Source organism: Pseudomonas sp. GW822-FHT03F08, assembly GCF_058801265.1.
On the sequence record NZ_JBXANC010000004.1, the window covers coordinates 631892 to 675772 of the forward strand.

The 43881-nt window shown below is 61.6% G+C and carries 21 protein-coding genes and 1 rRNA gene; 11 read left to right on the forward strand and 11 right to left on the reverse strand.

Going from position 1 to position 43881, the window contains the following annotated elements; genetic code table 11:
• Positions 1–33: 33 nt before the first annotated feature.
• The 7 genes from AC1RME_RS13325 to AC1RME_RS13355 form a co-directional block, all read right to left on the reverse strand.
• Positions 34–900: an ABC transporter permease gene (locus AC1RME_RS13325; protein ID WP_096823033.1), complete on the reverse strand. Its 867-nt coding sequence runs from the start codon at positions 898–900 to the stop codon at positions 34–36.
• Positions 901–920: 20 nt separating this feature from the next.
• Positions 921–1781, reverse strand: coding sequence for an ABC transporter ATP-binding protein (locus AC1RME_RS13330; RefSeq protein WP_085712610.1), 861 nt, complete (start codon positions 1779–1781; stop codon positions 921–923).
• 5 nt (positions 1782–1786) lie between these two features.
• The gene (locus AC1RME_RS13335; RefSeq protein WP_096823034.1) at positions 1787–2812 is read right to left on the reverse strand and encodes an ABC transporter substrate-binding protein; all 1026 of its coding nucleotides are present in this window, start codon (positions 2810–2812) and stop codon (positions 1787–1789) included.
• An 18-nt stretch (positions 2813–2830) separates the two neighbouring features.
• On the reverse strand, positions 2831–3727 hold the full coding sequence (locus AC1RME_RS13340) for a TauD/TfdA dioxygenase family protein (RefSeq protein WP_096823035.1): 897 nt from the start codon (positions 3725–3727) through the stop codon (positions 2831–2833).
• Between the two features lie 287 nt (positions 3728–4014).
• Positions 4015–5382 carry an HlyD family type I secretion periplasmic adaptor subunit gene (locus AC1RME_RS13345; protein ID WP_096823036.1) on the reverse strand — a complete coding sequence of 456 codons (1368 nt, stop codon included), beginning with the start codon at positions 5380–5382 and terminating at the stop codon, positions 4015–4017.
• A complete protein-coding gene (locus AC1RME_RS13350) occupies positions 5372–7528 on the reverse strand; it encodes a type I secretion system permease/ATPase (protein WP_096823037.1) in 2157 nt (718 codons plus the stop codon). Before AC1RME_RS13350 ends, AC1RME_RS13345 begins: the two co-directional genes overlap by 11 nt.
• 34 nt (positions 7529–7562) lie before the next feature.
• Positions 7563–8915 carry a TolC family outer membrane protein gene (locus tag AC1RME_RS13355; RefSeq protein ID WP_096823038.1) on the reverse strand — a complete coding sequence of 451 codons (1353 nt, stop codon included), beginning with the start codon at positions 8913–8915 and terminating at the stop codon, positions 7563–7565.
• Between the two features lie 358 nt (positions 8916–9273).
• Between AC1RME_RS13355 and AC1RME_RS13360 the strand changes: the two genes are divergently transcribed.
• Both AC1RME_RS13360 and AC1RME_RS13365 read left to right on the forward strand, forming a co-directional pair.
• Positions 9274–25506 (forward strand): LapA family giant adhesin, encoded by a 16233-nt coding sequence (locus AC1RME_RS13360; protein WP_493091379.1) that lies wholly within the window; start codon positions 9274–9276, stop codon positions 25504–25506.
• Positions 25507–25654: 148 nt separating this feature from the next.
• Positions 25655–25993 carry a tryptophan synthase subunit beta gene (locus AC1RME_RS13365; RefSeq protein ID WP_096823040.1) on the forward strand — a complete coding sequence of 113 codons (339 nt, stop codon included), beginning with the start codon at positions 25655–25657 and terminating at the stop codon, positions 25991–25993.
• Positions 25994–26042: 49 nt separating this feature from the next.
• Here the strand turns inward: AC1RME_RS13365 and lapD are convergent, their stop codons facing one another.
• Both lapD and lapG read right to left on the reverse strand, forming a co-directional pair.
• Complete coding sequence (lapD, locus tag AC1RME_RS13370; RefSeq protein WP_096823041.1) at positions 26043–27986, reverse strand: cyclic di-GMP receptor LapD; 1944 nt, start codon at positions 27984–27986, stop codon at positions 26043–26045.
• A gap of 14 nt (positions 27987–28000) precedes the next feature.
• On the reverse strand, positions 28001–28693 hold the full coding sequence (gene lapG / locus AC1RME_RS13375) for a cysteine protease LapG (protein ID WP_096823042.1): 693 nt from the start codon (positions 28691–28693) through the stop codon (positions 28001–28003).
• 196 nt (positions 28694–28889) lie between these two features.
• Between lapG and AC1RME_RS13380 the strand changes: the two genes are divergently transcribed.
• The 5 genes from AC1RME_RS13380 (at position 28890) to AC1RME_RS13400 (ending at position 35948) form a co-directional block, all read left to right on the forward strand.
• Positions 28890–29600, forward strand: coding sequence for a GntR family transcriptional regulator (locus AC1RME_RS13380; RefSeq protein WP_096823043.1), 711 nt, complete (start codon positions 28890–28892; stop codon positions 29598–29600).
• A 754-nt stretch (positions 29601–30354) separates the two neighbouring features.
• Positions 30355–31128: a DUF3050 domain-containing protein gene (locus AC1RME_RS13385; protein WP_493091381.1), complete on the forward strand. Its 774-nt coding sequence runs from the start codon at positions 30355–30357 to the stop codon at positions 31126–31128.
• The gene (locus AC1RME_RS13390) at positions 31125–32054 is read left to right on the forward strand and encodes a diiron oxygenase (RefSeq protein ID WP_096823045.1); all 930 of its coding nucleotides are present in this window, start codon (positions 31125–31127) and stop codon (positions 32052–32054) included. The genes AC1RME_RS13385 and AC1RME_RS13390 overlap by 4 nt, the downstream gene beginning before the upstream one ends.
• Before the next feature lie 13 nt (positions 32055–32067).
• A complete protein-coding gene (locus tag AC1RME_RS13395) occupies positions 32068–35457 on the forward strand; it encodes an amino acid adenylation domain-containing protein (RefSeq protein WP_096823046.1) in 3390 nt (1129 codons plus the stop codon).
• A 23-nt stretch (positions 35458–35480) separates the two neighbouring features.
• Positions 35481–35948: an SRPBCC family protein gene (locus AC1RME_RS13400; RefSeq protein WP_096823047.1), complete on the forward strand. Its 468-nt coding sequence runs from the start codon at positions 35481–35483 to the stop codon at positions 35946–35948.
• 59 nt (positions 35949–36007) lie between these two features.
• On the opposite strand, the gene AC1RME_RS13405 is transcribed toward AC1RME_RS13400, so the two are convergent.
• On the reverse strand, positions 36008–37888 hold the full coding sequence (locus AC1RME_RS13405) for a methyl-accepting chemotaxis protein (protein ID WP_085712595.1): 1881 nt from the start codon (positions 37886–37888) through the stop codon (positions 36008–36010).
• A 311-nt stretch (positions 37889–38199) separates the two neighbouring features.
• Between AC1RME_RS13405 and AC1RME_RS13410 the strand changes: the two genes are divergently transcribed.
• The 4 genes from AC1RME_RS13410 to AC1RME_RS13425 all read left to right on the forward strand — a co-directional run bounded on the left by AC1RME_RS13410 (position 38200) and on the right by AC1RME_RS13425 (position 43556).
• Positions 38200–38700 (forward strand): sigma-70 family RNA polymerase sigma factor, encoded by a 501-nt coding sequence (locus tag AC1RME_RS13410; protein ID WP_096823048.1) that lies wholly within the window; start codon positions 38200–38202, stop codon positions 38698–38700.
• On the forward strand, positions 38700–39713 hold the full coding sequence (locus AC1RME_RS13415; protein ID WP_096823049.1) for a FecR domain-containing protein: 1014 nt from the start codon (positions 38700–38702) through the stop codon (positions 39711–39713). The genes AC1RME_RS13410 and AC1RME_RS13415 overlap by 1 nt, the downstream gene beginning before the upstream one ends.
• Before the next feature lie 86 nt (positions 39714–39799).
• Positions 39800–42301, forward strand: coding sequence for a TonB-dependent siderophore receptor (locus AC1RME_RS13420; RefSeq protein ID WP_096823050.1), 2502 nt, complete (start codon positions 39800–39802; stop codon positions 42299–42301).
• Positions 42302–42377: 76 nt separating this feature from the next.
• Entirely contained in the window at positions 42378–43556 is a 1179-nt protein-coding gene (locus AC1RME_RS13425; protein ID WP_096823051.1) for a PepSY-associated TM helix domain-containing protein, read from the forward strand.
• Positions 43557–43629: 73 nt separating this feature from the next.
• On the opposite strand, the gene rrf is transcribed toward AC1RME_RS13425, so the two are convergent.
• Positions 43630–43745: ribosomal RNA gene (rrf, locus tag AC1RME_RS13430) — 5S ribosomal RNA — on the reverse strand.
• Between the last annotated feature and the right edge of the window lie 136 nt (positions 43746–43881).

Sequence of the window (43881 nt, forward strand, 5' to 3'; positions counted from 1 at the left end):
TTGATTCGGACGCAATGCTAGCAGATCAAACAATCAGCGCTGCATTCCCCAGCGTTTCACCGTCACCCGCTCCAGCGTGTCGAACACCAGGTTCTCCACCAGCAGACCGATGAGGATCACCACGGCCAGACCGGCAAACACCTTGTCGGTATACAGCTCGTTGCGGTTCTGGAAGATGTACCAGCCCAGACCACCCTTGCCGCTGGTGGCGCCGAACACCAGTTCGGCGGCGATCAGGGTACGCCAGGCGAAAGCCCAGCCGATTTTCAGCCCGGCGAGGATCGACGGCAGCGCCGCCGGAATCAGGATGAACAGCACGAAGCGCATGCCCTTCAAACCGTAGTTGCGCCCAGCCATGCGCAGGGTTTCCGAGACGCCGAGAAACCCGGCGTAAGTGTTCAGCGCCAGCGCCCACAACACCGAATGCACCAGCACGAAAATCAGGCTGTTCTGGCCCAGGCCGAACCACAGCAACGCCAGCGGCAACAGCGCAATCGCCGGCAACGGGTTGAACATCGAGGTCAGGGTACTCAGCAGGTCCCGGCCGAATTGGGTCGAAACCGCCAGCGTGGTCAAAGCGAATGCCAGAACGATACCGATCAAGTAACCCTTGAGCAGCACCACCAGCGAGATCCACACCTTGCCCAGCAGCTCGCCGCTGAGCAGGCCGTCGTACAGCGCATGACTGGTCTGCAAAAAGCTTGGCAGCAGCAGATCATTGTTCTGCACCCGGGCCACCACTTCCCAGAGCACCGCGAGCAGAATCAGGATCACGCTTTTGCGCAGCCAGCCCTGCTGCCACAGGCGCTGGCCCAGCGGTAGTTCGCGCTCCACCGGGACGCTGGTCAGCGGCTGCAAATCAATTTCGAATTCTTGACGTACGGATGATGAATGGCTCATCGGGCGATCCTCCGGGTGGCTCAATAAGCGATGCGAATGTCGTTGAAATCGTGCTCGCGCTCGGTTTCCGGCGACTGCCCTTCATCGAACAGCAGCCGATGAATGCGCCGCGCCGATTCCTGGAACGCCACACCGCCGAGGCTTTGCAGATCGTATTGATGACTGTGCACTTCCGCCCTCACCCGCCCCGGATGCGGCGACAGCAGCAGGATGCGATTGCCGACCACCAGCGCTTCTTCAATCGAGTGAGTGACGAACAACAGGGTGAAACGCACCTCCTCCCAGAGCAGCAGCAACTCCTCCTGCATCTTGCGGCGGGTCAGGGCATCCAGCGCGGCGAATGGCTCGTCCATCAGCAGGATTTTCGGCTGCATCGCCAGCGCCCGGGCAATCGCCACCCGCGCCTTCATGCCGCCGGACAAGGTGTGCGGATAGGCATCGGCGAACGCGGCCAGGCCGACCTTTTCCAGGTAATGCAGCGCACGCTCTTCGGCTTCCTTTTTCTTCAGCGTGCGCGAAGCCAGCAGCGGAAACATCACGTTCTGTTTGACGGTTTTCCACGGTGGCAGTTGATCGAACTCCTGGAACACCACGATCCGGTCCGGCCCCGGCGCGTCGACGCGCTGGCCTTGCAGACGGATCTCGCCCTCGCACGGCGCAATAAACCCGGCGACGGCTTTGAGCAACGTCGATTTACCGCAACCGGACGGGCCGAGCAGCACGAAGCGATCCTGCTGGTCGACTTCGAAACTGACCTGGTGTGTGGCGCGCACGACGCGTTGCGGCGTGCGGTATTCGAGGCTGACCTGGTCGACCGCCAACAGCGCCTGCGCTGTGGCGATCGGGTTGCTGGCCGCGTGGCCTTGCAAGGGGGCGTTCATGTCGATCAGCTCCCTTGCAGCGGTTTGGCGTCCTGGAAGAAGTAGTCCTTCCACGATTCTGGTTTGTTCTTGATCGCGCCAACGCGGTAGAGGAATTCGGCCAACGGATAGGTGTTTTTCGGCGTGACGCTGAACTCGAACTGCGGGTTGTCGATGATTTTCAGCAGTTCGGCGCGGTCGATCTTGGCCTTGGTCACGCGGATGTAAGTGTCCGCCGCCGCACCTTTATCGTTCTGCGCAAACTGCGCGGCTTCGGTCAGGGCTTCAACGAACGCCTTGTAGGTCTTCGGGTTGTCGTTGCGGAATTTCTCGGTGGCGAACAGCACGGTCGGCGAGTTCGGCCCAAGCACGTCATAGGAGTTGAGCACCACGTGCACGTTCGGGTTCTGCAGCGCCTGATCCTGGAATGGCGGATTAGAGAAATGCCCGGTCAGCTCGGTGCCGCCGGCGATCAACGCAGCGGTGGCGTCCGGGTGCGGGACGGCGATGGTGTACTTGTCGAGGCGATTGAATTCCTTGTCGCCCCACTGCTTGGCGGCCGCGTATTGCAGGAAACGCGACTGCACCGACACCCCGACCGCCGGCACCGCGATGCGATCCTTCTCGGTGAAGTCGGCGATGGTCTTGACCTTGGGATTGTTGCTGACGAGGTAGTACGGGAAGTTGCCCAGCGAGGCCACGGCCTTGACGTTCTGCTTGCCATGGGTGCGATCCCAGATGGTCAGCAACGGCCCGACGCCAGCGCCGGCAATGTCGATGGAGCCGGAAAGCAGCGCATCATTGACCGCCGCGCCACCCGACAACTGAGTCCAGTCGACCTTGATGTCGAGCCCTTCCTGCTTGCCGTACTTCTCGATCAGTCCCTGATCGCGCACCACGTTGAGCAATAAATAGACAATGCCGAACTGCTCGGCGATGCGGATTTCACCTTCGGCGTGGGCCACGGTCGGCGCCACCAGACTGCCGGCGATCAGGCTGAAACCGAGGCCGATGGCCGCCGCCAGCGGCGCAAATGGAAGACGTTTGGACATGATCGGATCTCCGGCAAATCAGAAAGGCGCGTCGCCCTGGATGGTGGTGCGATACAACTTGCGGCGCAGGTGCGCAGGGCAACCGGCGGCAAGGTGGATCAGCGAACGGTTGTCCCAAAACACCAGGTCGTGGGGCTGCCATTGATGGCGATAGATGTTCTGCGGCAGCACGCTGTGGGCGTAGAGCTCATCGAGCAGTTGTTTGCTCTCGTCCTCCGGCAGGCCGACGATGCGGGTGGTGAAGCCTTCGCTGACGAACAACGCCTTGCGGCCGTTTTCCGGGTGGGTGCGGACCACCGGGTGCACGACCTCGGCGACCTGAGCCAATTGCTCCGGGGTCAGGGTCGGGCGCCAGTTGCCTTCGAATTTGGTTTCGCTGTAACGCGCGGTGTAGGAATGCGCAGCCGAACGGCCTTCGACGGCTTTGCGCAGCGCGTCGGGCAGGCTGTCCCAGGCTTTGTGCATGTCGGCGAACAGGGTGTCGCCGCCTTCGGACGGCAGCTCCTGGGCATGCAGCATCGAGCCGAGGCTCGGCAGCTCTTTATAGGAAAGGTCCGAGTGCCAGAATTTGCCGGCATCACCGAGGCCGATGTTCTGGCCGTTCTCGACGATGTTGGAAACTATGAGGATTTCCGGGTGATTGGCCAGCAGGAACTGCTTGAGCACGTGGATCTGCAACACGCCGAAGCGGCGGCTGAAATCGATCTGCTGTTGCGGGGTGATGCGCTGGTCGCGGAACACCACGACGTGGTGATCGAGGTGCGCGCGGTGGATGCGGGCGAAGTCTTCATCGTTGACCGAACGGGTCAGGTCGAGGCCGATGATTTCGGCGCCGACGGCACCGCTGAACGGGCGGATCTCGAAGGTTTGCGGCGCGACAGTCGCGGCGCTTGGGGTAGCAGTAGCTGCGGACATCAATCAATCTCCCACGCACGGCACGCTCAAGGGCGCGCGCGTCGATCAGAAACTCACGCTGGATTGCGTGTTGGTTCGTGTCGTGCGGCGCGCCGATTGGTCGGCAGGTACGCAGGAGGTCGACTTTATAGCTATAAGAAGAGGAATTTAAATACCGTTAGCGAATAACGATATGGCGATTGCTTAGGAATGGACTGGATGGTGAGTGACCATTTGTGTCACTTCTGGACGGGATGTGTTGTTGCGACGGACGCCTTCGCGAGTCCCGCAAAGGCGTCCGTGAAGATTTACCGTTCGTGCAACGCCTCGGCCCGCGCCCGGATGATCGGTTTGAGCAGGTAGCTCAGCACGGTCTTCTTGCCGGTGATGATATCCACCGACGCCACCATCCCCGGGATGATCAGCAACGGCTTCTCGTCAGTGCCGAGATGGCTGCGATCGGTGCGCAGCTTGATGATGTAGTAGGTGGTTTTCTTGTCTTCGTCGGTGATGGTGTCGGCACCGATTTGCTCGAGCTTGGCCTTCAGACCACCGTAGATGGTGTAGTCATACGCGGTGAATTTCACCGTGGCTTCCTGGCCCGGGTGCAGGAACGCGATGTCCTGCGGACGGATCTTCGCTTCGACCAGCAAGGTGTCATCCAGCGGCACGATTTCCAGCAAATCGCTGCCCGGCTGGATCACGCCGCCGATGGTGTTGACCAGCATCTTGTTGACGATGCCGCGCACCGGCGAGGTGACGAGCGTCCGGCTGACCCGGTCTTCCAGCGCCTTGCCGGTGGCCTGGGCCTTGTTCAGGTCGGTGCGGGCCTCGTTGAGCTGAGTCAGGGCTTCGCTGCGGAATTTGCCGCGAGTTTCGTCGATCTTGCGCTGCACTTCCTTGATCGCCGATTCGGCACGCGGGATCGCCAGTGTGGTGGCGTCGAGCTGACCACGGGTTTCCACTTCGGCACGCTTGAGTCGCAGCACTTCCACCGGCGACACCGCGCCCTGGGCCACGAGCGGCTCGGACATGTTGATTTCCTGGCGTTGCAGGCCGAGTTGCTGGCGGTACTGCGCCTGCTTCGAGGTGAACTCGCGCAGTTCTTGCTGACGCTGGATCAACTGCTCCTGCAAGCCGCCGACTTCATCGTGCAATTGCTGACGACGGCTGACGTACAGCGATTCTTCGCTCTTGGCCTGACCCGGCACGGCTTTGAGCACGTCCTCCGGGAAATTCAGCGGACGGTCATCGACTTCGGCGCTCAGGCGCTCGACCCGCAGCAGCATCGACAAGCGATCAGCTTCGGTTTCGCCGACGTTGGAAGCGAATCGCGTGTCGTCCAGGCGAACCAGCGGTGCGCCGGCTTCGACAATCTGGCCTTCCTTGACGAACAGCTCGGAGACGATACCGCCCTCAAGGTTCTGGATTTTCTGGATCTTCGACGAGGGAATCGCCTTGCCGTCGCCCTTGGTCACTTCGTCGATGACGGCGAAATTAGCCCACAGCATCAGGAACACGAAGAAACCGATGATCGCCCAGATCGTCAGCCGCACCACACGCGGTGCGTCCTCGATCAAGGCCTTGTTGACCTCCGGCAGCGGCTGGCCCTGCAGCGAGGCAGAGCCTTTGAAGTAGCGACGGATCGAATCCTTGAAACCCGACTTAAGCAACACTGATCTGCCCCTTCTTCAACGCTTCCATCACGGCGGCTTTCGGGCCATCGGCGAGAATCTGCCCGCGGTCGATCACCAGCAGACGATCCACCAGCGACAGCAGCGACGCACGGTGCGTCACCAGCACCACGGTCTTGTTTTCAACGACTGCAGCCAGGCGTTGCTTGAGGCGCTCTTCGCCGGTGTTGTCCATGGCGCTGGTCGGTTCGTCGAGCAGCAGGATCGGCGGATTGAGCAACAGAGCGCGGGCCAGGGCAACGTTCTGCCGCTGGCCGCCGGACAGGTTCTGCCCGCGCTCGCCGACTTGCAGTTCATAACCCTGCGGGTGCAGGCGGGCGAATTCATGCACGCCGGCCAGTTCGGCGGCTTGCAGCACCAGCTCGTCCTCGACGTAACGGGCGCCGGAAATCAGGTTGTCACGCAGGGTGCCGGCCAGCAGCTGGATGTCCTGCGGCACGTAGCCGATGTTGTAGCGCAACTCGCTGACGTCGATCTGGCGGATATCGACGCCGTCCACCAGCAACGCGCCGTCGTCCGGCTGATACAGGCCGACCAGCAGTTTGGCCAGCGAGCTCTTGCCCGAGCCGCTGCGGCCGATGATGCCGATCTTCTCGCCGGGACGAATCACCAGGTTGATGTTTTTCAGCGCCGGGTTCTGTTGATCCGGGTAGGTGAAGTTGAGCTGACGGCATTCGATCGCACCTTGCAGCACCTTGCGGCTCAGCGGGCGCTCTTCGAAATTGCGCTCCTGCGGCAGCTCCATCATCTGGTCGACCGAGGTCATCGTCACCCGCGCCTGCTGGTAACGAGTCAGCAGACCGGACAGCGACGCCAGCGGGCTCAGTGCGCGGCCACTGAGCATGTAGCAGGCGATCAGGCCGCCCATGCTCAGGTTGCCGGCGATGATCTGGTACACGCCGAAAACGATCATGATCACCCCGGCCAGTTGCTGGATCAGCAGGGTTATGTTCATCGCCAGGCCGGAGAGCATTTTCACCCGCAGCTCGAGACGGCTGAGGGTGCCGATGGTTTGTTCCCACTGATACTGGCGTTCGCTTTCGGCGTTGTTGACCTTCACCGCGTCGAGGCCGGCGAGGGTTTCGATCAGGCTCGACTGACGCTCGGCCCCCAGCGCCATGGTGCGCTCCATGGTTGCCACCAGCGGCTTCTGCAGTGCGTAGCCGATCAGCAGCGCAATCGGGAAGGCCAGCACCGGAATCCACACCAGATGCCCGCCGAGAATGGCGATGACGATGAAGATCAGGAGGGTGAACGGCAGGTCGATCAGGCTGGTCAGGGTCAGCGAGGCGAGGAAGTCGCGCAGGCTCTGGAACTCATGGATGTTCTGGGCAAAGCTGCCGACCCGCGCCGGCCGGTACTTCATGGCCATGCCGACGATGCGTTCGAACAGCGTGGCGGAGATGATCAGGTCGGTTTTCTTGCCGGCCAGATCCAGGCACAGGCTGCGCAGGCTTTTGAGGATCAGGTCGAAAATGTAGGCACCAGTGATGCCCAGCGCGAGGACCCACAGGGTCGCTTCGGCCTGGTTCGGCACCACGCGGTCGTAGACGTTCATCACGAACAGCGGCGCGGCCATGGCGATGATGTTGATCAGGAAACTGGCGGCGATGGCGTCGACGTACAGCCAGCGCGAGCGCTTGAGGGTGTCGCGGAACCACGAGCGTGCACGCGGGATCAGCGTGCCATGGTTGACGTCGAATTTGTGCTGGGGTTGGGCGAAGAACACTTTGCCGAGGTAGTCGTCGGCCAGCAGCTCACGGTTGACGAGGGACTCGCCGCCGTCGGTTTCGCTGAGCAACACCCGGGCTTCGTTCTCACCCTGCCAGCCGAGCAGGACAGCGCTGCGACCATCCTTGAGCAGCAACAGCGCCGGCATGGCGATGGCCGGAATCTCTTCCAGCTTGCGTTGCAGCACCCGCCCCTGCAGCCCGGCGCGCGCCGCCGCACGGGGCAGCAGCTCGACACTCAGGCGTTGCTTGGGCAGCGGCAGACCGGTGGTCAGCATCGCCGCGCTGGCGGGTTTCTGGTGCAGCATGCAAAGGGCAAGCAGACCATCCAGTAACGGATCGTCGTGCAACGCGCGTGGATCATGACTGAGATGAACTCGACTGACTTCTGATTCCACGCTCGACACTCTTTAACAGTTGAAAAGGGACAACTCAATTCATCCCGGGCAGTTGGACCTTGGGCTTCACGTCGTTCTGCACAACGGATGCCATCGGTGCGACCACTCCCTGGCTCTTGAGCAACTCGCCCATGGTCGCCTTGATTCGGTACTGAGTAAATAACTGAATGTTTTTGATCTCGGCCAGACGGCGCGAAGCGGTGAACAGTTCGTTTTCACTGTCGAGCAAATCCAGCAGGGTTCGTTCGCCGAGGCTGAACTGACGCTGGTAAGCGGTGCGTACCGAGGTGCTGTGATCAACGTACTGCTGAGCGATCGGCACCTGGGCATTGGCGTTGTTCAAGGCGTTCCAGGCCAGGCCCAGTTCTTCGTTCAACTGACGCAGGGCGTTGTTGCGGATGTCCAGCGCCTGGTTCGACAGGTAGGACTTGGATTCCAGATCCGCCTTGTTGCTGCCACCGGAGTACAGGTTGAAGCGCATGCGCAGCATCGCCTGCCATTCATTGTTGTGACCGTTCTGGCCGTCGAGGTCGTTGTCGGCGGTGCGGCCCAGTTCGGCGTCGAAGCGTGGGTAGAAGGTCGACTTGGCGGTTTCGTACTGCTTCTCGGCAGCAGCGATGTCGGATTCGGCCGAGCGCAGGATCGGGCTGTTTTCCAGCATCTGCTGGCGCGCTTCATTGAGGTTGGCCGGCATCATCGCCATGAACGGCGCCGGACGCTCCAGTTGATCGGGCATCTGGCCGACAGCGCTGAGGAAGTTGGTTTCCGAGTCGGCGAGGTTGGTCTGCTCGGTCAGCAGATTGTTGCGGGCCTGGGCCATCCGCGCTTCGGCCTGGTCGAGGTCGGCACCGCTGCCGACGCCGCGCTGGGTGCGCAACTGGATCTGGTCGTAGATACGCTGGTGGCTCTTGAGGTTTTCCTCGGCCAGACGCACGAATTCGCGACGGGTCAACACGTCCAGGTAAACCTGGGCCACGGTCAGCGCGGTGCGTTCGGAGGTGCCCAGCAAGGAGTAGGCGCGGGAGTTGACGGTGGCTTGTTGACGCCCGACTTCGCTGGACGTCGCAAAACCGTCAAAAACCATTTGCGACAGGCGCACACTCGACTCGCCGCGGTTCAGGGTTTCCCAGTGATTGCCGCCGCCGTTGGCACGGGTGGTGACGCTGTCGGTGCCTTCACGGCCATAACCGCCGAGCAGATCGACCTTGGGCAGGTATCCACCTTTGGCAGCCTTTAACTGATAATCCGCAGCCAATCGACTGTTGACCCCTGCCTGGATTTCCGGATGGACATCCAGTGCCTGTTGCATGGCTTCCGGTAAGGATTGTGCTTGTGCAAAAGAGGCGGCGAGAGCGAAGGGTAGAGCCTTGAGCAGGTGCGAACGCATGGTAAAGATTTCCCAGAACTTCTTGTCTTGAATCACAGCAAAATGGCGAGCTGCGTCGGAAGATGGCAACCGGAATGACCGTATGTCGGAAAGTTTAAAACCGGAACTGGATCACACGCTGAAGGCAGGTCGCCGCATAAATATCAATGTGACATTACTGGGGCGATTGTTTAGGATGGCTCCCAGAAGGTCAATAGTTTGGCATAAACTTAATAGCGAAAGAATCTAGCCAAAATATTGACGAAGATCAGCGTCAAACTTGATTCACATTTTTTTAAAAGTACGTCCAGACTGAATCGGCGCAGAAAGCCATCAGGTCTATGGAAGTCAACTGAACGTGACACCCGGAGAGTCTTCAATGAGCAGTGTTGTTGCCATCGTCAAAAGCATTGTCGGTCAGGTTTTCGTGGTGTCCCCAGAGGGCGTCCGTCGCGTACTCGTTGAAGGCGACCGCTTGTTCGTCGGTGATCAGGTCGATACCGGCGTTTCCGGCGCGGTGTCCCTGGAACTGGCCGATGGCCGCACCCTGGACCTGGGCCGCGACACGCAGTGGAGCGCCAGCACTCCGGACTCCAGCACCGATCTGGCCGAGGCCACTGCGCAAGCCGCGCCGTCCGTTGCAGAACTGCAACAAGCCATCGCCGCCGGCGCTGACCCGACCACCGCTCTTGAAGCCACCGCTGCCGGCCCAAGCGCCGCAGGCACTGGCGGTGCTGCCGGTGGTGGCCACAGTTTCGTGATGCTCGATGCGACCGCGGGTCGTGTCGACCCGACCATCGGTTTCCCGACCGCAGGCATCAACTCCGGTGGCCAGGCCGCCCAGAACATCACCGGTGGCCAGACCACCGATACCACCACCAACGCCTTGCGCGACTCGACCCTGAGCCTCAGCGCCACGCCGACCATCACCGAAGCCGGCGGCGTGCTGGTGTACACCGCGACCCTGACCCAGGCGCCGCTGACCGACCTGACCATCACCCTGTCCAACGGCTCGGTGATCGTGATTCCGGCAGGCTCCACCACCGGCACCGTCAACGTGCCACTGGCACCGAACGACACGGTCTACAACGACCCGACCCAGATCAACGTGACCGTCACCGGCACCACCGGTGGCAACGGCATTACCGTCACCGTGCCGACCACCCCGGCCGTGACCCAGGTCACCGATACCATCGACACCACCACCGTCACCCTGACGGCGGGCAACAGCGTCACCGAAGGTGGCCAGATCACCTATACCGCCACACTGACCAACCCGGCGCAGACACCGGTCACCGTCACCCTGTCCAACGGCTCGACCATCACCATCGGCGCCGGCCAGACCACCGGCACCGTCAACGTGCCGACCGCGCCGAATGACGTCTATAACAACGGCAGCACCGTCACTACCACGATTACGGGCGCAACCGGCGGCAACTTCGAAAACCTGGTGCCGAACCCGACGCCGGCCGTCACCACGATTGTGGACTCGATCGACACCACCGGTTTGACCCTGACAGCCACCGGCACCGTGGTCGAAGGCGGCCAGATCACCTACACCGCGACCTTGACCAACCCGGCACAGACGCCGGTGACCGTCACCCTGTCGAACGGCTCGACCATCACCATCGAAGCCGGCAAGACCAGCGGCAGCGTCAACGTGCCGACCGCACCGAATGACGTCTACAACAACGGCGGCACCGTCAGCACCACGATTACCGGCGCTACCGGCGGCAACTTCGAAAACCTGGTACCGAACACAACGCCGGCGACCACCACGGTCACCGACTCTATCGACACCACCAATCTGTCGCTGAGCGCTACCGGTTCCGTGGCTGAAGGCGGTTCGATCGTCTACACCGCGACCCTGACCAATCCGGCCGGCACCCCGGTGACCGTGACGTTGAGCAACGGCTCCGTCATCACCATCGAGGCTGGCAAAACCACTGGCACTGTGACCGTTCCGGCGCCAGCCGATGACGTCTATAAAGACGCCGGCAAGGTCGAAGTCAGCATTACCGGCACCACTGGCGGCAATTTCGAGAACCTGGTGCCGAGCACCGTTCCGGCCGTCACCGAAGTCACCGACACCATCGATACCACTACGGTCAAACTGACCGCGACCGAGTCGGCGGCTGAAGGCGGTACTGTCACTTATACCGCTACGGTGGGCGCGCCAGTGACCGGTTCGCCGGTCACCGTCACTTTGGCCAACGGCCAGACCATCACCATCGAAGTCGGCAAAACCACCGGTACCGTGACCACCACCGCGCCGAACGATGCGTTGAACGGTCATGAGCCACTGAGCAACTCGATCACTGGCGTAACGGGCGGCAACTACGAGAACCTCGTAGCCGACAAGACCCCGGTCAGCACCACCGTCACCGATACCATCGACACTACCAACCTGACCCTGAGCGCTACCGGCTCTGTGGCCGAAGGCGGCTCGATTGTTTACACCGCAACCCTGACCAACCCCGCAGGCACGCCGGTGACCGTGACGTTGAGCAACGGCGCTGTCATCACCATCGAGGCCGGTAAAACAACTGGCACCGTAACGGTTCCTGCGCCAGCCGATGACGTCTACAAGGACGCCGGCAAGGTCGAAGTGACCATCAAGGACGCTTCCGGTGGCAACTTCGAGAATCTGGTGCCAAGCACCGTCCCGGCCGTCACCGAAGTCACCGATACCATCGACACTTCGACCGTCAAACTGACGGCTGATACGTCGGTCGCGGAAGGCGGCACTGTCACCTACACCGCCACGGTGAGTGCACCGGTCACTGGATCGCCAGTAACTGTCACTTTGGCCAACGGCCAGACCATCACCATAGAAGTCGGCAAGACTACCGGTACCGTCACCACCACGGCGCCAAACGATGTGCTGACCGGCCAGGCGCCGCTGAGCAACTCGATCACCGGCGTTTCCGGCGGCAACTACGAAAACCTCGTGGCCGACAAAACGCCGGTCAGCACCACCGTGACCGATACCGTCGACACCACCAACCTGACCTTGAGCGCTACCGGCTCCGTGGCCGAAGGTGGTTCGATCGTTTACACCGCTACATTGACCAACCCGGCCGGTACGCCGGTGACCGTGACCCTGAGCAATGGCTCGGTGATCACTATTGAAGCGGGTAAAACCACCGGTACCGTGACGGTTCCAGCCCCTGCCGATGACGTCTACAAAGATGCCGGCAAAGTCGAAGTGACCATCAAGGACACTTCCGGCGGCAACTTCGAGAACCTGGTGCCAAGCACCGTTCCGGCCGTCACTGAAGTCACTGACACCATCGACACGACGACCGTGAAGCTGACCGCTTCCGAAACCGCTGCTGAAGGTGGCACTGTCACCTACACCGCGACCGTGGGCGCGCCTGTGACCGGCTCGCCAGTGACTGTCACTTTGGCCAATGGCCAGACCATCACCATCGAAGTCGGCAAGACCACCGGCACCGTGACCACCACGGCACCGAACGATGCATTGAACGGTCATGAGCCACTGAGCAACTCGATCACTGGTGTGAGCGGCGGCAACTACGAAAACCTCGTGGCCGACAAGACTCCGGTCAGCACCACAGTGACCGATACTGTCGACACCACCAACCTGACCCTCAGCGCCACTGGCTCTGTGGCCGAAGGCGGCTCGATTGTTTACACCGCGACCCTGACCAACCCGGCCGGCACGCCGGTGACCGTGACGTTGAGCAACGGCTCCGTCATCACCATCGAAGCGGGTAAAACCACGGGCACCGTGACGGTTCCGGCACCAGCCGATGACGTCTACAAAGACGCCGGAAAAGTCGAAGTGACCATCAAGGACGCGTCCGGCGGCAACTTCGAGAATCTGGTGCCAAGCACCGTTCCTGCCGTGACTGAAGTCACTGACACTATCGACACCACCACGGTCAAACTGACCGCGACCGAATCCGCTGCTGAAGGTGGCACCGTCACCTACACCGCCACGGTGGGCGCGCCAGTGACCGGTTCACCAGTCACCGTGACCCTGGCCAATGGTCAGTCGATCACCATCGAGGTCGGCAAAACCACCGGTACCGTGACCACCACCGCGCCGAACGATGCACTGAACGGTCATGAGCCACTGAGCAACTCGATCACTGGCGTGAGCGGCGGCAACTACGAAAACCTCGTGGCCGACAAGACGCCGGTCAGCACCGCCGTCACCGATACCGTCGACACCACCAATCTCTCGCTGACCGCGACTGGCTCCGTGGCCGAGGGCGGTTCGATCGTCTACACCGCGACCCTGACCAATCCGGCCGGCACTCCGGTGACCGTGACGTTGAGCAATGGCTCCGTCATCACCATCGAAGCTGGCAAGACCACGGGCACCGTGACCGTTCCGGCTCCGGCCGATGACGTCTACAAGGACGCCGGCAAAGTCGAAGTGACCATCAAGGACGCTTCCGGCGGCAACTTCGAAAACCTGGTGCCAAGCACTGTTCCGGCCGTCACCGAAGTGACCGATACCATCGACACCTCGACCGTGAAGTTGAGCGCCGATACATCTGTAGCCGAAGGTGGCACCGTCACCTACACCGCAACCGTTGGCGCCCCCGTCACCGGTTCGCCTGTGACCGTGACCCTCGCCAACGGCCAGACCATCACCATCGAAGTCGGCAAAACCACCGGTACCGTGACCACCACCGCGCCGAACGATGCGTTGAACGGTCATGAACCGCTGAGCAACTCGATCACTGGCGTTTCCGGCGGCAACTACGAAAACCTCGTGGCTGACAAAACTCCGGTTTCGACTACGGTCACCGACACTGTCGACACCACTAATCTGTCGCTGACCGCGACTGGCTCGGTGGCCGAAGGCGGTTCGATCGTTTACACCGCGACCCTGACCAACCCGGCCGGCACGCCGGTGACCGTGACGTTGAGCAACGGCTCCGTCATCACCATCGAAGCGGGTAAAACCACCGGCACCGTGACCGTTCCGGCCCCTGCCGATGACGTCTACAAAGACGCCGGCAAAGTCGAAGTCACCATCAAGGACGCTTCCGGCGGCAACTTCGAGAACCTGGTGCCAAGCACCGTTCCGGCCGTCACTGAAGTCACTGACACCATCGACACCACCACGGTCAAACTGACCGCGACCGAATCCGCTGCTGAAGGTGGCACCGTCACCTACACCGCGACCGTGGGTGCACCCGTGACTGGTTCGCCGGTCACCGTGACCTTGGCCAACGGTCAGTCGATCACCATCGAAGTGGGCAAGACCACTGGCACCGTCACCACCACCGCGCCGAACGATGCGTTGAACGGTCACGAGCCACTGAGCAACTCGATCACTGGCGTCAGCGGCGGCAATTACGAGAATCTGGTTGCTGACAAAACCCCTGTTTCGACTACTGTCACCGACACCGTCGACACTACCAACCTGACGCTGAGCGCTACCGGATCTGTGGCTGAAGGCGGTTCGATCGTCTACACCGCCACCCTGACCAACCCGGCCGGTACGCCGGTGACCGTGACGTTGAGCAACGGCGCCGTCATCACCATCGAAGCGGGCAAAACCACGGGTACCGTAAGCGTTCCGGCACCGGCCGACGACGTCTACAAAGACGCGGGTAAAGTCGAAGTCACCATCAAGGACGCGTCCGGCGGCAACTTCGAGAACCTAGTGCCAAGCACCGTTCCGGCCGTCACCGAAGTGACCGACACCATCGACACCACCACGGTCAAACTGACCGCGACTGAATCGGCAGCTGAAGGCGGCACCGTCACTTACACCGCCACCGTCGGCGCGCCTGTCACCGGTTCGCCTGTGACTGTGACCCTGTCCAACGGTCAGTCGATCACCATCGAAGTCGGCAAGACCACCGGCACCGTCACCACCACCGCACCGAACGATGCGCTCAACGGTCACGAACCGCTGACCAACTCGATCACCGGCGTAACCGGTGGCAACTACGAAAACCTCGTGGCTGACAAAACCCCGGTCAGCACCACCGTCACCGACACCGTCGACACCACCAACCTGACCCTGAGCGCCACCGGTTCTGTGGCCGAGGGTGGTTCGATCATTTACACCGCGACCCTGACCAATCCGGCCGGCACCCCGGTGACCGTGACCCTTTCGAACGGCGCCGTGATCACCATCGAGGCCGGCAAAACTACCGGCACCGTCAGCGTTCCGGCACCGGCCGATGACGTCTACAAAGATGCAGGCAAAGTCGAAGCAACCATTTCGAGCGCCACCGGCGGCAACTTCGAGAACCTGGTGCCAAGCACCGTTCCGGCCGTCACCGAAGTGACCGATACCATCGACACCTCGACCGTCAAACTGACCGCGACCGAGTCGGCAGCTGAAGGCGGCACCGTCACCTACACCGCAACGGTTGGCGCACCTGTGACTGGCTCGCCGGTCACCGTGACCCTGGCCAACGGTCAGTCGATCACCATCGAAGTCGGCAAAACCACCGGTACCGTGACCACCACCGCACCGAACGACGCACTCAACGGTCACGAACCGCTGACCAACTCGATCACTGGCGTGAGCGGCGGCAACTACGAGAACCTCGTAGCCGACAAGACACCGGTCAGCACCACCGTGACCGACACCGTCGACACCACCAACCTGACCCTGAGCGCGACGCCGGCAGTCAACGAAGGTGGCCAGATCACCTACACCGCGACCCTGACCAACGCCGCCGGCACCCCGGTGACCGTGACGTTGAGCAACGGCGCCGTGATCACCATCGAGGCCGGCAAAACCACCGGCACCGTGACCGTCGATGCACCGAAGGACGACGTCTACAAGGACGCCGGCACCGTCGAAACGACCATCAAGGGCGCGACCGGTGGCGACTTCGAAAACCTGGTCACCAGCACCACCCCGGCGGTCACCACCGTCAATGACACCATCGACACGTCCACCGTGTCGCTGACCGCTACCGCCAACGTCGCCGAAGGCGAAACCGTGGTCTACACCGCGACCGTGACGGCGCCCGTGACCGGCTCGCCGGTCGTCGTGACCCTGTCCAACGGCCAGACCATCACCATCGCCGTCGGCGAAACCACCGGCACCGTGAACTTCGTCGCACCGAACAGCCCGCTGGCTGGCGGCAGCTCGCTGAGCGTGACCATCGACAAGGCCACCGGCGGCAACTACGAAAACCTGGCGGTCGACAGCAAACCGGCCAACACCTCGGTGTCGGACACCGTCGACACGACTAACCTGAACCTGACGGCCACCGATTCGGTCGCCGAGGGTGGCTCGATCGTCTACACCGCCACCCTGACCAACCCGGCCGGCACGCCAGTGACCGTGACCCTGTCGAACGGCGCGGTAATCACCATCGAAGCCGGCAAGACCACTGGCACCGTGACCGTTCCTGCGCCAGCCGATGACGTCTACAAAGATGCGGGTAAAGTCGAGGCGACCATTTCGACCGCCACCGGTGGCGGTTTCGAGAACCTGGTGCCAAGCACCGTTCCAGCCGTGACCAACGTCACCGACACCATCGACACCACCACGGTGAAACTCACCGCGACCGAGTCGGCGGCTGAAGGCGGAACCGTCACTTACACCGCGACTGTGGGTGCGCCTGTGACTGGCTCGCCGGTGACCGTGACCCTGTCGAACGGTCAGTCGATCACCATCGAAGTCGGCAAGACCACCGGCACCGTCACCACCACCGCGCCGAACGATGCACTCAACGGCCACGCGCCGCTGACCAACGCGATCACTGGCGTGACGGGCGGCAATTACGAGAACCTCGTAGCTGACAAGACCCCAGTCAGCACCACCGTGACTGACACCGTCGACACTACCAACCTGACCCTGAGCGCCACTGGCTCCGTGGCCGAGGGTGGTTCGATCGTCTACACCGCGACCCTGACCAACCCAGCCGGTACGCCGGTCACCGTGACCCTGAGCAACGGCGCGGTGATTACCATCGAAGCCGGTAAAACCACCGGCACCGTAAGCGTTCCGGCTCCGGCCGATGACGTCTACAAAGATGCGGGTAAAGTCGAAGCAACCATTTCGACGGCCACGGGCGGTAACTTCGAGAACCTGGTGCCAAGCACCGTTCCGGCCGTAACCCAGGTCACCGACACCATCGACACCACCACGGTGAAACTCACCGCGACCGAGTCGGCGGCTGAAGGTGGCACTGTCACTTACACCGCGACTGTTGGCGCGCCTGTGACTGGCTCGCCAGTGACCGTGACCCTGTCGAACGGTCAGTCGATCACCATCGAAGTCGGCAAAACCACCGGCACCGTGACCACCACCGCACCGAACGATGCGTTGAACGGTCATGCACCGCTGACCAATGCGATCACCGACGTAACGGGCGGCAACTACGAAAACCTCGTAGCTGACAAAACCCCGGTCAACACCACCGTGACTGACACCGTCGACACCACCAACCTGTCGCTGACCGCGACCGGCACCGTGGCCGAGGGTGGCTCGATCGTTTACACCGCCACCTTGACCAACCCGGCCGGCACGCCGCTGACCGTGACCCTGTCGAACGGCGCCGTCATCACCATCGAAGCCGGCAAGACCACGGGCACCGTGACCGTTGCCGCTCCAGCCGACGACGTCTACAAAGACGCCGGCAAGATCGAAGTCACCATCAAGGATGCAACCGGTGGCAACTTCGAGAACCTCGTTCCGAGCACCGTTCCAGCCGTAACGGAAGTCACCGACACCATCGATACGACGACGGTGAAGCTGACCGCTTCCGAAACGGCCGCTGAAGGCGGCACCGTCACTTACACCGCGACGGTTGGCGCGCCAGTCACCGGCTCGCCTGTGGTTGTCACTTTGGCCAACGGTCAGAGCATCACGATTGAAGTGGGTAAAACCACCGGTACCGTGACCACCACTGCGCCGAACGATGCGCTCAACAGCCATGCGCCACTGAGCAACGCGATCACTGGCGTGACGGGTGGTAACTACGAGAATCTGGTGGCCGACAAAACACCGGTTTCGACCACCGTCACCGATACCGTCGACACCACCAACCTGACCCTGAGCGCCACTGGCTCCGTGGCCGAAGGCGGCTCGATCGTCTACACCGCCACGCTGACCAACCCGGCCGGCACTCCGGTGACCGTGACCCTGTCGAATGGCGCCGTGATCACCATCGAAGCCGGCAAGACCACCGGCACCGTAACCGTTGCGGCTCCGGCCGATGACGTCTACAAGGACGCCGGCAAAGTCGAAGCGACCATTTCGACGGCCACGGGCGGCAACTTCGAGAACCTGGTGCCAAGCACCGTTCCGGCCGTGACCCAAGTCACCGACACCATCGACACCACCACGGTGAAACTCACCGCGACCGAGTCGGCGGCTGAAGGCGGCACCGTCACTTACACCGCAACCGTGGGTGCCCCGGTGACCGGTTCGCCAGTGACCGTAACGCTGTCGAACGGTCAGTCGATCACCATCGAAGTCGGCAAGACCACCGGCACCGTCACCACCACCGCACCGAACGATGCGTTGACCGGTCACGCGCCGTTGACCAACGCGATCACCGGCGTAACCGGCGGCAACTACGAAAACCTCGTAGCCGACAAGACCCCGGTTTCGACCACGGTCACCGACACCGTCGACACCACCAACCTGACCCTCAGCGCCACCAATTCGGTCGCCGAGGGTGGTTCGATCATCTACACCGCGACCCTGACCAACGCTGCTGGCTCGCCAGTCACCGTGACCTTGTCGAACGGCGCCGTGATTACCATCGAAGCCGGTAAAACCACCGGCACCGTGACCGTTCCAGCCCCGGCAGATGACGTCTACAAAGACGCCGGCACTGTCCAGGCCACGATCACCAACGCCACGGGCGGCAACTTCGAGAACCTGGTGCCAAGCACCGTTCCGGCCGTGACCCAGGTCACCGACACCATCGACACCACCACGGTGAAACTCACCGCGACCGAGTCGGCGGCTGAAGGCGGAACCGTTACTTACACCGCGACTGTTGGCGCACCTGTGACCGGTTCGCCAGTCACTGTGACCCTGTCCAATGGTCAGTCGATCACCATCGAAGTCGGCAAGACCACCGGCACCGTCACCACCACCGCACCAAACGATGCGCTCAACGGCCACGCGCCGCTGACCAACGCGATCACCAACGTGACCGGTGGCAACTACGAAAATCTGGTAGCCGACAAGACACCGGTCAACACCACTGTGACCGACACCGTCGACACCACCAATCTGTCCTTGAGCGCCACCAATTCGGTCGCCGAGGGCGGTTCGATTATCTACACCGCCACATTGACCAACGCTGCGGGCACTCCGGTGACCGTGACCTTGAGCAACGGCGCCGTGATCACCATCGAAGCCGGCAAAACCACCGGCACCGTGACCGTTCCTGCACCGGCCGACGACGTCTACAAAGATGCCGGCACTGTCCAGGCCACGATCAGCAACGCCACCGGCGGCAACTTCGAAAACCTGGTGACCAGCACCACGCCAGCGGTGACCAGCGTCACTGACACCATCGACACCACGAACGTGAAACTGACCGCCACCACCAGCGTGGCTGAAGGCGGCACGGTCACTTACACCGCGACTGTCGGCGCCCCTGTGACCGGTTCACCCGTCACGGTGACCCTGTCGAATGGCCAGAGCATCACCATCGAAGTCGGCAAGACCACCGGCACCGTGACCACCACCGCACCGAACGATGTGTTGACCGGCCACGCGCCGCTGACCAACGCGATCACCAACGTGACCGGTGGCAACTACGAGAACCTGGTCGCCGATAAAACCCCGGTTTCGACCACCGTCACCGACACCATCGACACCACCAACCTGTCGCTCAGCGCGACCGGCACCGTGGCCGAAGGCGGCTCGATCACCTACACCGCGACCCTGACCAACGCCGCTGGCTCGCCAGTGACCGTGACCCTGAGCAACGGCGCGGTGATCACTATCGAAGCCGGCAAAACCACTGGCACCGTGACCGTTCCTGCGCCAGCCGATGACGTCTACAAAGACGCCGGCAACGTGCAGGCCACGATCACCAACGCCAGCGGTGGCAGCTTCGAAAACCTGGTGACCAGCAACACACCAGCCGTCACCAGCGTCACCGACACCATCGACACCACGACCGTGAAGCTGACCGCGACCACGACGGCAGCCGAAGGTGGCACTGTCACCTACACCGCGACCGTGGGCGCCCCGGTGACTGGCTCGCCAGTGACTGTGACCCTGTCGAACGGTCAGTCGATCACCATCGAAGTCGGCAAGACCACCGGCACTGTCACCACCACTGCGCCTAACGACGTGTTGAATGGTCATGCACCGCTGACCAATGCGATCACCGGCGTAACCGGTGGCAACTACGAAAATCTGGTGGCCGACAAGACACCGGTCAGCACCACCGTGACCGACACTGTCGACACCACCAACCTGTCCCTGAGTGCTACCAATTCGGTTGCCGAAGGTGGTTCGATCATCTACACCGCCACACTGACCAACGCTGCCGGCACTCCGGTGACCGTAACGTTGAGCAATGGCGCCGTGATCACCATCGAGGCGGGTAAAACCACCGGCACCGTGACCGTTCCTGCGCCAGCCGATGACGTCTACAAGGACGCCGGCACTGTCCAGGCCACGATCACCAACGCCACGGGCGGCAACTTCGAAAACCTGGTGACCAGCAACACACCAGCGGTGACCAGCGTCACCGACACCATCGACACCACCACTGTGAAGCTGACCGCGACCACAACGGCGGCCGAGGGTGGCAGCGTTGTCTACACCGCGACTGTCGGCGCACCGGTGACCGGCTCGCCAGTGACTGTGACCCTGTCCAATGGCCAGACCATCACGATCGACATCGGTAAAACCACTGGCACCGTGACCACCACCGCGCCTAACGATGCGTTGACCGGTCATGCACCGCTGACCAACGCGATCACCAACGTTTCTGGCGGCAACTACGAAAACCTCGTGGCCGATAAAACCCCGGTTTCGACTACGGTCACCGACACCATCGACACCACCAACCTGTCGCTCACCGCGACCGGCACCGTGGCCGAGGGTGGCTCGATTACTTACACCGCAACGCTGACCAACGCCGCTGGCTCGCCAGTGACCGTGACCCTGTCGAACGGCGCCGTGATCACCATCGACGCCGGCAAGACCACCGGCACCGTGACCGTTCCTGCGCCAGCCGATGACGTCTACAAAGATGCCGGCAACGTGCAGGCCACGATCACCAACGCCAGCGGTGGCAACTTCGAGAACCTGGTCACCAGCACCACGCCAGCGGTGACCAGCGTCACCGACACCATCGACACCACCACTGTGAAGCTGACTGCGACCACAACGGCGGCCGAAGGTGGCAACGTTGTCTACACCGCGACCGTGGGTGCGCCTGTAACCGGTTCGCCAGTGACCGTGACCCTGTCCAACGGCCAGTCGATCACGATCGACATCGGCAAGACCACCGGCACCGTGACCACCACCGCGCCGAACGACGCGCTGACCGGCCATGCACCGCTGACCAACTCGATCACCAACGTTTCTGGCGGCAACTACGAAAACCTCGTGGCCGACAAGACGCCGGTTTCGACTACGGTCACCGACACCATCGACACCACCAACCTGTCGCTCACCGCGACCGGCACCGTGGCCGAGGGTGGCTCGATCACTTACACCGCAACACTGACCAACGCCGCTGGCTCGCCAGTGACCGTGACCCTGTCGAACGGCGCCGTGATCACCATCGACGCCGGCAAGACCACCGGCACCGTGACCGTTCCTGCGCCAGCCGATGACGTCTACAAGGACGCCGGCAACGTGCAGGCCTCGATCACCAACGCCACCGGTGGCAACTTCGAGAACCTGGTGACCAGCAATACACCAGCGGTGACCAGCGTCACCGACACCATCGACACCACGACCGTCAGCATTACCGGCAGCACCTCGGTGACCGAAGGCCAGACCGCCAGCTACACCGTCAGCCTGACCCACCCGGCGCAAACCGAAGTGACCCTGAAAATCGTCTACAGCGGCACCGCCGCCGACGGTTCGGACTTCACCGGTGTGTACACCGTGAAGATCCCGGCCGGTGCAAGCACAGCGACCTTCAACGTTGCGACCATCGACGACAAGATCACCGAAGGCACCGAGAACTTCGTGGTCAAGATCGACTCGGCCACCGGCGGCAACTTCGAGAACCTCGCTGTCAGCAGCACCAACGGCAGCGTCAGCACCTCGATCATCGACAACGATGCGCCACCGGTCATCGACCTCGACGCCAACAACTCCAGCGGCGCCACCGGGGCCGACTACAAGGTGACCTTCACCGAGAACACCCCGGGCGCGGGTGTGTCGATTGCCGACACCGATATCAAGATCACCGACCCGGACAGCACCATGCTGACCGGCGCCACCATCGTGCTGACCAACCGTCAGGACGGCGATGCGCTGAATCTGGGCAACAGCGTCAACGGCATCACCATCAATGCCAACAGCACCAACGGCACGATCACGCTGACCCTGTCGGGCAATGCGACGCTGGCCGACTACATGCAGCAGATCAAGAACATCAGCTTCACCAACAGCAGTGAAGACCCGAGCACCGTGCCACGGATCATCACCGTGACCGTGACCGATGGCGGCAACTACTCCAACGTCGCCACCACCACGGTCAATGTGGTGGCGGTCAACGACGCGCCGGTCGCCGCTCCGGTCAATGTCACCGGTACCGAAGACACCCCGCTGATTCTCGGCTGGTCGACCTTCGGCGTCAGCGACGTGGACAGCCCGGCCTCGAGCCTGGGCGTGAAAATCACCCAGCTGCCGGGCGAAGGCAAACTGCAGTATCTGGACGGTTCGACCTGGAAAGACGTCGCCACCAACCAGACCTTCAGCAAGGCCGACATCGACGCCGGCAAGCTGCGCTTCATGCCGGATGCCAACGAGTCGGGCGTGAACGGTTACGGCGGCACCGGTCTGGGCAACAACCAGGCTGACTACGCACAGATCAAGTTCCAGCCAACCGACGGCCAATTGCTGGGCAACACCGGCACCATCAAGATCGACATCACGCCAGTGGCGGATGCACCGACCCTGTCGGTTGCCGATAACAGCGTGAAGTCCACCGGGTTGATCAAGGAAGTCTGGACCGGCCTGTCGGGCCTGGGCACCGACGGCAGCGGCGCGAATTCGACCACGCTGAAAAACGTGATCGACGGCGCCGGCACACCGAACTCCAGCGGCACCGTGACCAACGTGCAATCCGACGGCAGCGTGACCGCCGGCACCGCATCGAAGACTTCGGGCCTGATCTATCTGGAAGCCGGCAAGACCTACACCTTCACCGGTACTGGCGATGACAGCCTGCTGGTGACCATCGGCGGCAAGAGCGTGGCGTCCACGACGTGGGGCGCGGGCGGCAACCTCAACGGTTCGTTCACCCCGACCACCAGCGGCTACTACACCCTGGACATCTACCACCACAACCAGAGCGGTCCGGGCAGCTACGACGTCAACCTGTCGGTCAACGGCAGCACGCCGATCGATCTGAGCAGTGCCGGCGTGCCGATCTACACCGGCGTGACGGATCTGGTGAACGCAGGCGTGACAGTGTCCGACCTGCACGGCAGCAACGGCGAAGGCTATTACGACGGCTACAAACTCAACACCGGCGCCGAAGGCACCACCGTGAAACTGTCGTCGATCAGCACCGCGCTGACCGACACCGACGGCTCGGAAACCCTGAGCATCAAGATCAGCGGTGCACCGGTCGGTTCGGTCCTCAGCGACGGCGCAGGCCACAGCTTCACCGTGACCGCCACCAGCGGCGACGCCAACGTCACCGGCTGGAACCTCGGCACCCTGACCGTGACCCCGCCGACCTACTACAACGGCCAGTTCAACCTGACCGTGACCTCGACCTCCACCGAGGCCGTAGGCGGCTCGGCCAGCACCACCGCGACCATTCCGGTCACCGTGGTGCCGGCGGTCTACAACGCAGTGGTCGCCACCTCGGGTGACGACACCTTCACCGGTACCGACGGCAACGACATCATGGTCGCCGACATCGGCGGCCTGACCGTGGTGCCGGGCACCAACTACAACATCGCGTTCATGGTCGACAGCTCCGGCAGCATGAGCGCCTCGTCGATCAACGCCGCCAAGGACTCGCTGACGTCGGTGTTCAACACCCTCAAGCAGAGCCTGGGCAACAACTCGGGCACGGTGAACATCTTCCTGGTGGACTTCGATACCCAGGTCAACAAGTCGGTGTCGGTGAACCTCAACGACCCGAATGCGCTGACCTTGCTCAAAGCCGTGCTGGACTCGATGACCTCCGGCGGCGGCACCAACTATGAAGACGTGTTCAAAGCCACGGCCAACTTCTTCCAGAGCACTGAAGCGCTGGCCAACACCGGGGCGAAGAACCTCACGTACTTCATCACCGACGGCCAGCCGACCTACTACCAGAGCGGCGAGCAGACCAACCCGACGCTGTACGGCAACGTGAAGCTCGACGACGTGGTGAAGACCAGCAACTACAAACTGGGCGACAGCTTCAGCACCTACATCGACAGCACCCACTACCTGAGCATCAACACTGCCGGCGCCGTGGTCTTGCAAACGCTGAAGAACGGCAACTGGAGCTGGAACAGCCTCGGCACCATCCACGCCCAGGGCGACGGCACCTATGAGCTGTCGAGCCTGGCGGGTAGCGGCAACAGCACCACGTCGGCCACCACCGACAACGCCAACAGCGGCTTCGCGCTGCTCAGCGGGCTGTCGAACGTCGAGGCCATCGGTATCAACAGCGGCGTCAGCCTCAACGATCTGAAACCTTACGACAGCGATCACAACCCGCAGACCAACATCGATCCCAAGGATCTGGCCAACTCGATCATCGGCCACACCGAGGCGACGATGCCGGGCAACGACACCGTCAGCGGCGGCGACGGCAACGACATCCTGTTCGGCGATCTGGTGAGCTTCAACGGCATTGCCGGCGAGGGTTACCAGGCGATGCAGGCGTTCGTCGCGCAGCAGACCGGCGTCGATGTCAGCAAAGTCACCACCAGCAACGTGCACCAGTACATCACCGAGCACTATCAGGCGTTCGATGTGTCCGGTGCCCATGACGGCAACGACACGCTGCTGGGCGGCGCGGGCAATGACATCCTGTTCGGCTCGGGCGGCAACGACCTGCTCGATGGCGGCAAGGGCAATGACATCCTGCTCGGCGGCACCGGCAACGACACGCTGATCGGTGGCCCGGGCAACGACATCCTGATCGGTGGCTCCGGTGCCGACACCTTCGTCTGGAAGGCAGGCGACACCGGCAACGACGTGATCAAGGACTTCAAGGCCAGCGAAGGCGACCGCATCGACCTGCGTGATCTGTTGCAGGGCGAGACCGGCAGCACCATCGACAACTTCCTGAAGATCACCACGGTCGACGGCGTGTCGTCGCTGCAAGTCAGCTCGGGCGGCAAGTTCAACTCGGGTGATGCCGCAGCCGCCACACCGGACGTGACGATCAAACTGGAAGGCAACAACTGGTCCACTGCCAACATTCACAACCTGATTGCCGGCAGCGATCCGACCATCAAGGTCGACCACAACAACAGCTGATGCGTGAACAAAACGGCCGCCCCAATGGGGCGGCCGTCACGTTTGCGCCCATCACCCCGGTGACGATTTCGTCGGCGCACCGCATACTCGCGCGCAGTTGGCTATGCTGCTGACAGCATGACGCGGGTTCATTTCTGAGGGATGCTCAATGTTTTACGTGCAACGCGATGCGCAGGGTCAGTTGGTTCGCGTGGAAGCTGCCGCCTGGGCCGAGGCCACGGAAACGCTGCCGGCCGACCACCATGAAATCCAGGCCTGGTTTGCCAACGCCGCGGTGGAAAACAGCCTCAAGCAGCTCAAGCAGAGCGACCTGGAAATGATCCGGGTACTCGACGACCTGATTCAGGTGCTGACCAGCAAAGGCGTGATCCGCGTCACCGACCTGCCGCCGGCGGCCCAGGCCAAGTTGATGGACCGTACCCAGGCCCGGGAAGCGTTGGGCGGGTTGAGTCAGTTGATCGATGATGAAGAGACCGGGTTGATCTGATCTTTTTGTACTGTCCGTGCCCACGCTATGCGTGGGAACGGACAATTCATCACCAGGGTTTTGGCTCTCCGAAGAGCTGTCCCTGAACCCCGTACAAGCCCATCTCGCGAATCACCGACAATTCCCCTTCCGTCTCGACCCGCTCGGCAATCAACGGCAGATCGATGCTGTGCGCCGCACGCTGGATCGCCTCGATGAACAGACGTTTGTCACTTTCCTGATCGATCGCCCGAATGTAGCTGCCATCGATCTTCAAGTACGCCAGCCCCAGCCGCGCCAGGTTGCCGATCATGCTGAAGCGCCCGCCGAAGCGTTGCAGGCTCAGGGAGAAACCGAGTTCGCGCAGGCGGCGGGTCAACTGTTCCAGCACCGCTTGTTCCGGCAATTGCTCCTCGCCGATTTCCAGGGTCAGACGCGGCCCCAGATTGGAGTGCGAGCGCAGAATCTCGAAGACTTTGTTCAGCGCCTGTGGATCGGCCAAGGTCGCCGACGACAGGTTCAGCGCCAGGGATTTTTCATGCCCGGCCATTTGCTCCAGCACCCGCTCGAGCATCAGTCGGTCCAGCCGTGCGGTCCAGCCAAAGCGCTCCAGCCACGGCAGGAAGCGTCCGGCGGGAATGGTCTGGCCCTGCTCGTCGAGCAAGCGTGACAGCACCTTGTAATGCAGCACCAGTTGCGTGTCCTGCGCCGCCACTACCGGCTGGAAGAACAGCTCGAAACGCCGCTGGCTCAGGGCCTGATCGAGCAGGCGATGCCAGGCGTGGTGATCGTCACCGACGTCCGCCACCAGGCTCTGATCGAGACACGCCCAGTTCTGCTCGCCCTGCCCTTCGGCCTGGGCCAGTGCCTGATCGCCGAGGCTGAGCACCGCTTGCGGCGAATCGCCGTGGGCGAACGGTGCGAGGCCGATGGAGGCCACGGCCGCCACGTCGGTGGCGCCTGTCGCATGCAGGCTGCTCAGCGCACTGTCGAGGCTTTGCGCCAGTTGCAGCGCTTCTTCCCGCGTCAGCCCCGGCGCCAGCACGGCGAATTCACCGCCGCGAATACGTGTGACGAGATTCTGGGTTTCCGGGTATTTGGCGCACTCGCGGGACAGTTGCTCGCCAACTGCCTTGAGCAATTCATCGGTGCGCTGACCGCCGAGGCGCTGGTTCAGCCCGGCCAGGTCCTTGACCCGCAACAACAGCAGATAACCGGAGCTGGCCTGCTCCGGGTTGCTCACCCGGGCGTTCAGTTGCATCTCGAAATAGCGCCGGTTGGCCAGCCCCGTGAGGTTGTCCTGATAGGACTCGGTGCGCAGTTTTTCACTGCGCTCGGCCTGCTCCTGGAACAGCGCCTTGAGCTTCTCGACCATCTGGTTCATGGCCAGCACTACGCGACGCAGTTCAGGCGTGCGCGGCAGGTCCGGCAGGCTGAGGAACTCGCGACGGGCGATGGCGTGGGATTGCTTGACCATGTAATCCAGCGGCCTCAGTTGTCGACGCAGCAACAGCGCGCCGAGCACCGCACTCACCGCGCCGCAGACCAGCAGCCAGCCAAGACTGCCCAAAGCGCTCTGCCAGAGTTTGGCCAGGGCGAACATCGGGTGGCTGACCACCTCGACCCGCGCCGCCTGCTCCCAGCCACGGCTGACCAGCGCATCGCCACCGGCCGGCTCCAGACCGATCAGTTTGACGAACCAGTCCGGCACGTTGGTGACCGCCGGAATGCCGTTGCGCTCGACGATGGTCTGGTCGGTCTTCAGATCGACCACGCGGATGCTCGAGTAGTAACCGCTGTCGAAGATCGAACTGACCAGCAGCTCGACCATCGCCGGGTCGTCGATATTCGGCGTCAGCGACAGCGCCAGCGCCGTGGCGGCGTCCTGGGCGTGGGAGCGCAACTGATTGACGTACTGGGTGCGCGAGCTTTCCAGACTGACCATGAAGCTGCCGGTGAAGGCGACCACCAGGAACAGACAGATAGCGATCAACAGCTGTTTGAACAAGGACATCTGAGCGCGTGCTCCTAGTTAGTCGTCTCGACCGGGAATCCTTCGGCCTGCATTTTCTTCAACACATCCTGCCAGCGTGACAGACGTTTGGTGTCGCCGACCTTCTTGTTGCCCTTCGCTCCCGGCAGGTACAGACCTTCGGCATTGAAAGAGTAGACCGGCAGCAAATCGGTTCGCTCGGACGCCGGCTTGATCGGGTCGATCAGGCTGTCGAGCACCAGTGGCATGGCGTCAGGGCTGGAATAGTAAGTCAGGACCATGTGCGCGCGGTTCTGGCGCAAGGCCTTGACGTAGGTGATGCGCAACTTGTCACTGGCCACCCCCAGATGGCGCAGGCTGAAATACTTGGCGATCGCATAGTCTTCGCAATCGCCGGCACCTTTCCACAAGGCTTCGATGGGGGTTTCCCAATAATCGACTTCACCCCACAGGTCGATATCTTCGACGTAGCGCATCTGTTTGTTGAAAAACAGGTTCACCACTTTGAGCTTTTCCATTTCGCTGACCTGCTTCTGCGTGGCCAGCAGATTCTGCCAGGCATCAATCCGTTGCTGTCCGGCGCCCAGAGGGCCGTACAACGCCGTAGCCTTGCGACTGATCGCAGAAAAATCCCAATCGGCATGCAGACCGCCCAGCATGGCGCCGGCCAGCAGCAGCGCGCAGGCAAGCCAGCGCACAATCCGAGGGATCGCGAAACGTACCGCCAATGCAAGGCATCCAGGGCAGGGAAGAAAGGCGTTTGATGGTGAAGGTTAGTCCAGCAAAAAACAATGGCACCCTGAGATCATCGCTGGCGCGCTAAACTTCAGATATGACAGGGTTCTTCTACACGGTTTGACAACCTGTAGAGCAATCACTAGTGTCCTTTGGATCCAAATTCAGCCGTCAACAGGGTGTGCAGTTGTGACCCAGAAGCCCAAGCCACTCCACAGCATCAAAGTCGAAGGCCCGATTCCCGCGCACCTGGCGCGTTCGGTCATCGAAGAAACCCTGCGCTCGGCGATCCTCGATGGTCGCCTGCCGTGCGGCACCGCCGTGCGCCAGCAAGACCTGGCGGATCTGTTCGGCGTCAGCCGCATGCCGGTGCGCGAAGCCTTGCGTCAGCTGGAAGCCCAGGGCCTGCTGAGCGTGGTTGCGCACAAAGGGGCCGTCGTGGCGCCGCTGATTCAGGGTGACGCGACCGAAACCTATGAGCTGCGCATCCTGCTGGAATCCGAAGCGCTGCGCCAGTCGATCCCGCTGCTGACCCCTGCCGATCACGATCGCGCCGCCGGCTACATCGAAGAGCTGGAAACCGAGCACGACTACACCGAGATCGGCCGGCTCAACCGTCTGTTCCACATGGCGCTTTACTGCAAATCCCCGAACGGCCGACTGCTGCGGCTGGTCGAGGATGGCTTGAATGAAGAGGAACGCTTCCTGCGTTTCAACCTCGAGGCCATGGGCCTGGGCAAACTGTCCCAGGACGATCACCGGGCGCTGCTGCAGGCCGTTAAAGAACGCGACACCCAACAGGCGGTGATGCTTCTGGAGCAGCACCTCAATCGGGGTGTCGAGGTGATCACTCGCTATCTGGCCAGCTCCGCCTCCAAAAGCCGCCAGGCGGCACTCTGAAAGTCCCCTCCCGGGTGAGCCCCCGCTCCCCCGGCGAATAACCCGCTTACAAATCCCCACGCCGGTCACGCTCAATTGCCGTGGCACTTCGGCGCCTGCGCTCTAACCTCCCCCCTGCTTCGAACAGCCCGGAATTTGCACCGCAAGGAAGTCATTTTCGACGATAGCCGCGGCGCCGATTTACGCGCACCCTTGAATCGCCAACCCACTATAGAACGGGGACGCGCCGCCCCGGCAGCAGTCTCCGCACCAGGAACCTACGGAAGGAGCCTTGTCACGGGAAAAGGAAGATTCGCCGCCGTATCAGGCCAACTTCATCCCCTCAGATCATTTCAATTACTTCATTAGAAAGTTGCTTCGAGTGAGGCATTCACTCTTGTTATTCAATTTTGGCCTTTAAACGCCGAAAGGAGCAACTACGCCCAAATAAAACTCAACTTAAAAGTTTTATCAGCCTCGCTCATACTTGAAAAACGGCCAACTTAAATTAATTGAAAATATACTTGTTAAGTTGTTTTGCGATGTATTAGTTTTTCTACGCCGGGTTTTGTAGCGAACCGACAAACCGGCGAGACCCAGCAATATGGCCCAGTTAACAGCCGCCTTCAGCGGCATGCCGTTGTACCTTGGCTTTCAATGAAACTTTAACTTTCATCGAAACGAATGAGGCTATCGCTCGCCTGGAAACCATATCCAACGTTGTTAGCCATTGATTGAGAAGTCCCTATATCCCTATAAGCCAGAGGCTCGCATCATGCCAACTAAAGAACAACTCGCCCAAAAGAAAGCCGAACTCAGCGTTCACCCGATCTTCTCCGAAATCGATTCGCTGTCGGTGTTGCGACGCTTCATGGAGTCCCACGTATTTGCCGTGTGGGACTTCATGTCGCTGACCAAACGCCTGCAACAGGAACTGACGTGCACCCGCCTGCCATGGCTGCCGCCGCGCGATCCGCACGCCGCGCGGCTGATCAATGAAATCGTGCTCGGCGAAGAGTCGGACGATCGGCTGTCACACGGGCATTACAGTCACTTCGAGTTGTACCTGGATGCGATGCGCGAAGTCGGTGCGAGCACCTCGGCGGTGGAGCGTTTCGTCGCGCTGCAACAGGAAGGCGTGAGCTATGACGTTGCGTTGCAAAGTGTCGACGTCGACCCGGCCGCCGCGCAGTTCGTCCGCGACACCTTGCACACCGCGCTGCATGCGCCAGGGCACAGCGTCGCCGCCGCCTTCCTGCATGGCCGCGAGAGCGTGATCCCGACCATGTTCCAGCGCATGCTCGATGCCTGGGGCATCGGTGTCGAACAGGCGCCGACCTTCCGTTACTACCTGGAACGACACATCGAAGTCGACTCCGAAGACCACGGCCCGGCAGCGGAGCAACTGTTGGAGCGACTGGTCGATGGCGATCCGCAGCGTGAAGCCGAGGCCTACGCCAGCGCCGTCGCCGCCGTGGAAAGCCGCATCGCCCTGTGGGACGGCCTGCGCCTGAGCATGCGCGAGCCGTTGGCGGAGGTGGCCGAATGAACGCCGCCGACTACCAATCCTTCGCCGACGCCTGGGAAAGCCGCGCCACCATCCGCACCCGGCCGCGCCGCGTGCTGGAGGACGACGCGCGGCTGATCTACCCGCTCAGTCGCCAACCGTTGGTACTCAGTGAAACCTTCCTGCACGAATGCCCCGAGCAACGGGACTTTGCGCTGGTGCAGACACTGTACAAATTCATCAACGACGTGGTGATTTTCGAGACTGAGATCGTCGACAAGACCGCCCGCAGCATCGCCAAGAACCGCTTCGCCGTGGCCTTCCCGTTCGCCTGTCGCTACGACGCCATGACCGTTGTCGTTGACGAGGATTACCACGCGCTGGTGGCGATGGATTTCATGCAGCAGACCGTGGCCATGACCGGCATCGAGCCCATCGAGTTGCCAAATGAAATCGAACTGAGCCGGGCGATTCCGGCCGCCGTCGAATTGGCCCCCGAGCACCTGCGCAGCGCCGTGGAGCTGATCTGCGTCGCCATCGCCGAGAACACCGTGACTGGCGATGTCGCGGCGTTCGCCCGGGACGACACGGTCAAGCCGTCGATCAAGGGGCTGATGGCCGACCACTTGCTCGACGAGGGTCGCCATTCGAGTTTCTGGGCGCGGATGGTGCGCATCTACTGGCACACCGCGAGCGACGCGGATCGCGAATGCATCGCGCAGATCCTGCCGGTGTTCATCGGCCACTACCTGACCAACGACATCCAGAAGTCGTTCGACCTGCGCCTGATCGATGCCTTGCCGGTCAACGACGCAACCCGCCGCGCACTGAAAGACGAGATGGCCGGGCTGGCCTTCCCGATCAATCGCCACCACCCGCTGGTGGGCAACATCGTGCGGTTTTTCCACAACAGCTCACTGCTCGACACACCGTGCGTCCAGCACGCCCTGCGCGACTACCTGGTTTGACAAGGAGGCTGACATGAGACGTCTCGACATTTTGCTGATGGGCCGCAGCCAGGCCTTGACCGACCTGGCGCAGGAGCTCGAACAACACGGTCATGCATTGCTGACAGACGCTGTTCCGTCGGTGGATCTGGTAATCGATGACGGCAGCCTTGCGCCACAGGATCACGGCGCGACACCGCACCTGACCTTGCGTCTGGGTATCGGTGCAACGGGCGTCGGCGGACTGCCGGTGCTCGATCTCCTTTGCGTCTGCAACTCGACACTGCTGAGCCGCGTGCCGATTGCCGACGAGCCCTCCGGCAACGGCCAGGCCCTGCGCCAGCGAACACTGGCGCTAGTAGTGGATGAAGTGGCGCTGCTGGTCAGTCGTTTCTCCCGCGATGCCGAGTATTTCCAGCACGCAGAGACGGCCCGTGCGCCGGACTTCGAGCAGGTGGAAAACCTGCTGTTTCTCGACAGCCTGGCCTATGTGCATCGCTTCAACGCCACGGCCAACCCGCCGTTGCTGCAACAGGCACAGACTCCGGTGATCGAGCGGCTGCAACAGAGTCTGATCGAGCATGCGGAGCGCCCGGCGCTGCACCTCGCCGAGCAGTCGATCAGCTATCGCCAGTTGCATGATCACAGCCGGGCGATCCAGCAACGGTTGCTGGCAATGCTGGAGACACAACCGCAACCGTGGGTGGTGGGGATTTGCCTGCCGAAATGCGATGCGCTGTTTGCTTCGATCCTGGCGATTCTCGGCAGCGGCGCGGTGTACCTGCCGCTGGAGCCGAGCCATCCGCTTCAGCGCCAGCAGTACATTCTGGAAAACGCCGGGGCGGTGTTGCTGCTGCACGACGGCGAACATCCGCTGAGCGCTTCGATGCCGGGGCTGGATGTCAGCCGCATCGACAGCACTGACACCGATCTGTCGTTGCCGTTGATGCGTCGTCGGCCTGAGCTCGATGCGCCGTGCATGGCGCTCTACACATCGGGGACTACAGGGCATCCGAAGGGTGTGCTGCTCAGCCAGGCGAACCTTGCGCACTTCACCGCGTGGTACGCCGATTACGTGCAGTTGCACGCCGAGAGTCGGGTGTTGCAGTTCTCGTCGCTGAGTTTTGACTCTTCATTGATCGACATCTTCCCGACCTTGCTCGAAGGCGCGGAACTGGTGGTGCCCGACGACAACCAGCGCCGCGATCCGCTGCAACTGGTGGCGCTGATCCGCCGCCGACAACTGACTCACGCCTTCCTGCCGCCAGCGCTGTTGAGCATCCTGCCGCTGGAGCAACTGCAAAGCGTCGGGCAGATCATGACCGGCGGCGATGTCTGCGAGCCGTTTGTGATCGAGCAGCTGACGCGCCAGGGCAAGCTGCACAACCTCTACGGCCCTACCGAAGCCACGGTGTTGATCACCGCACGGCAACTGCAACCGGGTGACAGCAATCGCACCCTCGGCGGACCGATCGCCAACAGCCAGGTGCTGATTCTCGATGACGATCTACAACCGGTGGCCGAGCAAACGGTAGGCGAACTGTTCATCGTCGGCCCGGGTGTATGCCTGGGTTACCTGAACAATCCACAGCAGACGGCGGAGCGCTATCTGAACCTGGAATTGCCGGACGGCCAGCGTCTGCGCGCCTATCGCAGCGGCGACATGGCCAAGTGGGACGAGGACGGCATCGAGCTGTGTGGGCGCCGCGACAATCAGGTGAAGATCCGGGGTTTCCGGGTCGAGCCGGAAGAGATCGAACGGTGCCTGCGCGAGAGTCAGCTGTATCGGCAAATCGCCGTGGTGATCGACAGTCAGCGACGGATTCTGGCGTTCCTCGCCCAGCCACAATCAGACGCCGCCCGTGATGCGCTGAAGGCACACGCCCAGCAGTTTTTGCCCGACTACATGCAACCGGTAGCGTGGACGGAACTGCCGAACATGCCATTTGCCGCCAACGGTAAAGTCGACCGTAAGGCCTTGCTGGAGCTGCCGGTCAGCGTGCAGGACAGCGGCCCCAAATGCCTGCCGGCCAACGCCGACGAAGCGCTGCTGCTGGAGATCTGGGGCGAGTTGCTGGAGCTGCCGACCAGCGACATTTCCACCGACGAAAGCTTCTTCAATCTCGGTGGCCACTCGATTCTGCTGTCGCGCATGCTCCTGCGTCTGCGGGAGGAATTCGGCCGCAGCATTTCAATCAACCGCTTCATCGAACTGCCGACCATCGCCAAGCTCGCCACGCTGGTGCGCGGCACCGATGACAGCGCGGTACTCAGCGCCCAGGCGATGGCCGACGCCGAGCGACCGCTGGACATCGAGCCGTTGCCGATCAGCCGCATGGGCGATGTGCACAAGGTGATCGTCACCGGCGCCAACAGTTTTGTCGGCGTGCACATCGTCGAGGCGTTGTTGGGTTGGGGCGCCAGCGAGGTGGCGTGCCTGGTGCGCGACGGCGGCGGGCAAACGGCGGCGCAGCGTTTTGCCCATTCGTTGCGAGAGAACCGGCTGGAGCATCTGGACCTGAGTCGGGTGCGGGTCTATTCGGCCGACATCACCCGGCCGCAATTGGGCCTGGCCGATAGCGATTTCGAGCGACTGGATCGGGAGTTCGGCGCGCTGGTGCACAACGCCGCCAACGTCAATCACGTCCTCGACTACGAGTCGCTGGCGGCGGACAACGTCGAGCCGATTTTCGAACTGCTGCGGCTGTGCGAAGGGCGCAGCAAGAAGGTCTTCAATTTCGTCTCGACGCTGTCGGCCTCCAGCACTGTCGACGACGCAGGCCGGGTGCTGGAATTGCCCGCCGCACCGACGCCGCCGATCTACATCCGCAACGGCTACAACCTGTCGAAATGGGTCGGTGAACGCATCCTCGAACGGGCGCGGGAACGCGGGGTGCGGGTCAATCTGTATCGGCCCGGCAACATCAGTTTCAACAGCCTCAGCGGCGTCTGCCAGCCGCACAAGAACCGTTTGATGCTGATGCTCAAGGGCTCGATCCAGCTCGGGCAGGTGCCGGCCTTCGCGCTGAACTTCGACCTGATGCCGGTGGACTTTCTCGCCCGTTTCATCGCCTTCCACGCCAGCCGTTATTCGGCCGAACGGGCGGTGTTCAACCTGCATAACCCAGAGCCTCTGAGCTGGGATGCCTACGTCGCGTCATTCCGCGAAACCGGCAGCGAATTTTCGCTGGTCAGCGTCGCCGACTGGCAACAGCAACTGGGCCGGGTCGATGCCGACAACGCGCTGTTCGGCGTGCTCGGTTTCTACCTCAACGGCTTCGAGGAAGACATCGGCGACATCTCCCTGATCGGCCATGCCAACGCCCAGGCCGGCGTGCAGCAGATGGGCGCGCACTACCCGGAAAAATCCCCGGCGCTGCTGCGCCGCGGCTGCGACTACCTGAAAGAAATCAACTTCATCTGAATCAACCACCAAGGAGCAACACCATGAGCAATCTTCAACCCGACACCCTGATCAAGAACCCTCACGGCTGCCACGTCGTGTCTTCGGTGGAAGTGCCGGTGGACACCAAACAAGTGTGGGCGGTGGTCGGCAAATTCGACGGCTTCGACCGTTTCATTCCGGCGCTGTCGCACATCGAGATGACCGGTGAAGGCGTGTCTTCGCTGCGCAAGAAGTTCTTCAAGGATGGCAACGTGGTGGTCGAGCAACTCAACTCCCGGGATGACCAGGCGCTGAGCATGACCTGGACCACGATCTACAACACGCTGGGCGTGGCCAATCTGTGGGCGGCGATGAATGTGGAGTCGCTGGGCGCGGGCAAGTCGCGGGCGACCTGGACGATCATTGCCGAGCCGGCTTCCGGCGGCCCTGAGGCGCTGCCGGGGTTCAAGGATTTCGTGCAGGGGTTCGCCGATGATGCGATGGGCAATGTGCTGAAGCTGTTTGTGTAAGGCATGAAAAAGCCCGCTGCGGATCACTCCGCAGCGGGCTGTTTTTTGACCGCAAGCGATCAGATCTTGAAGCTGTCGACCAGTTGTTTCAAACGGTTGGCCTGCTGCGACAACGCATCGCAATCCTTCAACGTTTCATTGAGGTTGGCCACGCTCTGCTGGTTCAGCAGGTTGATCTGGTTGACGTCGACGTTGAGGGTTTCCACCACCGCAGTCTGCTCTTCGGTAGCCGCTGCCACCGACTGGTTCATGCCGTCGATTTCACCGATGCGCTGGGTCACGCTGACCAGACGCAGACCGGCCTGGTTCGCCACTTCAACGCTCTCTTCGCTGGACGCCTGACTGGCGTTCATGGTGGTCACCGCTTCGCGCGAGCCGACCTGCAGCGAGGTGATCATCTTGTGGATCTCTTCCGCCGATTCCTGGGTGCGGTGAGCGAGGTTGCGCACCTCGTCCGCCACCACCGCGAAACCGCGTCCGGCTTCACCGGCACGGGCCGCTTCGATGGCCGCGTTGAGCGCCAGCAGGTTGGTCTGCTGGGAGATGCCTTTGATCACATCGAGAATGTGGCCGATGTTGTCGGTGCTCGCATTCAGGGTTTCGATCTGGGTGCACGACAGGCTGATCTTTTGCGACAGCTCGGTCATCGCCTGAATTGTCTGCTCGACCACCTGACGACCGTCATCGGCCTGCTCGCTCGCGCCGCTGGCGTGTTGCGAAGCATCGGCGGCGTTGCGGGCGATTTCCTGGGTGGCGGCACCCAATTGATTGATCGCCGCAGCCACGCTGTTGGTGCGCGCGCTTTGCTCGTCGGAACCGATGATCGAGGCGTTGGACGATGCCATCACCCGTTGCGACAGGTCGTGTACGTGGCGAGTCGCGGAAGACACTTCGGAAATGGAGGCGTGAATCCGCTCCACGAACTGGTTGAACGAACTGCCCAGCTCGCCGAACTCGTCTTTGCTTTCCACTACCAGACGACGGGTCAGATCGCCTTCGCCCTGGGCGATGTCCTGCATCGCACGGCCCATGGTGATCAGCGGACGCATCAGCACGGTGATCAACAGGCTCAGGAAGACCGCAATCGCGCCCACTGCGACGAACATCGCGATCAGTGCCGAAGTACGGAACTGGCTGAGTGCGGCGTAGGCCTTGTCGCGGTCGATCGACAGACCGATGTACCACTCGGCATTCGGCAGACCGGTGACCGGGGTGAACGACAGGATGCGCTCCTGACCGTTGAGCACCACGTTCTGGTTGCCCTTCTGGATACGCACATCAGCGTTCGGGTAGATGTCCTTGAGGTTCTTCATCACCTGGTCTTTGTCCGGGCTGACGATCACCTGACCGTCACCGCTGACCAGGAACGCGTGGCCCAGGCCACCGAAGTCCACCGAGTTGATGATCTTCACCAGGGTTTCCAGGCTCAGGTCACCGCCCACCACACCGAGCAGCTCGCCGTTCTTTTTCACTGGCATGGCGATGGTCACCACCAGACCGCCGACGGCAGCCATGTAAGGCGGGGTCAGCATGGTCTGGTCAGCGGCCACGGCCTGCTTGTACCAGGGACGCTGACGCGGGTCGTAGCCGTCCGGCATCTTCGCGTCAGGGCGCTGGGTGAACACACCGTTGGCCTGGCCGACGTAGGTGAACTGGAAGTTCGAGGTGAAAGCCGGTTGATCGACCAGCCCAGGGAAGTCGGCGTTCTTGCCTTGATGGGCGACGTTCTGCGCGAGGTTTTCCAGCACCAGAATCCGCCCGCTCATCCAGTTCTGCACACTGCTGGCGGTCAGGTCGCCGGCCTGCTGGACGGAGGACTGGAGGTTCTGGCGAATGGTGTTTCGCTGCAGATAGTCGTTGTACAGAGTGAACAGCGCGAACGCCAGGACCACGACGCCCGAGGCGGCCAACAGGATTTTATGGCTGAACTTGAGATTCATTTCATGGGACTTCTTATGCCAAAAGTGGGGATGCGTTCCGGATGCAACATTCCATGTACAGCGCAGGCAGCGTTCTGATGGCCGCTCTACTTTGGTGCACGCATGTCTCACCAGTCTGTCGGCACGCTTCGGAGAAAACTTAGCGCTTTGTAGGAAATGGACGGCATTTCTGCCAGATTCCCGCCGAACGGCGTGCCAGAGCGTTCGCCTGTCATTTTTTGATGACTGTTTTGCAGCGCCGGTTGCAAATTCTGTAACCCTTGATGACAATGCGACTAATTATCATTTGTGACGTTCGGGCTGTCGCGTTCATGTCCTCACCTGAGTTTGCAGTACAGGCGCTTTACAGTCGTCATCACGGCTGGCTCAACGGCTGGTTGCGCGCGCGACTGGGCAATGCGGCCGATGCGGCGGATCTGGCCCAGGACACGTTCGTTCGCCTGCTGCAACGCACCGAACGTCTCGAACTCAAGGCGCCCCGCGCGTTTCTGCGCACCATCGCTCGTGGGTTGGTGATCGACCATTGGCGTCGTGAGGAAATCGAACGCGCGTATCTGGAAACCATCGCCCACTTGCCGGAAGCCGAAACACCCAGCGCCGAATCCCGCGCAATGGTGATCGAGCTGCTGGAAAGCATTGCCCGCATGCTTGAAGGACTGAAGCCAAAAGTACGTCAGGCGTTTCTGCTGGCGCAGTGCGAAGGCTTGACCCACAAGCAGATCGCCGAGCAGATGGGCCTGTCCTTGCGCTCGGTGGAGCGCTACGTCGCCGATGCGCTGTATCACTGCTACGTGCTGCGGTACGAAAGCTGATGCCGGTGGATAACGTGTCACTCGCCCGCCGCGCCGAGCCACCGCAACAAGTGGTCAAACAGGCGATCCACTGGCTGCTGCGCCTGCGCAATAACCACGGCAATCCGCGCCTGAACCACCAATGTGAACAATGGCGCGCCGAGCACCACGATCACGAACTGGCCTGGCAGCGGGTGCAGTCGTTGCAAAGTGAGCTGACCCAAAATCTGCGTGCCGTTCCGGGTGCGCAAGTGGCATTCAACACACTGGAAAACAGTGCGCAGAGCCTGGGTCGCCGTCAGGCGTTGAAGCTGCTGTCCGGCGCGTTGTTGATGGGCTCCGCCGCGTGGCTGGCCAAAGACACGTCAGCCTGGCAGCAGTGGAGCGCCGATTACGCTACCGCCACCGGCGAGCGCCGCGGATTCCAGTTGCCCGACGGTACGCGGATCGAACTGAACACGGCCACCGCCGTGGACCTCGATTACACCGCGCAACAGCGGCTGATCAAACTGACCCGGGGCGAGATCATCGTGACCTGCGGCGGCGCCGACGAAGGTTCGGGGATTGATCGACCGCTGCGAGTGCAAAATCGTCATGGCAGTTATGAGCCGTTCGACGCTCGATTCATCCTGCGTCAGGAAGGTGATTGCACGCGCCTGAGCGTCACCAGTGGCCGAGTAGCGATTCATTCGCCGCGGACGAGCGATGGCGCTTCCACCGAGGTGCTTGCCGGTCAGAGTTACTTGATCGATCACCATCAGGCGCGTCCCGCTCCGCCGCTGGACATGGATGCCGGCGCCTGGATCGACGGGCTTATCGTGACGCGCAATATGCGCCTGGGTGACTTCCTCAATGAGGTTGGCCGCTACCGTCAGGGCTTCCTGAATTGCGCCCCGCAAGTGGCGGATCTGCGCTTGTCCGGCGTGTTCCGCCTCGATGACACCGACAAGTTGCTGGCGATCCTGCCGCAAACCCTGCCGGTGCAATTGCGCTATCGCACCCGCTGGTGGGTAACGCTGGAACGAGCAGTCTGAAATTTTTTGGCGGGTTTTCGTGGCAAGGCCGGCTTAGTCAGTAAGCACTTCAATTCAGCCTTCGCGACTTGCCACGGAAACCTACAATGACTGCGCGCGTTATCTGTAAGAACCCTCTGAATTTCACTGCCGAATCGGGCCTTCTGCGCCACGCCGTTCGGGCCGCGTTGTTCTCCACGGCACTGGGCGTCGGCCTGCTGCCGAACCTGAGCGTCGCGGCGAGCGGCAGTGAGGTCAGCAGCCATCGCTACAACATCGCCGCCGGGCCATTGGGCGAGGCGCTGAACCAGTTCGCGCGCCAGGCCGGCATCACGTTGTCGATGACCCCACAGCAGACTCAAGGCCGGCAATCACCCGGCGTGCAGGGCGAATATTCGGCAGATCAGGCGTTGAGTCATCTGCTCGGTGGCTCGGGTCTGGAGGCGGTCAGCCAGGACGGCAGCAGCTATGTGTTGCGCTCCGTCACGGAAACCGAAGCCCTGGCCCTGCCGACCACTGACATCAAAGGTTTTGCCCTCGGCAACGCACTGGGCAGCATGGACGGCTACAACGCAACGCACAGTCAGATCGCCACCAAAACCAGTACCGCGCTGCTGGAAACCTCGCAAAGCGTGTCCGTGGTCACCCGCGAGCAAATGGACGATCAGGGCTCGCAAACCGTGTCCCAGGCCATGCGCTACACCCCCGGTGTGCTGACCAACCCCTATGGCGCCACGCACCGTTACGACTACGTGGCGATGCGCGGCTTCAACGATGGCTCGGTGGATAACATCTACCTCGACGGCCTCAAGTCCATGGGCGACAGCGGCACCTACAGCACCATGCAGGTCGATCCTTATTTCCTCGAGCGCGTGGACATTCTCAAAGGCCCGTCGTCGGTGTTGTACGGCCGCAGTTCACCGGGCGGGCTGGTGGCGTTGACCAGCAAGAAACCGTTGTACGAGGCCTATCATCAGGTTCAGGCCACCGTTGGCACTCAGGGCCAGCGCGGTGTTGGTTTTGACTTCAGCGGCCCGGTCGATGACGACAAGCGCATCGCCTATCGTCTGATCGGTTTGACGGATCAGTCCGACACGCAATTCGACCACAACAAGGAAAAACGCTTCGCCCTCGCGCCGACGGTCAGCATCGATTTCAACGAAGACACTTCACTGACCCTGCAGGCGTATCTGCAACATGACCCGGATGGCGGCTATCACGGTGGCGTGCCGGCCGACGGCACGATTCATCAGCGCAACGGCAACCGGATCTCACCGCACTTCTTCGAAGGCGAACCGGGAGTCGATGGTTACTCCCGCGATCAGCAGTCGTTCGGCTATCAGTTCGAACATCGCTTCAACGACGTCTTCACCGCACGGCAGAACTTCCGCTACCTCGACTCCAAAGTGAACATGGATCAGGTGTACGCCTATGGCTGGACGTCGCCGACCAGCAACGAGCTGAACCGCTACTACACCGGCGGTGACGAGCGACTGCACGCGTTCATCGTCGACAACATGCTCCAGGCCGAATTCTTCACCGGTGCGACCAAGCACACGGTGCTGATGGGAGCGGATTACCAGCGACGCAAAACCGTGGTCGACTGGACCAGCGGTGGCTTGGCGCCGATCAATGCGTTCAACCCGGTGTACGGCAATTCCGCTATTACGCCGTACGGTGAGACCAGTTATCTGCGGCGCCTGGAGCAGACCGGGGTTTACCTGCAAGACCTGATTGAGATGGACAAATGGCGCTTCTCCCTCGGTCTGCGGCAGGACTGGGTAGAGACGTCCGAGGAAAACCGGATTGCCGAGGCGGGCCGTCCGGTCGGCACCGAGATCAGCGACAAGCGCACCAAACTGACGGGCCGTGTCGGGGCGCTGTACCTGTTCGATAACGGCCTGGCGCCGTACATCAGCTACTCGGAGTCGTTCAACCCCAACTCCTATGCCGACAGCGCCGGTAATCCGCTGGCACCAACGGATGGCACGCAGTGGGAAGCAGGTCTGAAGTACCAGCCACCCGGCACCGACAATCTGTTCACGGCCTCGCTGTTCCGCATCGATCAGGAAAACCTGGCGACCAAACTGCCGCAGGAAAACTTCTATCGCGCTGTAGGCGCTGTCCGCTCTCAGGGTCTGGAACTGGAAGCGCACATGCAGTTGACCGATAACCTGAAAGTGCTCGGTAGCTACACCTTCACTGACATCGAGTACTCGAAGTCGATGGTCAGCACCCTGAGCACCCCGACAAACGTGATCGAGAATAAAGGCAACTCGCCAACCCAGGCACCGCGTCACATGGCATCGCTGTGGGCGGACTACAAGTTCGACAGTGCGGCGCTTGATGGCGTGCGAGTGGGCGGCGGTGTGCGTTACGTCGGCTACAGCTGGGCGGATGCAGAGAACACCATGAAGGTGCCGTCCTACACGTTGTTCGACGCGTCGATCGGTTATGACCTGGGCAAAGTTGGCTTGAAGGGTGTGGACGTACGCCTGAATGCGAACAACCTGACCAACGAATCCTACGTGGCCTCCTGCGCCAGTCTGAACTTCTGCTACATGGGCGAGGAGCGCAACGTCGCCGCCACGGTCAGCTATCAGTTCTAAGCCTTTGTCTTGTGCATAAAAAAGCCAGTCCCTGAGATTCAGGGACTGGCTTTGTCGTATTCGTGGGGAAAATTTCATGCGTTCGTTTCTGGTTTTACTGCACCGGTACATCGGGTTGGCCACGGCTGTGTTTCTGCTGCTGGCGGGAATCACCGGGAGCATTCTGGCGTTCAACCATGAGCTGGATGAGTGGCTGAATCCTGGGTTTTACACGGCGTCGGCCGAGGGGCAGCGTCTACCGCCAGGTGAGCTGGTCGATGCGGTGCAATCGGTACATCCGAGGCTGCAGGTCTGGTACATGGAGTATCCGAATGAGGCAGGTCACACAGCCTTGCTGGCGGCGGTTCCACGTAATGATCCGGCGACGGGCAAACCGTTCGATGAGCGTAATCAGGTGTTCTACCTCGACCCGGTCAGTGGCGAGCGAAAAGGCCAGCGTTACTGGGGTGAGTGCTGTTTCCAGCGTGAGAACTTCATTCCTTTCATTCTTGAGTTCCACTACAACCTGACACTGCCCGGGAACTGGGGTTTGCTGTTGATGGGATTGGTGGCCATTGCCTGGGTGATCGATTGCTTCATCGCTCTCTGGCTGACTTTGCCGCGGGGTAAACCGTTCTGGAAGAAGTGGTCGACGGCCTGGAAGATCAAGGGCGGGCATGCCTATCGGCTCAACTTCGATCTGCATCGCGCGGGGGGCCTGTGGCTGTGGTTGTTATTACTGCCGATAGCCGTCAGCAGCGTGGCCATGAACTTGCCGAGTCAGGTCTTCAAACCAGTGGTGTCGCTGCTCTCTCCGATTGAACCGAGCGTGTATGAGGCCCGAGGGCGGATGCCTGCCGACGAACTGGGGTTCACTCGACTGAGTTATCAACAGGCCTACGAAAGGGCGCAGCAGGAGGGAAAAAGGTTGGGGCTGACTGCTGCAATCGGTGAGTTGTATTACAGCTTTGAGTACAACTTCTACGGTGCGGGGTTTGGGCAGCATGACACCGAGGCCCATGGTAAATCCTGGTTGTTCTTCCACGGTACGGACGGGCGATTACTCGGGCAGGAGATCGCAGGAGAAGGGACGTTGGGAGAGCGGTTTTATCGGTTGCAGTTGCCGATACATGGAGGACGGATCATAGGCTTTACCGGGCAAGTGATGATCGCGGTATTGGGTGTTCTGATTGCGGGGTTGTCGGGGACTGGCGTCTACATCTGGTGGCGCAAATGGCAGGCTCGTCGAAGCAGCAAGGCACGCAGAGCGGTTTGAAGATCGGACTTTTGTAGGCTCTGAAACGACAAAACCCCTGTCTGCGTTAGCAAACAGGGGTTTCGGAATTTAATCTTGACGATGACCTACTCTCACATGGGGAAACCCCACACTACCATCGGCGATGCATCGTTTCACTTCTGAGTTCGGGATGGGATCAGGTGGTTCCAACGCTCTATGGTCGTCAAGAAATTCTGTGACCAGCCCGTTACCACGGTAACGTGCCAGCAAAAACGGGAACTTCTACTAAAACAAAACCCCAACTGCTTTCGCAATTGGGGTTTCGGAATTTAATCTTGACGATGACCTACTCTCACATGGGGAA

Excerpts from the sequence above, each read along its gene's own strand:
- AC1RME_RS13395 (WP_096823046.1), top strand. The coding sequence starts at position 32,068 with ATGAGACGTCTCGACATTTTGCTGATGGGCCGCAGCCAGGCCTTGACC.
- AC1RME_RS13390 (WP_096823045.1), top strand. The coding sequence starts at position 31,125 with ATGAACGCCGCCGACTACCAATCCTTCGCCGACGCCTGGGAAAGCCGC.
- AC1RME_RS13415 (WP_096823049.1), top strand. The coding sequence starts at position 38,700 with ATGCCGGTGGATAACGTGTCACTCGCCCGCCGCGCCGAGCCACCGCAA.
- AC1RME_RS13400 (WP_096823047.1), top strand. The coding sequence starts at position 35,481 with ATGAGCAATCTTCAACCCGACACCCTGATCAAGAACCCTCACGGCTGC.
- AC1RME_RS13335 (WP_096823034.1), bottom strand. The coding sequence starts at position 2,812 with ATGTCCAAACGTCTTCCATTTGCGCCGCTGGCGGCGGCCATCGGCCTC.
- AC1RME_RS13405 (WP_085712595.1), bottom strand. The coding sequence starts at position 37,888 with ATGAATCTCAAGTTCAGCCATAAAATCCTGTTGGCCGCCTCGGGCGTC.
- AC1RME_RS13360 (WP_493091379.1), top strand. The coding sequence starts at position 9,274 with ATGAGCAGTGTTGTTGCCATCGTCAAAAGCATTGTCGGTCAGGTTTTC.
- AC1RME_RS13425 (WP_096823051.1), top strand. The coding sequence starts at position 42,378 with ATGCGTTCGTTTCTGGTTTTACTGCACCGGTACATCGGGTTGGCCACG.
- lapD (WP_096823041.1), bottom strand. The coding sequence starts at position 27,986 with ATGTCCTTGTTCAAACAGCTGTTGATCGCTATCTGTCTGTTCCTGGTG.
- AC1RME_RS13355 (WP_096823038.1), bottom strand. The coding sequence starts at position 8,915 with ATGCGTTCGCACCTGCTCAAGGCTCTACCCTTCGCTCTCGCCGCCTCT.
- AC1RME_RS13410 (WP_096823048.1), top strand. The coding sequence starts at position 38,200 with ATGTCCTCACCTGAGTTTGCAGTACAGGCGCTTTACAGTCGTCATCAC.
- AC1RME_RS13420 (WP_096823050.1), top strand. The coding sequence starts at position 39,800 with ATGACTGCGCGCGTTATCTGTAAGAACCCTCTGAATTTCACTGCCGAA.
- AC1RME_RS13340 (WP_096823035.1), bottom strand. The coding sequence starts at position 3,727 with ATGTCCGCAGCTACTGCTACCCCAAGCGCCGCGACTGTCGCGCCGCAA.
- AC1RME_RS13325 (WP_096823033.1), bottom strand. The coding sequence starts at position 900 with ATGAGCCATTCATCATCCGTACGTCAAGAATTCGAAATTGATTTGCAG.
- AC1RME_RS13330 (WP_085712610.1), bottom strand. The coding sequence starts at position 1,781 with ATGAACGCCCCCTTGCAAGGCCACGCGGCCAGCAACCCGATCGCCACA.
- AC1RME_RS13385 (WP_493091381.1), top strand. The coding sequence starts at position 30,355 with ATGCCAACTAAAGAACAACTCGCCCAAAAGAAAGCCGAACTCAGCGTT.
- AC1RME_RS13365 (WP_096823040.1), top strand. The coding sequence starts at position 25,655 with ATGTTTTACGTGCAACGCGATGCGCAGGGTCAGTTGGTTCGCGTGGAA.